Here is a 55433-nt window from a genome sequence, read left to right as displayed (position 1 = left end):
CAGGCCCTGGGCCTTCATGTCCTCGGTGTACGAGGTGAGTTGCAGCGCCTGGGAGACCTTGGGCTTGGCGACGAAGGTGCCCTTGCCCTGGATCCGCTCCAGACGCCCCTCGACCACCAGCTCCTGGAGCGCCTGGCGCACGGTGGTGCGCGAGGTGTCGAACTCGGCGGCCAGGGTGCGCTCCGGGGGGACCGGGGTGCCGGGTGGCAGGGTCTCGGTCATCTCCAGCAAGTGGCGCTTGAGGCGGTAGTACTTCGGGACACGTGCCGTACGCGTCCCAGCGGAGCCGTTGCCGTCGCTCTCGGCCGTGGTGATGGCCGCCGTTGCCGCCGTTGCCCCCTCGGTCTCCATCGCGCGCCCTTCCGACTCCTGGTCCACTGCCGTCACCGGCGTCTGCCGCCGTCACCGGTCTCCTGAAGAATCCAGCGCCTCACATCGTGGCACGGTCCTGGCTCCGGGCGTCCGCTCGGTCCGGATGTCGGGAAGTGTCGGTCCGGTAACGGAGCCGCCGGTGACTCTTATACACCCTTGACACCCCAAAAGGTCTAGGCCAAGCTGCGGGCACTGGTCTGGACCATTAAACCCCTCATCCGGCCTTCTGAGGAGAGTGCTGTGAAGCGTGGGCTCATAGCGGCGACGGGTGTCGCGGCAATGCTGGTATCCGTCGCGGCCTGTGGGTCCGACGGCGATGACAACAAGGCCGGAGCGGATGGTTTCAAGGGCGAGACGCTGACCGTCTGGGCGATGGACGGCTCCGCGCCCGACGGCTGGACGAAGGATGTCAAGGCCGCCTTCGAGAAGAAGACGGGCGCCAAGCTGAAGCTGGAGATCCAGCAGTGGAACGGCATTCAGCAGAAGGTGACCACCGCGCTCTCGGAATCCGATCCGCCGGATGTGCTGGAGATCGGCAACACCCAGACACCGTCGTACGCGCAGACCGGCGGACTGGCCGAACTGGATGACCTGAAGAAGTCGATCGGCGCCGACTGGTCGGAGGCGATCAACAAGTCGGCGGTCTACGACGGCAAGCAGTACGCGGCGCCGTGGTACGCGGCCAACCGGGTCGTCCTCTACAACAAGAAGATATGGGCCGAGGCCGGGATCAAGGACACCCCCAAGACCCGTACCGAGTTCTTCAAGGACCTCGACACCATCGAGACGAAGACGGACGCCGAGCCGCTCTATCTCCCGGGTCAGAACTGGTACTTCTTCGACGGGCTGACCATCGGCACCGGCGCCGACCTCGTCAAGAAGGACGGCGACAAGTGGGTCTCCAACCTCGCCGACCCCAAGGTCGCCAAGGCCATGGACATCTACAAGCAGTACCAGTCCTTCAGCAAGGCGCCCAAGGACAAGGACGAGGCCACCCCGCAGCAGGGCGAGGTCTTCGCCAAGGGCAAGACCGGCGCGTTCATCGGCATGGGCTGGGAAGCCGGTATCGCGATCAAGGCCAACCCGAAGATCGAGAAGGACATCGGCTACTTCACCATTCCGGGTGAGACCGCCGGCAAGCCGGAGGGCGTCTTCCTCGGCGGCTCCAACCTCGCGGTCGCCGCGGGCAGCGAAAAGCAGGAGCTGGCCAAGGAGTTCCTGAAGATCGCGCTCAATGACACCTACGAGGGACAGCTCGCCAAGGAAGGCGGTGTCATCCCCAACAAGGAGTCGCTCCAGACGCAGCTCAAGGGCAACCCCGCCGGGCTGGCGGCCGCACCGGCCGCCGCGACCGGCGGCACCACCCCGCTGATCCCCGAATGGGCCCCGGTGGAGAACGCCCCGAACCCGGTCAAGACCTATATGACCGCGGTGCTCACCGGTAAGTCACCCGCCGAGGCGGCCAAGTCGGTCGAGGATGAGCTGAACAAGCGCCTCAGCCAGGAGCGTTGAGCCGAATGTCCGTAGCGACCGAACGCCAGGACCCCGGCCCGGCGGCGGCCGGGGTCCGCCGGAGCGGGGAGCCGCCGGGCCCCCGCCGCCCGGCCCCGGGCACCCCCGGGCGCGGACGGCTGACCGGCGCCGCCCCGTACCTCCTGCTGCTGCCCGCACTGGCGGCGACCGCCCTGCTGCTGGGCTGGCCGCTGGTCAAGGACGGCCTGCTGTCGTTCCAGAACCTCAATATGCGGCAGCTGATCCAGCACCTCACCGAGTGGAACGGCGTCGACAACTACCGCGAGACGCTGACCAGCGAGGACTTCTGGCGGGTCACCCTCCGGTCGGTGATCTTCACCGCGGTCAACGTCGTGCTGATCATGCTGCTCGGCACCCTGGTCGGACTGCTGCTGGCCCGCCTCGGCAGCAAGATGCGGCTGCTGCTCTCGGTCGGTCTGGTGCTCGCCTGGGCCATGCCGCCCATCGCCGGCACCACCGTCTTCCAGTGGCTCTTCGCCGCCCGCTTCGGGGTGGTCAACTGGGTCCTGGACGCGCTCGGCTGGCACTCCATGGCGCACTACAACTGGACCGGCAGCCAGTTCTCCACCTTCTTCATCATCACCGTGCTGATCGTCTGGCAGTCGATCCCCTTCGTGGCGATCAACCTCTACGCCGCGACCACCACCATCCCCGGCGAGCTCTACGAGGCGGCCGCGCTCGACGGCGCCGGCACCTGGAAGAGCTTCACCTCGGTGACGTTCCCCTTCCTCAAGCCGTTTCTGCTGGCCACGACGTTCCTCGAAGTCATCTGGGTCTTCAAGGCGTTCACCCAGGTCTTCGCGATCAACGAGGGCGGCCCGGACCGGCTCACCGAAACCCTCCCCGTCTACGCCTTCATCGAGGGCGTCGGCAACCAGCACTACGGCATGGGCGCCGCGATCTCGGTGCTGACCATCGTGGTCCTGCTGGCGCTGACCTCCTACTACCTCCGGACCGTGCTCAGGCAAGAGGAGGACGAGCTGTGAAGCGCTCGCCGCTCGCCCGGCTGTGGCCCAACGCGACCGCCGTCGTGCTCTTCATCGGCTTCGCGTTCCCCGTCTACTGGATGTTCACCACGGCGCTCAAGCCGACCTCGGACATCATTTCCGAGGACCCGGTGTGGTTCCCGACCGGAGCCACCCTCGAGCATTTCCAGAAGGCCGTGAACGCCGACCACTTCTGGACGCTGGTGGGCAACTCGCTCACCGTGACCCTCTCGGCGGTCGCGCTCTCGCTGGTGATCGCGCTGCTCGCCTCGTTCTCCCTGGCCCGGATGCGCTTCAAGGGGCGCCGCGGCTTCCTGGTGACCTTCATGATCGCGCAGATGGCGCCCTGGGAAGTCCTGGTCATCGCCATCTACATGCTCGTCCGCGACGGCGACATGCTGAACAGCCTGCTTCCGCTGACCCTGTTCTACATGGTCATGGTGCTGCCCTTCACGATCCTCACGCTCCGCGCCTACGTCGCCGCGATCCCCAAGGAGCTGGAGGAGTCGGCGATGGTCGACGGCTGCACCCGTCCGCAGGCGTTCGTCCGGGTGATCTTTCCGCTGCTGGCGCCCGGCCTGATGGCCACCTCGCTCTTCGGCTTCATCACGGCCTGGAACGAATTCCCGCTCGTCCTCATCCTGAACAAGGACCCGGGAGCCCAGACGCTTCCGCTGTGGCTGTCCAGCTTCCAGACCGCCTTCGGCGACGACTGGGGTGCCACCATGGCGGCGGCCTCACTGTTCGCCATCCCGATCCTGGCTCTGTTCCTGTTTCTGCAACGCAAGGCGGTCGGTGGGCTCACTTCCGGCGCTGTGAAGGGATGATCCCGGTTTATGACGACCCTCGCGCATGACTCCGCCACCCTCACCCGCGACGCTCTCACCGTTCTGCAGCCCGGCTTCACCGGCACCACCGCCCCCGACTGGCTGCTGCGGCGGCTCGGCGAGGGGCTCGCCTCCGTCGGCCTGTTCGGCCGGAACATCGCCTCGCCCGAGCAGCTCGCCGCCCTCACCGCCCAGCTGCGCGCCGAGCGCGACGACGTCCTGGTGGCCATCGACGAGGAGGGCGGCGACGTCACCCGGCTCGAGGTGCGCGCCGGCTCCTCCTTCCCCGGCAACCTGGCGCTCGGCGCCGTCGACGACCCGGAGCTGACCCGCGCCGTCGCCCGCGAGCTGGGCCGCCGCCTCGCGGAGTGCGGCGTCAACCTCAACTGGGCGCCCTCCGCCGACGTCAACTCCAACCCCGACAACCCGGTCATCGGCGTGCGCTCCTTCGGCGCCGAGCCCGGGCTCGTCGCCCGGCACACCGCCGCCTACATCGAGGGCCTCCAGAGCGCCGGGGTCGCCGCCTGCACCAAGCACTTCCCCGGCCACGGCGACACCGCCACCGACTCCCACCACGCCCTGCCGCGCATCGACGCCGGACTCGACACCCTGACCGCCCGCGAACTGGTGCCCTTCCGCGCCGCCGTCACCGCCGGGACCAAGGCCGTGATGAGCGCGCACATCCTGCTGCCCGTGCTCGACCCCGACCTGCCCGCCACCCTCAGCCCCGCCGCGCTGCACGGCCTGCTGCGCCGGCCGGTGGCCGACGGCGGCCTCGGCTTCGACGGACTGATCGTCACCGACGGCATGGAGATGCGGGCCATCGCCGACGCGTACGGCATCGAGCACGGCAGCGTCATGGCGATCGCCGCGGGCGCCGACGCGATCTGCGTGGGCGGCGGACTGGCCGACGAGGACACCGTGCTGCGGCTGCGCGACGCGCTGGTCACGGCCGTCATCGAGGGACGGCTGGCGGAGGAACGGCTGGCCGAGGCGGCCGCGCGGGTGCGCGCCCTGGGGGAGTGGACGCGGCACTCCGCCGGACCTCGCGCGGCGCACGGCATCGAGCCCGCCTCGGGGGTGGGGCTCGCCGCCGCGCGCCGGGCGCTCAGAGTCACCCCGGCCGGGATGTCGTACGAGCCGGTGACCGGGCCCGCCTACGTCGCCGCCTTCACCCCGGTCGCCAACATCGCCGTCGGCGAGGAGACCCCCTGGGGCGTCGGCGCCGAACTGACCCGGCTGCGCCCCGGCACCCAGGCCGCCACCTACGGACGGCAGGACGCCGAGGCCCAGGGCGTCCCCGCGCTGATCGAAAATATGCTCGACACCGCGGCGGACCGTAGGATCGTCGCTGTGGTCCGCGATGTCCACCGGCACCCCTGGATGGCCGACGCGCTGGACGCCCTGCTCGCCGCCCGGCCGGAGACGGTCGTCGTCGAGATGGGAGTGCCTCAGGCGCCGCCCGCCGGAGCGCTGCACATCGCGACCCACGGCGCCGCCCGGGTGTGTGGACGGGCGGCGGCCGAGGTGATCGTCGGCATCGGCGCCGGTGACCACCCCGGGGACTGATCCCCAGCCCCCCGAGCACAGCCGGCACAGAGCCACCTGGAGGCACCCAGCATGTCCGCCACGACGACGGCCCAGCGCAGCGACCAGCCGGGCCGGATCATGTCCGGCGAGATGGCCGAGCAGCCCGCCGTGCTGCGCCGCATCCTCGACCAGGGCGCCCCGCGGATCCGCGAGGTCGCGGAGCGGATCGCCGCCCGCAACCCGCGCTTCGTCCTCCTCACCGCCCGGGGCACCTCGGACAACGCGGCGCTGTACGCCAAGTACCTGCTCGAGGTGCTGCTCGGCAAGCCGTGCGGTCTGACCTCCATGTCCACCACCACCGCCTACGGTGCCCAGCCGGACCTCACCGATGTGCTGGTGATCACCGTCAGCCAGTCCGGCGGCTCCCCTGACCTGGTCGCCTCCACCGAGGCCGCCCGCGCGGCCGGTGCGATCACCCTCGCGGTGACCAACAACGCCGACTCGCCGCTCGCGGCCGTCTCCGAATTCCACATCGACGTCCTGGCCGGGCCGGAGAAGGCGCTGCCCGCGACCAAGACCTACACCGCCGAACTCCTCGCCCTCTACCTCTTCGTGGAGGGGCTGCGCGGCGGCGACGGCGCGGCCGCCAAGGCGCTGCCCGACCTCGCCCAGCAGATCCTCGACCGCCAGGACGAGGTCCGGCAGCTCGCGGCGCGCTACCGCTTCGCCGAGCGGATGGTCCTCACCTCCCGGGGCTACGGCTATCCGACCGCCAAGGAAGCCGCCCTGAAGCTGATGGAGACCAGCTACATCCCGGCGCTCTCCTACTCCGGCGCCGATCTGCTGCACGGTCCGCTCGCCATGGTCGACAACATCTCGCCGGTGATCGCGATCGTCACCGAGGGCAAGGGCGGCCAGGCGCTGCAGCCGGTCCTGGAGCGGCTGCGCGGCCGGGGCGCCGACCTCGTCGTCATCGGCAGCGCGTCGGAGGTGGAGCGGGCCTCGGCCGGGTTCGCCCTGCCGACGGACGGGGTCGCCGAGGAGCTCCAGCCGATCCTGGAGATCCTCCCGCTGCAGATGCTGGCGTACGAGGTGACGATCGCGCGCGGCCAGGACCCGGACGCGCCCAGGGCGCTGGCGAAGGTGACGGAGACCCGCTGACGGCGTACAGCCGGGGGTACGAAAACGGCTCCCGCGGCCTTCGATGAGGCGCGGGAGCCCGAGTACGACGGGTGGGACACCCGCGGGCCGCGGCGCCAGGGCGGGACCCTCAACCCACCCGGCACCGCAGCCCGGAGTTGCATCGGCCGAGCGGCCGACCTGAGGACCCCGGGCGGTCAGGGCAGAGCGCTCCGGGCCCCTCGATCCGCCCTCCTGTGCGGGGAGAGCGGAAGATCGCAGTGCTCGATATTCTGGACTAGACCACTGCTGTCTGTCCATGCTTATGCGCGAATAGGCTAATCCACCGGTGAGGGTAGGCTCGCAATGTGCCCTCCATGAACGACCTCGTCCGCCAGCACACCGCACTCGACGACTCCGACCTCGAGTGGCTCCATCTGCTGGTCTCGGAGTGGCAGCTGCTCTCCGACCTCTCGTTCGCCGATCTCGTGCTGTGGGTCCCCACCAGCGACGGCACCCGGTATGTCTCGGTGGCCCAGATGCGGCCGAACACCGGGCCCACCTCCTACCAGGACGACATGGTCGGCCATCTCGTTCCCCGAGGCCGCCGTCCCATGCTCGACGCCGCCCTCGACGAGGGCCGGATCGTCCGGGAGGGCGACCCCGAGTGGCGCGAGGAGGTGCCGGTCCGGGTGGAGTCCATCCCGGTCCGGCGGGAGAGCCGGGTCCTCGGGGTGATCGCGCGGAACACCAATCTGCTGACCGTACGGACCCCCAGCCGGCTGGAGCTCACCTATCTCCAGAGCGCGTCCGACCTCGCCCAGATGATCGCCGCCGGATCGTTTCCGTTCCCCCATCAGCAGATCGACATGGACGCGTCACCGCGCGCGGGCGACGGGCTGATCCGGCTCGACGCGGACGGGGTGGTCCAGTACGCGAGCCCCAACGCGCTTTCCGCCTACCACCGCCTGGGGCTCGCCGCCGATCTCGTCGGCCACCATCTGGGCAAGACCACCGCCGAACTCGCCCCGGTGCGCGGCCCGGTGGACGAGGCGCTGGTCAAGCTGGCCAGCGGCTGGGCGCCCCGGGAGTTCGAGGTCGAGGGCGGCGACGGGGTCATCCAGCTGCGGGCCATTCCGCTCAAGCCCAAGGGGCTGCACATCGGCTCGCTCGTGCTGCTGAGGGACGTCACCGAACTGCGCCGCCGCGAGCGCGAGTTGATCACCAAGGACGCCACCATCCGGGAGATCCACCACCGGGTGAAGAACAACCTCCAGACGGTGGCCGCCCTGTTGCGGCTGCAGGCCCGCCGGATGGATTCGGCGCAGGGGCGGGAGGCGCTCAACGAGGCGGTGCGCAGGGTCGGCTCGATCGCGATCGTCCATGAGACCCTCTCCCAGAACCTCGACGAGCGGGTCGAGTTCGACGATATAGCCGATCGGGTGCTGGCCATGGTGGCCGAGATATCACCCGGAAAGGTGACCGGCCGCCGCACCGGGCGCTTCGGCATCCTCGAGGCCGAGGTCGCCACCCCGCTGTCCATGGTCCTGACCGAGGTGCTGCAGAACGCGCTGGAGCACGGCTTCGGACCGGGGGAGCAGGGCACGGTCGAGGTCTCGGCGGTGCGCGGTGGCGGCGGTGAGGAGAGCCGGCTGGTGGTGACCGTCCAGGACGACGGGCGCGGGCTGCCCGAGGGGTTCGACCCCCAGCGGGCCGGAAACCTGGGCCTGCAGATCGTCCGCACCCTGGTGGAGGGGGAGCTGGGCGGGACGTTCGACATGGTGCCCGCCCCGGAGCGGGGCACCCGTGTGGTGCTGGACTTCCCGGTGCGTGCCGAGAAGCACTGAGCGTCGTGTCGGGAGCAGCACTGAGACGCTGACCACATCCGGGCAACTCCCGGTACGTCATAGCCCCGTACTCCGGAAAGCACTGAGCCCCGGACCCATCTGGTCCGGGGCTCAAAGCTCAAATTGCTGTGCGCATCGGGGGTACTACGCGCTGCGGCTCGGGGGCCACGGGGTGCGGGCTTCAGGCGCTGGCGTTGCGTGCCCGGTTGCGAGCGGCACGGCGCTTCATGGCGCGGCGCTCGTCCTCGCTCATGCCACCCCAGACGCCGGAGTCCTGGCCGGACTCAAGCGCCCACTGCAGGCACTGCTCCATGACGGGGCAGCGGCGGCAGACGGCCTTGGCTTCCTCGATCTGCAGCAGCGCAGGACCGGTGTTGCCGATGGGGAAGAACAGCTCGGGGTCTTCCTCGCGGCAAACGGCGTTGTGACGCCAGTCCATGGCTGCTCCATCTCCTCGTATTGCGGGCTCGTTGCTTGTGAATGTGAACGCTTTCACGAATCCCCCCGCAAGGGTAGGGACGCCGACCAGTTGGGGCTGGTGCAGTCCCGTGGAATGAGGTGGGGGTTCGGGCTCTCAAGGGGGCCTTCTGGAGGCCGTCCCGATCGCCAAGAAGAGACTCGCAAACCTCGGCGGCGGATACAACCCCTTCCGGAAAGTTTTTTTTGATTCCTTGGTGTCGACTCGGTCACAGCCGTACTTCCGGTGGGTGGAGGCCAGCCTAAACGTTCGAGTGGAAGGACTTTTTGCGGTCTCACTCACACAATCACACGCAGTGCACGGCGTACGCCTGTGAACGTCACGCTCGTACGCAGTCCCAGATGGTCACCGTCCATCTGGAACGGCAGTGGCGCCTGGGATTGCAAGGTGAAGTCCTCCACGTCGTGGAGCCCCACCACATGCTTGCCGCGAGGGCCGCGCTCGGGCGTCGACATCAGCAGCTGGGTCGCGTAGCGGGTCACCGCCGACGTCGACAGCTTGGTGAGTCCCAGCACGTCGAGGGCGGTGTCGAAGGACGCCTGGGGGGACGCGTAGACCGGGCGGTTGCCCAGAAACGTCCACGGGGAGGTGTTGCAGACTATCGACAGCGCCAGCCCCTCGATCGGGTCCTGGCCCGGCCGCCGAATGGTGATGGTGCCCTGCCGCCGATGTGGCTCCCCGATGAACTGCCGCACCATTTGCCGTATATAGAGCGCGTGGGTGGACCGCTTGCCGCGCTCGCGCTGCTGCTCGACCCGGCCGATGACGCTCGCGTCGAAGCCGAGCCCGGCGCAGAAGGTGAACCAGCGGGCCGGGACCGACTCGTCCGGAGTGCCGGGGGTGCCGGCCGCGAGTCCGAGGCCCACGGTGCGCTCGGTGCCGTCCCGCAGCGCGTCCAGCAGGGCGCCGGTCGCCTCGACGGCGTCATTGGGCAGCCCGAGCGCCCGGGCGAAGACATTGGTGGAGCCGCCCGGGACGACCGCGAGCCGGGGCAGTTCGCGCGGGGCGGGGCCGTGGTGGAGCAGTCCGTTGACGACTTCGTTGACGGTGCCGTCGCCGCCGAGGGCCACGACCAGTTCATGCGTGCCGCCGTCGACCGCCCGCCGGGCCAGATCGCGCGCATGGCCCCGGTACTCGGTGGTCACCACGTCCAGCTTCAGATCGCTGGCGAGCGCGTGGAACAGAACATCCCGAGTGCGGGCACTGGTGGTGGTTGCTGCCGGGTTGACCACAAGAAGCGCGCGCATGCGCGCCAGCCTACCTATCCGAGACGACCGGCCCGAGGGGGGTAGGGTCCGGGCGGCCCGGGGGCGGCTAGGCTGCTGGCGTGAGCAGTAAGAAGTCCGCTACCGCGAAGAAGGCGCAGAGGGCCACGGCGCGGAAGGCGACCGAGCGGAAGGCCGCGGCGCAGCGGGCCACGGCCCGGCCGGACGCCGGGGCCGCCAAGGCGACCGGCGCGGCTGACGCCGACGCCGCGCCCACCGGGCCCCGCCCCACCCGGCTGACCGTCGCCGCGGTGCTGGCCGCCGCGGAGGGCGTGGTGCTGCTGGGCTTCGGCGTCTACGTACTGATCATGGGGCTGACCGGAGACCCGGAGAGCCCCCAGCAGGCGGAGATGCTCGGGGTCACCGTGGTCGCGCTGGCCCTGCTGCCGCTGCTGGCGGCCCGCGGGCTGTGGCTGCGGCGCCGCTGGAGCCGCGGCCCCGCGATGATCACCCAGTTGATGGCGCTGCCGGTGGCCTGGACGCTGGTGCAGAACGGCGGCGGGCTGATCGCCGCCGGGGTGGTCACCGCCATCGCGGCCCTGGCCGTCATGGCGCTGCTGATCAACCCGACGGCGACCGAGGCCCTCGGCATCGGCCCCCGCGACGCATAGCCGGTCACCGCATTGCTGGTCACCGCATAGCCGGACACGGCCGACAGGAGAGTCCGACGGCCGGTGCCCGGGGAGCCCCGGGCACCGTGGGCCGGATGCGCTCGCTACTCCTCGACCAGCAGCTTGTCGCGCAACTGCGCGAGTGTGCGGGCCAGCAGCCGGGAGACATGCATCTGGGAGATGCCGACCTCCTGCGCGATCTGCGACTGCGTCATATTGCCGAAGAAGCGCAGCAGCAGGATCTTCTTCTCGCGCGGCGGCAGATCCTCCAGCAGCGGTTTGAGCGACTCGCGGTACTCGACGCCTTCCAGCGCCTCGTCCTCCGCGCCGAGGGTGTCGGCGACCGCCGGGGACTCGTCGTCCGTGTCCGGTACGTCAAGCGACAGGGTGCTGTAGGCATTGGCGGACTCCAGCCCCTCCAGCACCTCCTCCTCGGAGATGGACAGATGCTGGGCCAGCTCATGGACGGTCGGAGCGCGGCCATGGCGCTGGGAGAGCTCCGCGGTGGCCGTGGTCAGCGACAGCCGCAGCTCCTGCAGCCGGCGCGGCACCCGCACCGCCCAGCCCTTGTCGCGGAAATGGCGCTTGATCTCGCCGACGACCGTGGGTGTCGCATAGGTCGAGAACTCCACCCCGCGGTCCGGGTCGAACCGGTCCACGGATTTGATGAGCCCGATGGTGGCGACCTGGGTGAGGTCGTCCAACGGCTCACCGCGGTTGCGGAAGCGCCGGGCCAGGTGCTCCACCAACGGCAGGTGCATACGCACCAGGTTGTTGCGCAGCTCGGCCCGCTCGGTGGAGCCTTCCGGCAGCCCGCGCAGCTCGAGGAACATCGCCCGCGCGCCGCTCCGGTCATGTGGATCGTGCTGCTGATGCACCTGCTCGTGCTGATCCATGTGGTCCGCCCGCTCTGGTCGGTCTCCTGCCGCCTCCGAGTCCGCGGGATGCGGCCGGGCCGGCGGGTGCGGGATGGCCGGGGTACCCACTCCCCGCGATGATGCAGTGCTCACGGAGCCCCCTTTTTCCGTCACGGCTGTCCGGGGCCGGCGCCGCGCTCCTTGTACAGGCTGATGCTGACCGTTCGGTCCTCGGCCACGGTCGAGTCCACCTTGCCCGCCAGTGCGGAGAGCACCGTCCAGGCGAAGGTGTCGCGCTCGGGGGCGCGGCCGTCAGTGGTGGGAGCCGAGACGGTGACCTGCAGTGCGTCGTCGATCAAGCGGAAGACGCAGCTCAGCACACTGCCGGACACGGCTTGCTGCAGCAGGATCGCGCATGCCTCGTCCACGGCGATACGCAGATCCTCGATTTCGTCGAGGGTGAAGTCCAAGCGGGCTGCGAGGCCGGCGGTCGCCGTACGCAGCACCGACAGATAGGCACCCGCAGCGGGCAGCCGGACTTCCACGAAGTCCTGGGTCCCGGGCTCGCCTGCGATCTGGGACACCCTCACCTCCAAGGTGACACAAGCTGATTGAGCTGAGCTGATTGGAGCGTCGGCCCCGAACCCTTATGGTGGAGGGTGGACGGACCGGCGCTGTATGTACTTTGGCTGCGACGCTATCGCGATCTGCGGTTCGGTGTCGCCCGGACGAAGCACGGCCCCCATCACGGGTGAACCCCGGCCCACAGAGCCGCGATATCACTCATAGTAAGCACATGAGTACGCAGCGTGGCTAGAGGGTTTGCGGTCTCAATTCGAAAGAGATGTCGCCTCACTCAGGGAATCGCTGGTCACGGCGGTGCCCACGGCCTGAGCGGCCAGCCCTCGCAGCGGCTCTCCCGAGAGCCTGCGCACCGTCCATTCGTCCATCGGCTCCGCGCCGAGCGCGGTGTAGAAGCCGATCGCGGGCTCGTTCCAGTCGAGCACCGACCATTCGAAACGGGCATAGCCCCGCTCCACGCAGATCCGCGCCAGCTCGGCGAGCAGCGCCTTGCCGTGGCCGCCGCCGCGGGCGCGCGGGGTGACGTACAGGTCCTCCAGATACACGCCATGGGTGCCTGTCCAGGTGGAGAAGTTACGGAACCACAGGGCGAACCCCACCGGCCCGCCGGGCTCTCCGGCGCCGCCGGCCTCCTCGGCGATCAGCGCGAACACCGCGGGATGCGCCCCGAAGAGCGCATCGCGCAGCTGCTCCTCGGTGGCCTTCGCCTCCTGCGGAGCCCGCTCGTAGTCCGCCAGCTCGCGGATCATCGCATGGATCGCCGGAACGTCGGACGGCTTCGCTGATCGGATCATGTGTGAAGGCTAACGGCCCGGGCCGACAAACGCGGAGGTCGATCTCCCACAATGCGCGGAAAACGCCAAGACCAGGGGGGCCGCGGAGCCGGACCTACACGATGAGCTGATCCACATAGCACCAGCGCCACTCCTCGCCCTCCTCGAAGCTGCGCATCACCGGGTGGCCGGTCTCCTCGAAGTGCCGGGTGGCGTGCTGGTACGGCGAGGAGTCGCAGCAGCCCACGTGGCCGCACACCAGACACTTCCGCAGCTGGACGGGGTGGCTGCCGACCGCCAGGCATTCGGGGCAGGTGTCGGACCGCGGCTCCGGCTCGGGGCGCGGTAGTGCGGGAACATGCAGGCACTCGCTCATGATTGCCAGACTAAAGCGCCGCGTGGGCGGATCACATGGATGACCGTCGGCACGACCGGCGGGGACGGGTCGGTCGATGGACGTATTGCCGTTGTTGATGCTGGTCGCGGGCAGCGCGGTGGTCGCCGGAGCGGCCCGCAGGACCCCGGTGCCCGCGCCGCTGTTGCTGGTCGTGGTCGGGCTCATCGGCTCGTACGTCCCGGGGGTGCCCGATTACACCCTGGACCCGCATATCGTGCTGCCCCTGGTGCTGCCGCCGCTGCTGCACAGCGCCGCGCTGGACAGTTCGTATCTGGATCTGCGCGCCAATCTGCGGCCGATCGCGCTGCTCTCGGTCGGGTATGTGCTCTTCGCCACGGTCGCGGTCGGCGTGGTCGCCCATCTGCTGATCCCGGGGCTGCCGCTGGCCGCCGCGCTGGTGCTGGGCGCGGTGGTCGCGCCGCCGGACGCCGTGGCCGCCACGGCCATCGCCCGCCGGATCGGGCTGCCCTCCCGGCTCACCACGCTTCTGCAGGGCGAGTCGCTGTTCAATGACGCGACCGCGATCACCGCCTACCGGGTGGCGCTGGCCGCGGCGGTGGGGGAGGGCGTCAGCTGGGCCGAGGGCGTGCGGGAGTTCGCCTTCGCGGCCGTGGGCGGCGTCGTGGTCGGTCTGATCCTGATGGTGCCGCTGCACTGGCTGCGCATCCGGCTGCGGGATCCGCTGCTGCAGAACACGCTCTCGCTGCTCATCCCCTTCGTCGCCTATGCCACCGCCGAGCAGTTCGAGGCGTCGGGTGTGCTGGCCGTCGTGGTGGTCGGGCTCTACCTCGGACACCACTCCTGGCAGGTCGACTTCGCGACCCGGCTCCAGGAGGCCGCGGTCTGGCGCATGATCGACTTCGTGCTGGAGTCGGCGGTGTTCGCGCTGATCGGGCTGCAACTGCGCCTCGTGGTGGGTGGTCTGGGGGAGTACAGCGCGGGCGAGGCCGCCTGGTACGCGGCCCTCGTCTTCCTGGCCGTGGTGGCCGCCCGCTACGTCTGGGTCTTCCCCTCGACGTTCGTGCCGCGCATGCTCTTCCCCGGGATCCGCGAGCGCGAGCCCGGCACCAACTGGACCGCGCCGGTCGTCATCGGCTGGGCCGGGATGCGCGGGGTGGTCTCGCTGGCCATCGCCTTCTCGATCCCGCAGACCATTCACGGCGGGGAGCCCTTCCCGGCCCGCAATCTGATCCTCTTCCTGACCTTCACGACCGTCATCGGCACCCTGGTCGTCCATGGACTCACCCTGCCGTCCCTGATCCGGCTGCTCGGGCTGCCGGGCCGCGATCCACGGGCCGAGACGCTCGCCGAGGCGCAGGCGCAGAACCAGGCGTCGCTGGCGGCCGAGAGCCGTCTGGGGGAGCTGCTCGACGATGAGCGCAACGCTCTGCCGCCGCCGCTCGCCGACCGGCTGCGCACGGTGCTGGAACAGCGCCGCAACGCCGTATGGGAGCGGCTCGGGGCGGTCAACGAGGTGACCGGCGAATCGGCGGACGACACCTATCGAAGGCTGTCCAGGGAGATGATCGAGGCCGAGCGGAAGGTGTTCGTGGACCTGCGGGACGCCCGGCGGATCGACGAGGAGATGCTGCGGTCGCTGCTGCGGCGGCTGGACCTGGAGGAGGCGGCGCTCTACCGGGAGGGGGCCGCGGAGGAGGGGGCCTGAGGCCCGTCCGCGGCCGCCGCTGTACCCGGACCCGGGCCCGGACTCGTACCTGTACCCGGACTCGGCGCCACGGGGCGTCCGGCGGATTGTGGCGCCCGCGGCGGGCTGCTCCCCTCTCGCCCCTTCTCACAACTGGGGCTCCACCCCAGACCCCGCTCCTCGAACGCCGGAGGGGCTGGAAGGCGGGGCTTCGCCGCAGACCCCGCCACCAGGGGCGAAGCCCCTGGTGGCGGGGAGGGGAAAGAGCCACCGGACACCCCTTAGGCGAGCGTCCTACTTGAGCCGCTCGTGGATCCGGTCGCGCATCGCGGCCATGGTGAAGCCGCGCGGATCCACCTTGCCCGGCTGCCATTCGAGGTGGCCGATCACCGAGCGCTCGGTCCAGCCGTGCTGGCGGCACACGGCCGCCGCGGCCCGCGCGATCGCGTCGAGCTGGGCCTCGGGCCACGGGTCCTCGCCGTCGCCCAGGTTCTCGCATTCGAAGCCGTAGAAGGCGCGGTTGCCGTCGGTGTTCGCCTCGTTGTCGGGCGGCAGGGCCTTCTCGGCGATCACCGCCCGCAGGACGTCGTCGTCGCCAAGACCGGCGTGGTTGGCGCGGCCGTAGCCGACCAGATGGACCCCGCCGTCCTTGGCGATCACACCGTGGCACAGCGGGCCGGGCAGCCCCTCGAAGCCGTCCCGGCAGATCTCCACCGTCTGCTCGGTGCCGGAGGTGACGGTGTGGTGGATCATCACCCCGTGCACCGGGCCCCACGGGCCCTTGTGGTTTCTGTTGTGGTCCCGCCAGTCGCCGACCTGCGTCACCCGCACGCCCTCGTTCGTCAGCGCCGCCAGGAAGTCCCCCGCGGACATGGGTGAGGCCATGACCGCCTCCGTTCCGGTCGTACGGCGGGCCCCGGTCGCGGCCCGCCTCGTTCACCCGGTTGCTTACCCATCGCACGCACATAAACACATGGGGTGATGAGTGGTGGGGGGCGCGTTATCGTGCGAGCCGATCCATCCGTTCCACATCGCACCGGGAGACGCACCGCACCATGGACTACCAGGCAGTGCTGGACGAGGTCGCGGCCCTTGTGAAACCGCAGATCGGCCGGGGCCGGGTGGCGCAGTACATCCCGGCGCTGGCCTCGGTGGACGCGGACCGCTTCGGGATCGCCCTCGCCGACGTCGACGGCCATGTCACCGGGGTCGGCGACTGGGAGCGGCCCTTCTCGGTGCAGTCCATCTCCAAGGCGTTCAGCCTCGCGCTCGTCCTCGCCGACGACGGCGAGAAGCTGTGGCGGCGGGTCGGCCGGGAGCCCTCGGGCAACCCCTTCAACTCCCTGGTGCAGCTGGAGTACGAGAACGGCATCCCGCGCAATCCGTTCATCAACGCCGGGGCGCTCGTGGTCACCGACCGGCTGCACACCCTCACCGGCGACGCCAGCACCACCATGCTGGATTTCCTGCGCGCCGAGAGCGGCAATCCGGACCTCGCCTTCGACCAGGAGGTCGCCGCCTCCGAGTCCGCCCATGGCGACCGTAATGCCGCCCTCGCCCACTTCATGGCGAGCTACGGCAACCTCGACAACCCCGTGCCGACCGTCCTGGAGCACTACTTCTGGCAGTGCTCGATCGAGATGAGCTGCCGCGACCTGGCCCTGGCCGGTGGTTTCCTGGCCCGCCACGGGCTGCGCGCGGACGGCTCCCGGCTGCTGTCGCAGAGCGAGGCGAAGCGGGTCAACGCGGTCATGCTCACCTGCGGTGCGTACGACGCGGCGGGCGACTTCGCCTACCGCGTCGGGCTGCCCGGCAAGAGCGGCGTCGGCGGCGGCATCGTCGCGGTGGTCCCCGGCCGCTGCACGCTGTGCGTCTGGAGCCCTGGCCTGGACGCCCGCGGCAACTCGGTGGCCGGAATGGCGGCCCTGGACCACTTCACCACGCTGACCGGCTGGTCCGTCTTCTAGCGCCCGGCCGCCCGCGCCCCGGGGCCCGGCTGGTGCATGGGAGCCCGGAGGGGCGCACGGGATTGCGGCGGGCGCGGCGGCGGAGGTGGCGTCCGGCCTGGTGTGGCGGGAGCATGGAGAGTACTGGTGGTGAGCAGGAGGTGTACCGCCATGCAGCATGAGATGCGCGCCGAATACGAGGAGGGCAGCTCCGGTCGGGTCGCGGGCGCGCCCGTCAAGATCTGGCACATGGTCCGCGGCAGCGGAACGACCGCGATGTGCGGGCGGGACCTGGACCCGGACGCCGAGACCCAGGCCGCCGATCTGTGGGCCACGGGTGACTCGGGGCCCTTCTGTCATTCGTGCGGTGCGATGTATCTGCGCGAGGTCCCTTGAGCGAGCACCGGGAGCGTGAAGACCGGGAGCGTGAAGACCGGGAGTGCGAGTACCGGGAGGGCGAGTACCGCGAGCGAAGGGCGCTGATCGGCCGCGGCGCCGCGGTGTGGACCCGTACGGCCGGCACCGGGCCGCAGCGGGTGCTCCCTGACGGCTGCACGGATCTGATCTGGACCGAGGCGGGACCCGGCGGCGAGCTGCTGGTCGCCGGGCCGGACACGCGCGCCCGTCTCGCCCCCGGCCCGCCCGGCACCCGCGCCGTGGGACTGCGTTTCGCCCCGGGTCAGGGCCCCGCCGTGCTCGGCGTGCCGGCGCATGAACTCCGCGATCAGCTCGTGCCGTTGGCCGCGCTCTGGCCGGGTGCGGAGGTCCGGCGGCTGGCCGAGCGGATCGCCGACGCCGAGCGGACGGCCGAAGCTGAGCGGACGGCCGAAGCTGAGCGGACGGCCGAAGCTGAGCGGACAGCCGCGCGGCAGGCGGCTCAGGGCCGCCTGCTGGAGGACGCCGCGGTGGGCCGCCTGCGGACGGCGGAACCGCCCGATCCGGTGCTCGCCGCGATCGTGGCCGGAGTCTCGCGCGGGACGGGCGTGGCGGGGGTCGCCGCCGCCGTGGGACTGGGGGAGCGGCAACTGCACCGCCGCTCCCTCGCCGCGTTCGGCTACGGCGCCAAGACGCTGGGCCGGGTGCTGCGGCTGAACCGGGCCCTGGACCTGGCGCGCACCGGCGTCCCCTTCGCGGAGGTCGCGGTCACGGCGGGCTACGCCGACCAGGCACATCTCGCCCGCGAGGTCAGGACCCTGACCGGGGTCCCGCTGGGCCGTCTGCTCCAGGGGTCAGGAGGGTAGCGGGGCGAAGAGGTCCAGGCTGTTGCCGTCGGGGTCGAGGACCGTCGCGTAGCGCTGGCCCCACGGCGCGTCCCACGGCTCCTTCTTGCCGCGTACGCCCGCCCCCACGAGGTCCTGGTAGGTCTTGTCCACATCGGCCGGGCTGTCGCAGGCGAAGGCCAGCGCCACCTGGTGGGAACCGCTCGGCGGCGTCCACTCCGGGTCGAAGGAGCGCACCGTCTCGACGGTGTCCCACATCAGCCGCGCCCCGCCGGGCAGGGCGGCCTCGGCGTGCGGCTGGGCGTCGGCCTCGGCGGGGATGTCGAGGCCGAGGCGGCGGTAGAAGGCGAGGGAGGTGGCCAGGTCGGCGACGACCAGGCCGATGGCGTCGAATCGTGCTGTCATACGGGCAGCGTAGGCAGCGGGCCGACGGCCGGTCTTGAACGAATCGGACGTCCTGGTGGAAGCGGCCAGGGCGCCGTCAGGGGCAGCGGATGACCTGGCCGGCGTAAGAGAGATTGCCGCCGAAGCCGAAGAGCAGCACCGGGGCGCCGGAGGCCACCTCCCCGCGCTCGACCAGCTTGGAGAGGGCGAGCGGAATGCTGGCCGCCGAGGTGTTGCCGGACTCCACCACATCGCGGGCGATCACCGCGTTGACCGCGCCCAGCTTCTGGGCGACCGGCTCGATGATCCGCAGATTGGCCTGGTGCAGCACGACCCCGGCCAGCTCCTCCGGAGAGGTCCCGGCCCGTTCGCACACCTCCCGCGCGATCGGCGGCAGATGAGTGGTGGCCCAGCGGTAGACGGTCTGGCCCTCCTGCGCGAAGCGGGGCGGTGTGCCCTCGATACGGACCGCGCCGCCCATCTCCGGGACCGAGCCCCACACCACCGGGCCGACGGCCGGCCGCTCGGCGGCCACCACCACGGCCGCGCCCGCGCCGTCGCCGGTCAGGACGCAGGTGGAGCGGTCGGTCCAGTCGGTGGCCGCGCTGAACTTGTCCGCGCCGATCACCAGGGCCGCGGTGGCCGCCCCGGCCCGGATGGTGTGGTCCGCGGTGGCGAGGGCGTGGGTGAAACCGGCGCACACCACGTTGAGGTCCATGGTGGCGGGGCGGGCGAGCCCCAGCCGGGCGGCGACCCGGGCCGCCATGTTGGGGCTGCGGTCGATCGCCGTGCAGGTGGCGACGAGCACGAGATCGATGTCGGAGGAGGCCAGCCCGCTGTGGGCCAGCGCCTTGGCGGCGGCCGCCGCGGCCATCTCGTCGACCGTTTCGTCGGGGCGGGCGAGATGCCGGGTGCGGATGCCGACCCGGCTGCGGATCCACTCGTCGCTGGTGTCGACCATGGCCGCGAGGGCGTCGTTGCCGAGCACCTTCGCGGGCTGGTAGTGGCCGAGGGCCAGTACGTGTGAGCCGGTCATCGGTCATCCCCTTCGCGCCAGTGCCGACGTATCCGCGCCGTTTGCGGAGATCTCGACGCACAGTCTGCGGTGTGTCCAGTCTTGAGCGGAGCAGACGTGCCGTGCGCTCGGCCTACTCACCAATCTTGGGCGCCAAGATCTGGAGTTTTCGACCTTTCCCCGACGGGGGTCGATGGGCGGTGGCGGAAGGGGATGACCTGACCGCGGCTCAGGAGAGCCGGCCGTCGTAGTCCGGGAGCTTGAAGGACTTCTCGGCGTGGCCGCCGCTGATGTCGGTGGGGCTGTTGCCGATGTCGGCGATGATCGTGTAGCCGTTCTTCTCGATCTCCGCCCGCTTGGCGCTCTTGTAGTCGGCCACGTTCTGGAAGAGGTCCGGCAGGTGGCGGACGTACAGACCGGCGACCGGGTAGCCGACCTTCGCCAGGTTGTACTCGGTCGGCAGGGAGATGATGCCGGGCCGCGCGGTGACGAAGAAGATGGCCACGCCGCGGTCGTGCGCGTACTGCGAGAGCTTCAGGACCGGCTCGACGGGGGGCTGGGGGAAGGTGAAGCCGAAGTCCGTCTCCAGCGAGGTGTTGTCGATGTCCAGGACGATGGCCTGCTTCTCGCCCGAGGGGTTGGCGGTGCGCTCCTCGACGTAGGGGCGGGCCTGCTCGTCGATGATGGCGCGAACATCGCGCTGCCAGGTCTCGTAGTCGACGTCCTCGGCGGCGGTGGCGCTCGACGGCGTCGCCGTGGCCGCCGTGGTGGCGGTGGTGCCGGGCGTGGCGGCGGTCGCCGTGGTGGCCGTTCCGCCGACGCCGAGGGCGAGGGCGACGACCACCGTCGTCATGCCGAGCCGCCGTGATCGCATGCGTCCTGCTGTCATCGGTCACATCCTTCGCTTCGAGGCGATTGCCGGATGGCATGCTCACGGCTCCCGGTGGACTTGAGAAGACCTCTGCTTTACCGGTGAGTAACAGTTCGCGCCCGAGGGGCCTGATGGGGCCAACGACACGTGCCGCGCCGTTCGTTGACTGGTCAGCCGGTAGATGGGTATGTCATCTACTGAAGGGCCGGCCTGGACCCCGGCGATGACCGGCGTGGCCGCGGGCTCCGGTGTCGCGCGCCTCCACCAGGTCAAGGAGGCTTGCATGTTCGATGATCGGCCCGCCTTCGGCGTCCGAGTCCATGCGCTCGGCGGTGTCACCGTCGCCGAGATCGCGGGCGAGTTGGACATCTTCGCCGCGGGGCGGATCGTGGCTCGGCTCGATTCCCTCATTCAGGCACGGTGTCCGGATCTGGTCCTGGACCTACGACCGGTCACCTTCCTGGACTGTGCCGGATTGTCGTTACTGTGCCGATTGCGCAATCGCGTGCTGGAGCGGGACGGGCGGCTGCGGCTCGTCATCGACGAACCGCGGTTTGTGCGGCTGCTGCGCATGGTCCGGCTGGACGACGCGTTCGAGGTACTGGAGGATCTGACTCCGGCGATCGTGGGGGTGGCGGGTCCGGTGGCCGGAGGGGGTGGTGATGCCTTCGCTTAGGTCGCATCTGACCAAGCGTCAATAGTAAGAACCGAAATTCACTCGAACGAGCGGTATTCACCGGCGGAATGCTGCGTCCCTACCTCTGTAACCGGCGGTCACCCCTTTACGCTCGCGAGACGTCGCCCAAGGACCCGGCGGATTCACACCCGATGCCCGACCCTGCCCGCTTCCGGGACCCTGGCGAAGGTGAGAGGGGGCAGTGTGCCGTTCCGAGGGGATATCGCGATGACGCAGCAAGGCGCTCCCCGTGATGCGCCGGTGCCGCTGGAGCGCGGTGCCCAGAACGCCGCGCAGGGGTCCGCGAGCGGAGATCCGGCCGCGTGGGCGTCCTCCGGCCGGGATTCGGCCACACGGGGGCCCTCGGGCGGGGATTCTGCCGCTCAGGGTGATCCGGTCGCTCAGGGCGATGCGGCCGCTCAGCGTGATCCGGTCGCTTGGGGGGATCCCGTTGCTCAGGACGGCGCCGCCGCCGACGTCACCGCTCCTCGTGCCCGTACGCACCGGGTGGGCGGGTACACCGTCGTGGAGCTCCACGGTGAGATCGACATCGCCGGCGTGGGAAGTGTCGGACCGGCGCTGGACGCGGCCACGGCCGGGGACAAGCCCGCGGTGATCGTGGACTTACGTACGGCCGCCTTCTTCGACTGCTCGGGCCTGGGCCTGCTGTGCCGGGCCCATCGGCGTGTAGTGGAGCGGGCCGGGCGGATGCGGCTGGTCTGCGACAACGCCTTGATCCTCCGCACCCTGCGGGCGGGGCGGATGCTGGATGTGCTCCGCCCGGTCGCCACGCTGGACGAGGCGCTGCGCGCGGAGGAGTAGGGCACCCCGCAAGGCCGGGATGCGGCCGGGCTCAGGTCCGGCGGTCCTGGGGAGGCGTGACCCCCTGGCCCCGGGACTGCCGACGGCGGCCCCCGGCGCGATGGCGCGGCCGCCCGCCGGCCGGGGAATCGTCGTGGCTCTCGGCGGACATGCGGTTGCCGTTCTGGACATTGGTCCGGTGGATCAGCAGCGCGCCCACCCCGATCAGCGCGAGGATGACGACCACGGTGATCAGGGTCTCCATGGTGCTCACTCCCTGGGGCCGGGCCCCAGCTGGAGGGAATCCGGCCGGTTTGTGCGAAATGCTCCTGGTGTCTATACGGTACCTCCGGCCGGAGGCGGCGTCGCTTCCCGTGTGCTTCCCGTGCGCCAGGGCCCGGCGCACGCGGTGGGATAACCCGTCTACGCCGACCGCCCGCACACGCTGACGGCGGCCCCCGCACACGCCGACCGCCCGCACCCGGCGTCGGGAACCGGGTGCGGGCAGTCAGGCCCTGATCCAGGGGATCAGTGGCTTGGCGGTTTCAACGGGCTCAGTGGGTCTTGGCCAGCTGCTTCTCGAGCTTGGCCAGGCCATTGGCCCAGAGCTGGTTCACGCGGCTGATCTCGGCCTGGTCGGGCTGCGAGTTGGTGCAGGACGGGCCGGGGCCGCCACCGGACATCAGCTCGCTGCACGGACCCTCGTAGTGGTCCGGCAGACCCAGCACGTGGCCGGTCTCGTGGGCGGTGACCCGGGTCGAGTCGTACTCCTCGTTCTGGGCGTAGTCCAGGAAGACATAGCCGCTGCCGTGGCCGTCGGTGCTCGCGTACGAGCCACGGGGGTCGTTGCCCTCGCGGTAGGTGAAGTCCGCGTTGCTGCCCGCCTGCAGCTTCACGTTGCTCACCGAGGAGTTCCAGATCTGGGCGGAGCGGGAGATCTGCGACTGGAAGGTCGGGGCCTGGCTCGCGTCGTAGGTGACGGTGACGGCCGCCGCCGCGCTGGGCGCCTTGGCCCGCTTTTCCAGCGCCGACTTCATGACGGCCTTGATGAAGGCGTCGGTGTCGGCGCGCTCCTCGCCGCTCGCCGTGTAGCCGGCGGCCGCGGCGCTGCGCTGGGTCGTGGAGTGGTCGGGCGTGGCCGCGGACGCGGGCACGGCGGACAGGGCGGCCGCCAGGCCGAGGCCGAGGGTCGCGGACAGCGCGAGCTTGGGGAGAGACATGTGGGGGGCTCCTCATCGTCCTCGGGCCCCGGTCGCCGTGTGGGGTGGCGGCCGGGGCCGTGGGATGAACTCTTGGCTGACGCCGAGTCTTGAGGAGATCGAGCCGTACGCGGAGATATCAACTGGTGATAGTACGAGAGCATATCCCTCGCCGGGCTCTCAAGCCCTTTGCGGCGATGGCGGTTTGACGTCCCGTTGACCGGTGGTTGACCACCTATTGATCGATTCCGGTATGGGTTGGAGTGGTTTCAGAGTCTGGTGTGACCGACAAGGGCGCAGATATGCTCCCGCCGTGGAGCTCGAGGTGAGGCACCTCCGTGCACTGTGCGCCATCGCCGACACCGGCAGCCTACGGAAGGCGGCGCGCCAACTGGGCATGACCCAGCCATCCTTGACGACCCAGCTCCGGCGCATCGAGAACACCATCGGCGGCCGGCTGTTCTCGCGGGAGGTCACCGGCAGTCGGCCGACCCCGCTGGGGCGGTCCGTGCTGTGCCGCGCCCGGCCGATCGTGGCCGAGATGAACGCTCTGGTCAGCGAGGTCCGGCAGGAGGCGGGACAGACCGCCGACGCCCGGTTGCGCATCGGCAGCACCGGCAGCCGGGCCGTGGTGGGCTGGCTGCGCAGGCTCCGCGACCGCTATCCCGACGCGGACACCACCATCCACATCGACGTCTCCGCCAACGCGCTGCTGCAGATGGTCGCCGCCAACCAACTCGACGTCGCCTTCGTGCACGAGGTCGAGGGCGCGCCGCTGCGGGTGCCCGAGGGCGTGGAGCGCCGGGTGCTCGTGGAGCGGGAGCCGCAGTTCGTGGCGCTGGCCGAAACCCATCCGGCCGCCGCGCGGCCCGCGGTGCGGCTCGCCGACCTCGCCGCCGACCAGTGGATGGTCGACCCCAGCGTGGACGGCGAGGGGCCCGGGCTGCGCCGGGTCCTGGCCGCCGCGGGGCTCAACCCGAGGGTGGTGTACGGGGACTATCTGACCGCCGCCGACCTGGTCGCCTCGGGCGAGGTGGTCACCCCCTGTCAGCCCACCGCGCGGTCCCGCCAGGGCGTGGCCGTCCGTCCGCTGCAGGGGGATCCGCTGACGGTCCGGCTGTTCCTGGCCTCACGGGCGGTCCCGGCGGCCCGCCCCGGGGCCCCCGGACCCGACCCGGACACGGCGCTCCCGGCCGACACCGAGGCCACCGGACCCGACGACCCGGACACCGCGCCCGGCGCCGCGCTCGACGTCGACGCCCTCTTCGGCGACCTGGCGGACGCGTACTTCGAGATCGCCTGGGCCAGCTCCGCGTACCGCCAGTGGCTGGTCCGCAACGAGAGCCCGCTGCTGCGCTCCCATGAGCCCCGGGCCCGCGACGCGATCGACATCCTCGGGCTCGCCGGGCCCGCCGAGGTCTCGTAGCACCTCTCCGGAGGGGCGGGCGGAGGCGAGCGATGAGTTTCGCTCCGCCGGGCGGTCCAAGCACACGGGACCGCACCGGACCGCAGGCCACCCGAGGAGCGAGCAGATGATCACGGAGCACGATCCGCAGACCGCGCTGGACACCCGCTTCAGCGGCCCGGACGCCACCGCCGCCGGCTGGCCGGAGGGGCGTGAGGGGCTGGCGGCGGCGGAGCTGTACTGGCTGTCCACCGTCCGCCGGGACGGCCGCCCCCACGTCACCCCGCTCATCGCCGTCTGGCTCGACGGCGCGCTCTGCTTCTGCACCGGCCCCGAGGAACAGAAGGCCCGGAACCTCGCGCACAATCCGCGCTGTGTCCTCACCACGGGTGCGGGCGTGCTGCACGAGGGGCTGGACCTGGTGGTCGAGGGCGAGGCCGAGCCGGTGCGGGACGACGCCACGCTCCAGCGGATCGCCGCGGCGTACGTGGCGAAGTACGGTGAGGAGTGGACCTTCCAGGTGCGCGACGGCGCCTTCCACCACGACGGCCGTACGGCCCTGGTGTTCCGGGTCGCCCCGGCCACGGCGTTCGGCTTCCGCAAGGGCGCGTACGGCCAGACGCGCTGGCGCTTCTGACGCGGGACGGCCCGGCACCGCCGCAGATCGTCCCGCGCCGCCCCCGGCCGCTCAGTCCAGGCCCGGCAGCCCGGTGGGCAGCCCGACCGGAAGGGTCTGCTCCGACCAGATCGTCTTGCCCTCGGTGGTCTGCCGGCTCCCCCAGCGCTGGCTGAGCCGCGCGACCAGCAGCAGCCCGCGGCCGCCCTCGTCGAAGGTGCGGGCGCGGCGCATATGCGGGGCGGTGCTGGAGGAGTCGGTGACCTCGCAGATCAGCGAGTGGTCATGGATCAGCCGCAGCCGGATGGGCGGGACGGCGTGCCGGATGGCGTTGGTGACCAGTTCGCTGACGACCAGCTCGGTGGTGAAGACGGCCTCGTCGAGCCCCCATTCGGTCAGCCGCTCCGTCACGTTCCGGCGGGACCGGGCCACCCACGCCGGGTCGGCCGGCACGTCCCAGGTGGCCACGTGCGCCTGGCCCAGGGACCGGGTGCGGGCGAGCAGCAGCGCGACGTCGTCGAGCGCGCCCCCGTCGGGGAGGAGCGTGCGCAGAACGGCGTCGCAGGTGTCGTCCAGGGACCCGCTGGGGTGGGCCAGCGCACTGGTCAGCAGCAGCCGGCCCTCGTCGATATCGCGGTTCCATACGGCCATCAGTCCGTTGGTGTAGAGGGCGAGCACGGCGTTCTCGGGCAGCTCGGTCTCCATCGACTCGAAGGGCAGCCCGCCGACCCCCAGCGGCGGTCCGGCCGGTACCGGGAGGAACTCCACGGTGCCGTCGGGCCTGGCCAGCGCCGGGGGCGGGTGCCCGGCCGCGGCCAGTGAGCAGCGGTGCGAGACGGGGTCGTAGACCGCGTACAGACAGGTGGCCCCCACATCCCCGGTGGCCTCCTCGGCCCCGGTCTCCGCGGCCAGATGGATCACCAGGTCGTCCAGGTGGGTGAGCAGCTCGTCCGGCGGCAGATCGACGTCGGCGAGGGTTCGGACCGCCGTCCGCAGGCGGCCCATGGTGGCCGACGCCTGGATGCCGTGGCCGACCACATCGCCCACGACCAGCGCGACCCGCGCCCCGGAGAGCGGGATGACGTCGAACCAGTCCCCGCCCGCTCCCGCGTACGGGCCCGCGGGCAGGTAGCGGGAGGCGACCTCGACGGCCGGCGGCTGGGGCAGGGTCCGCGGCAGCAGGCTGCGCTGCAGGGCCAGGGCGGTGTCGCGTTCCCGGGTGAAGCGGCGGGCGTTGTCCACGCAGACGGCGGCCCGGGTGGTGACCTCCTCGGCCAGCACCACATCGTCCTGGGTGAAGGGCTCGGGGGTGTGGTGGCGGACGAACACGGCCACCCCGAGCGTCGTCCCCCGCGCCCGGATCGGCACCGCCATGATCGAGTGGATGCCGAACCGCCGGATGGAACGGGCGCGGGCGGGCTTCAGCGCACCCCACTTGGCGATCACGGGGTCGGTGGTCGCGTAGATGAGGGGCCGCTCCACCACCAGGCATTCCGCCATCGGAGAGACCTGCGGATAGGTGTCCACCTTCCCCACCGGCACCACGGACTCGGGGCAGCCCTCGTAGACGGACTGCAGGGCGGCGCGCCGCAGCACGACCGGGCCGGTGAGCGGCCCGGACGGCAGCTCCTCGTCCTGGGCCAGCCGGTCCAGCAGGTCGATGCTGGCGTAGTCGGCCAGCCGCGGCACGCAGACGTCGGCCAGCTCCTGCGCGGTGTGGTCGATGTCGAGGGTGCTGCCGATCCGTTCACTGGCCGCGCTCAGCAACAGCAGCCGCTGGCGGGCCAGATACTGCTCGGTGATGTCATGCGCCGCCATGCAGACCGCGTACACCTGGCCGTCCTTCGCCTTCAGCGGGGCGAACGCGGCCGACCAGGCGTGCTCCTTGGACTCGCCGCCGGTGCGCAGGCAGGTCTCCACCTCGCGTGGCTCGCCGGTGGTCAGCACATGGTGCATGACCGCTTCGAGCTGCTCGCTCTGGAGCTTGCCCCCGATCTCCGACAGCCGCAGATCGCGGATCTCCGCTTCGGGGAGGCCGACGACGCGGGCCATCTCGGCGTTCACCTTGCGCAACCGCAGATCGGCGTCGTAGATCGCCATCGGGCAGGGCGACTGCGCGTAGGCCCAGAGCATCAGCGCGTCGTTCCAGGACTCGGGGGGCAGCTCCGCCCGGGGGGCCGCGGCCACCAGCAGCCAGTCGCCGTCCGGCCCTCTGCGGTGTGCCAGCAGCCGCACCGGCATCTCGTGGCCGTCCTGGTGGCGTAGCGCCACCGTCCCGTGCCACCGGGTGAGCCGGTTGCGGGCGCGGCGGGCCCCGGCGTCCGCCGCGCGGGCCGGATCGGCCAGCAGCTCGGCGGCGGGCCGCCCCACGACCCGCGGGGGCGGATATCCGAGCAGCCGACGGGCACCGTCGTTCCAGCTGGTCAGCGTCCCGTCATCGGTGACGGTGGCCCTCGCCGTATCCGTTTCGTCCAAGCCGCCCCACTCCCGCGCGGAGCCGCTGTCGTGGCGCATCATGGTCGCCCATCCCTCCGGGGGCGGCACCGGGTCCGTCCACCAGGGTCCTCTTCCAGACTCGTCCACTCCGGTCCGGGCATCAACCACAGCCGGACGGGAGCGGACGCCGCCTCAGGGTCGGGCGGGTCAGGCGGGTCAGGCGGCCGCGGGCCGCAGATTCCGCCCGGCCCATTCGGCGAAGCCGGTGAGCGGGAGGCCGAGTGCGCGCGCGAACTCGGGTCGGGCGGGCTGGCCGGCCTCGTTCAGCCACACGTGCCCGACGCCCCACTCCGGCATCCCGGCGGCGAGCGCCTCGTCGGCCGTCATCGACGGGGCGGTCACCTCGGTGCCCGCGACGTCGGAGAGGACCTCGGCGACCCGGGTCATCGTCATGCACTCGCCCGCCAGTTCCAGCTCGACCTCATGGAACCGCTCCGGGTCGGCGAAGGCCGCGGCGGCCGCCGTGCCGATGTCGGCGACGGCGATGAGGGCGAGCTCGGTGCCGGGCGCGAGGACGGTGGCCAGGCCGCCCTCGGGGCCGTTCGGGAGCAGGGACAGGAAGTTCTCCATGAAGAAGGCGGGCTTGAGGAGCGTCCAGTGGCGGAAGCCCGCCTCGCGGACCCGGTCCTGGAGGCCGGTCTTGGTCGCGTAGTAGTGCTCCATCGCCGCCCAGCGGCCCTCCGCCCAGCCGGGCGCGGTGTGGTGCTGCCCGGCCCCCGAGACGGAGGTGTGCACGAACTGCGCCACCCCCGCGTCCCGCGCGCCGTCGATCAGGTTGCGTCCCTGGACCCACTCGGAGTCGCCCTGGAGGTCGTTCAGATCCGGCATCTGGATCGAGAAGACGGCGCGCGCCCCCTCGGCGGCCCGCCGCACCGAGTCGAGGTCGAGCAGGTCGCCGGTGACCAGCTCGGCGCCGAGCGCCGCCACGGCCTTGGCCCGCTCGGTGGCCGGGTCGCGGACCAGGGCCCGTACGGGGACGCCCGCCGCGAGCAGGGCGCGGGCGGTGGCGCCGCCCTGCTGTCCGGTGGCGCCGGTGACCAGAACGGGGGCGGACGGGGCGGACGTCGGGGAGTTCTTGGGCATGCTGCTGCTCCTCGGGCATGGGGTATTGAATCGACTTATCGACTGTGCAGACATTAAACGGCGGGCCCCGCCATTTATCTCTCGGTACGATACGGAGGGCCCCGCCACTTAGCAACCCGGAGGTGACGCCATGCCCGCCCAGCGTGCGGACGCCCGGCGCAACTACGAGCGCATCCTCGCCGTGGCCGAGGAAGAGGTCGCCGCCCACGGCGCCGACGCCTCCCTGGAACAGATCGCCCGCACCGCCGGGGTCGGCTCGGCCACCGTGCGCCGCCACTTCCCCACCCGGAGCGCCCTCCTGGAGGCCGTCTTCCGCGAGCGGATCGAGGTCCTGGCCGCCCGCGCCCGGGAGCTCGCGAAGGAAGAGGACGTACGGGCGGCGCTGCTGGAGTGGCTGGGCGCGCTCACCGTCTACTCCGCCTCGGTGCAGGGTCTGGCCACCGCACTGCTGCGGAACGGGGAGCTCGATCCGGAGCATGCGAACCCCTGCGTGAACACGCTCGCCGACGCGGGTGAGCCGCTGCTGCGGCGAGCCGAGCGGTCCGGCGTGATGGCGCCCGGGACGACCGCGGTCGATCTGGTCACGCTGATCGCCGGGATCGCGCTGGCCACCCAGCATCACCCGGACCCCGCCGCCGAGGCGGACCGGCTGCTGGGCCTGGCCGTGGCGGGGATCAGCCCGCGCGGGTGAGCGGGCGGGGGTCGGTCAACCTCCGCGCCCGTCAGGGACGTTCCCCAAAACGAAGACCGCACCCGGGCCACTCGGGGCGGCTCGGGTGCGGTCCGGCAATGCAAGGGAAGAGCGGTCAGCCCTTCTTGGTCTCCCAGAAGATCTTGTCGATCTGGGCGATGTAGTCCAGGGCCTTCTGACCCGTGGCCGGGTCGGTCGAGCCCTTGGCCGCGCTCAGGGCCTTGAGGGTGTCGTTGACCAGCTGGTGCAGCTCCGGGTACTTCTCGAAGTGCGGGGGCTTGAAGTAGTCGCTCCACAGCACCGAGACGTGGTGCTTGGCAAGCTCCGCGCGCTCCTCCTTGATGACGGTGGCGCGGGCACGGAAGTGCGGGTCCTCGTTGGCCTGGTACTTCTCCTGGACGGCCTTGACGGACTCGGCCTCGATGCGGGCCTGGGCCGGGTCGTACACACCGCAGGGCAGGTCGCAGTGCGCGCTGACCTGAACCTTCGGGGCGAACAGGCGGGAGAGCATAGAGCTGTCCTTCCATTCGTGATCGTCTTCTCAGGTGCGAGATTACTCCGTGGGGGAAGCCTTTTCTCGGGTGCCCCGGGGGGCTTAGGTCAAAAGTCCGGTGTCAGGCTGGGATGCCTGGGATCGTGATGGTGCGGGGTTGAGAACCGGAGGTGCCGTGATGCGGGAGCAGCTGGGCGATCGCGGGCAGGAGCCCGACCGCGACCAGCGCGGACTGCTGCGGATCGGGCTCGCGGAGGTGTACAACCCGTCGATGCAGCCGACGCTGTACCCCGGCGACCAGTTGGTGGTCCGCTACGGGGCGCCCGTGCGGCCGGGGGACGTGGTGGTGGTGCGCCATCCGTTCCGGCAGGACCTGCTGATCGTCAAGCGCGCGGTGGAGCGGCGCGAGGGCGGCTGGTGGGTCAAGGGCGACAACCCGTACGTGGAGAACGACAGCCGGGAGTTCGGTGTCGTGCCGGACGAGCTGGTGGTGGCCCGGGCATGGATGCGGCTGCGGCCGCGGCCGGGTGCCGGGCGCGGCGGTCAGCGGTCCATGGCCGGGCTGGTCTCCTGGGCGGTGTCCGCCGTACGGCCGGTGGGCTCGCGGTCCTGGCGCCGGCTGCGCTCGGCACCGGCCGACCGCTCGGCGTCCAGGCGTTTGCGCGCGCGGTAGGCGGCCACGTTGGCGCGGGTCGCGCAGCGGTCGGAGCAGTAGCGCCGGGATCGATTGGTCGAGGTGTCGAGATAGGCGTTGCGGCAGGGTGACGCCTCGCAGATGCCCAGCCGGTCGGCGCCCAGTTCGGTGAGGTGGAAGGCCAGCCCCATCGAGGCGGTCGCGGCGTATCCGGAGCCCGCGTTGGCGGCGTAGTCCGCGATATGCATATGCCACTTGGGGCGTCCGTCGTCGTCACGGGTCTCATGGCCGGAGATCTGCGGGCTCACCGGGAACTCGATGAGCAGCGCGTTCAGCAGGTCCACCGCCAGCACCTCGTCGCCGCCCGCCGCCGCCTCGAAGACGGCACGCAGCCGGGCCCTGACCGACCTCAGCCGGGTGACATCGGCGTCCGTCGCCCGCCGGGCCGCCTGCCGACTCTCCCCGAAGAGCGCCCGCACGGCCTCCACCGAGGTCAGGGTGTCGGTGCCGCGGCTTGGCTCCTCGCTGTTGACCAGGCGCACGGCGAGATCCGAGTAATAAGCCAGTTCCACTTGTGGTCCTTACGACGGGGCATCTAGAGTCGGGTAAGAGGCGTTCTGCCTACGAGGGTATTACGGGGCGGCTGCGCCGGAGATGACGACGCATGGCTTGGAGGGGCTCGATGACGGACACCGTCGCCGTGGCGGACTGGCAGGCGTGGCAGCGGAGCTGGGACCGGCAGCAGGAGTGGTACCTCCCCGATCGTGAGGAACGGTTCCGGGTGATGCTCGACGCGGTCGAGGCCGTCGTCGGCCCGGAGCCGAGGATTCTCGACCTCGCGTGCGGCACGGGCAGTATCTCGGACCGGGCGCTGCGCCGGTTCCCGGGCGCCACCAGCACCGGCGTGGACCTCGACCCCGCGCTGCTGACGATCGCCCGCGGCCACTTCGCGGCCGAGCCGCGCGCCGGGTTCGTGACCGCCGATCTGCGCGACCCCGGGTGGACCGGGCGGCTGCCGCACCGTACATACGACGCCGTCCTGACCGCCACGGCGCTCCACTGGCTGCGCTCGGACGAGCTGCGGGTGCTGTACGGGCAGATCGCGGGCGTCGTGCGGGAGGGCGGGGTGTTCCTCAACGCGGACCACATGCCCGATCCGGCCACGCCCCGGCTCAACGCCGCCGACCACGCGTTCCGGAAGGAGCGGCAGGCCCGGGCCCAGGCCGAGGGCGCCCAGGACTGGGCGGAGTGGTGGCAGGCGGCCGCACGGGACGAGGTGCTGGCCGGACCGGTGGCCGAGCGGTTCACGATCTTCGGTAATCCGGCCAACGGCGACCACGCGGACGGGGAGACACAGCCCGTGGCCTGGCATGCCGAGGCGCTGCGCGAGGGGGGCTTCGGGGAGGCGCGGGCCGTATGGTGCTCGCCCTCGGACGCGATGGTGCTCGGGCTGAAGTGACCGCCTGACCGGCGGGCGGGCGGCGCGAGGGCGGTACGAGCAGGTGCCCGTACCGCCCTCACGGCCGTGACAGCGCCTACAGCACCTTGGAGAGGAACGACTTCGTCCGCTCGTGCCGGGGATTGGTCAGCACCTCCCGGGGGTGCCCGGACTCCACCACCACGCCGTCGTCCATGAAGACGACCGAGTCCCCGACCTCGCGGGCGAAGCCCATCTCATGCGTGACGACGATCATCGTCATGCCGTCCTCCGCGAGTCCTCGCATCACATCGAGCACATCGCCGACCAGCTCCGGGTCGAGCGCCGAGGTGGGCTCGTCGAAGAGCATCAGCTTCGGCTCCATCGCCAGCGCCCGCGCGATCGCGACGCGCTGCTGCTGGCCGCCGGAGAGCTGGGAGGGGTAGTTGGCCGCCTTGTCGGCGAGGCCCACCCGGTCCAGCAGCTTCAGCGCGCGCTCCCGCGCGACCGCCTTGGTCTCGCGCTTGACCTGGACCGGCGCCTCGATCACGTTCTCCAGCGCGGTCATGTGCGGGAAGAGGTTGAAGCGCTGGAAGACCATGCCGATGTCGCGCCGCTTCTCGGCGACCTCACGGTCCTTGAGCTCGTAGAGCTTGTCGCCCTTCTGGCGATAGCCGACCAGGTCGCCGTCGACGTACAGCCGCCCGGAGTTGATCTTCTCCAGGTGGTTGATGCAGCGCAGGAAGGTGGACTTGCCGGAGCCGGACGGGCCGATCAGGCAGAACACCTCGCGCGGCGCGACTTCGAGGTCGATGCCCTTGAGGACCTGCACCGGGCCGAAGGACTTGTGGACGCCTTCGGCCTTCACCATGGCGGTCATGCGCCGACACCTCCGGAGCGGTTGCTGAAGGAGAGCAGATTGGCCCGGACCCGCTGCAACGGGGTGGCCGGCAGGCTGCGGCTCGAGCCGCGTGCGTAGTACCGCTCCAGGTAGTACTGGCCCACGCTCAGGACGGAGGTGAGGATCAGGTACCAGGCGGCCGCCAGGAAGAGCATCTCCGCCGTGGCGCCGGAGTTCTGGCCGACCTCGGAGGTGGCCTGCAGCAGATCCCAGTACTGCACCGCGATCACCAGCGAGGTGGTCTTGAGCATGTTGATGAACTCATTGCCGGTCGGCGGCACGATCACCCGCATCGCCTGCGGCAGCACCACCCGGCGCAGCGTCTTGGCGTGGCTCATGCCGAGCGCCTGGGCGGCCTCGGACTGCCCCTCGTCGACCGACTGGAGGCCCGCCCGGCAGATCTCGGCCATGTACGCGGCCTCATTCAGGCCCAGGCCCAGCAGGGCGGCCAGGAACGGGGTCATGAAGTCCGACCACTCGTCCTTGTAGATCGGCATGATGTTGATGTAGTCGAACACCAGGCCGAGGTTGAACCAGACCAGCAGCTGCACATAGACCGGGGTGCCGCGGAAGAACCAGATGTAGCCCCAGGCGATGGAGGCGGTCACCGGGTTCTTCGACAGCCGCATCACGGCGAGGATGATGCCGAGGACCACGCCGAGCACCATCGAGAGGATGGTGATCCAGACGGTGTTGCGGACGCCCCTGAGGACCTCGCCGTCGAAGAAGTAGTCCGGGATGGCGCCCCAGTTCACATCGCCGCGGGCGAAGGCGGAGATGAGCAGGAAGAGCACGGCGATGGTGATGACCGCGGAGACCCAGCGGCCGTAGTGCCGCACCGGGATGGCCTTGATGTTCTCCGGCGCCGCCGACGGCGGGGCGTCGGCCGGATCCGCCTTTTCGATCTTCTGTGTCACGGATGGTGCCTTTCAGCGCGAGCGGGGACGGGGGAGGGCCGGATCACTTGCCGCCGTTGATGATGGCCTTGGTGACCGCGCCTTCCTTGACGCCCCACTTCGCGATGATCTTGTCGTATTCGCCGTTTGCGATGATCAGGGCGAGGGCCTGCTTGATGGCGTCGCGCAGCTGGGTGTTCTTCTTGGCGATGGCGATGCCGTACGGGGCCGCCTCCACCTGCTCGCCGACCAGCTCGAAGTCCTTGCCGCCGCCGGAGGTCTTCACGGCGTACGCGGCGACCGGGAAGTCGCTGGAGCCGGCGACGGCGCCGCCGCCGCGCAGCCGGGTCTGGGCCTCGGTGTCATTGCCGAACGCCTCGACCGAGATCTTGCCCTTGCCGTTCTTCTGGCAGGTCTTCGACTGGGACTTGGCCAGGTCGTGGGAGACGGTGCCGCGCTGCACGACGATCTTCTTGCCGCACAGGTCGTCCCACGTCTTGATCCCCGTGTTGGCGCCCTTCTTGGTGTAGATGGAGACACCCGCGGTGAAGTAGTCGACGAAGTCGACGCCCTCGCCCGCCTTCTTGCCGGTGTCCGGGTCGACACCCTCCTGGCGGCCCTTGTTGTCGGTCATGGCCGACATGGCGATGTCGTAACGCTTGGAGCGCAGGCCCGAGAGCAGGGTGTCGAAGGTGCCGTTGTTGAACTCGAACTTCACCCCGAGCTGCTTGCCGAGGGCGTCGGCGATGTCCGGGTCGATGCCCATGACCTCGCCGTTCTTCTTGAACTCGACCGGCGGGTAGTTGATGTCCGAGCCGACCTTGATCACCTTGGCGCTCTGGATCTCCTTGGGGAGCTGGTTGAAGAGCGGGGCCGCGTTGGTGTTCGACCCACCGGTGGCCTTGTCGGTCTGGTCGCCGCAGCCCGTCAGCAGCAAGGCGCCTGCCACCGCTATCGCGCCGACGGAGGCCATCCGGGACTTCAGGGTGGCCCCACGGGGCGTGAAGCTGGCGGTCATGCTGGTTCCTCCGGCAGGGTGAGGGGGCGAGATCTCGGGAACACGTTTGTGGGTGTCGCGATCTCGTGTGATTGGGGCATCTTGTCATCGGACGGGCCCGTGCGGGCCGCTGGCCATGTCAAAATCGGATAACGGGCGATCCCCGTGGTGCACAACCGGACAGCGGTACCGGCCGGACAGCGGCAGTCGGAGACGCGGGGCGGGCTCATGATCACGCGGAGAACAGCGCGTGACGGAGGCATGGACTTTCCCTGGAGATTCGCCCGCCTTCGGTCGTCATGCCTGGTTTTCCGGCGTCATCGCACCAGAACCCGCTCGTCGCCCGACGCGCGCTTCAGGTAGAACAGACGGCACCCCTCACCCGGGGCTCAGGGCGTGTGTGCGACGCGCCCGGCGTTCGTACCCAGACCCATGCGGTGGTCATCCGCTGAATGGGACGACGCGGTGCCCGCCCGCTCCGAACCTGGGGCGGATACCCTCGACAGAAAAACGACAAAGGGGTCAAACAGTGGCAGCGGAGATGGTCAATCCTCGCAGCGACAGCACAAGCGGCAGTGGCGAAGGAGCCGAAGGCGTGACCGGCGGAGAGCCCTTCGATCCGGCTTTCGCCCTGCACCGCGGCGGCAAGATGGCCGTCCAGGCGACCGTGCCCGTGCGCGACCGGGACGACCTGTCCCTCGCGTACACACCGGGCGTGGCCAAGGTCTGCAGCGCCATCGCCGAGCAGCCCGAGCTCGTCCACGACTACACCTGGAAGTCCCAGGTCGTCGCCGTGGTGACGGACGGCAGCGCGGTGCTGGGGCTCGGTGACATCGGCCCGGAGGCGTCCCTCCCGGTCATGGAGGGCAAGGCGATCCTCTTCAAGCAGTTCGGCGGGGTGGACGCGGTGCCGATCGCGCTCGACTGCCGGGACGTGGACGAGATCGTGGAGACCGTCGCCCGGCTCGCGCCCTCGTTCGGTGGCGTCAATCTGGAGGACATCTCCGCGCCCCGCTGCTTCGAGATCGAGCGCAAGCTCCAGGAGCGGGTCGACATCCCGATCTTCCATGACGACCAGCACGGCACGGCGGTGGTCACCCTCGCCGCGCTGCGCAACGCCGCCAGGCTGACGGACCGCGCGCTGGGCCAGCTGCGCGCCGTCATCTCCGGGGCGGGCGCCGCCGGTGTGGCCATCGCCCGGATCCTCACCGAGGCGGGCATCGGCGATGTCGCCGTGTGCGACCGCAAGGGCGTCGTCTCCCAGGACCGCGAGGACCTCACCGACGTCAAGCGCGAGCTGGCCGGGTTCACCAACAAGGCCGGGCTCACCGGGTCCCTGGAGGCCGCGCTGGACGGCGCCGACGTCTTCATCGGCGTCAGCGGCGGCACGGTGCCGGAGGACGCCGTGGCGAAGATGGCGTCGGGCGCCTTCATCTTCGCGATGGCCAACCCCAACCCGGAGATCCACCCGGACGTCGCCCACCGGTACGCGGCCGTGGTCGCCACCGGGCGCAGCGACTTCCCGAACCAGATCAACAACGTCCTCGCCTTCCCCGGCATCTTCGCGGGCGCCCTCCAGGTCCGGGCCTCCCGGATCACCGAGGGCATGAAGCTCGCGGCCGCCGAGGCGCTGGCCGCGGTGGTGGCCGATGAGCTGAGCGCGGACAAGGTGATCCCCTCGCCGTTCGACGACCGGGTCGCCCCCGCCGTGACCGCGGCCGTCGCCGCGGCCGCCCGCGCGGAGGGCGTCGCCCGCCGCTGACGCCCGCCCGGGCCAGGTGCCATCACGGGCTGTGCCATCACGGGCTGTGCCATCACGGGCCGGGCCGCCCCTCATCCGGAGGGGCGGCCCGGCCCGTGGGCTTGTGCGCGGCGGGCGAGCGGGGTCACACCGTGGCGTGGTTCCGTGGGGTCGCCGTGCCGCCTAAGGTCGGGATCATGTTCGCTGCCTATGCCGCACGTATCGACCGTGACCAGCCGCTGAGCGGCCTCGAACTGGGGGAGCGCCCGGAGCCGCAGGCGCGGCCCGGCTGGACGACCGTGAACGTCAAGGCCGCCTCGCTCAACCACCACGACCTGTGGTCGCTGCGCGGTGTGGGCCTCGGCGAGGAGTCGCTTCCGATGATCCTCGGCTGCGACGCGGCCGGGATCGACGAGGACGGCAACGAGGTCGTCCTCCACTCCGTCATCGGCCAGAGCGGACACGGCGTCGGCCCGAAGGAGCCCCGCTCCATCCTCACCGAGCGCTACCAGGGCACCTTCGCCGAGAAGGTGACCGTCCCCAGCTGGAATCTGCTGCCCAAGCCCAAGGAGCTCTCCTTCGAGGAGGCCGCCTGCCTGCCCACGGCCTGGCTGACCGCGTACCGCATGCTGTTCACCAACGCGGGGGTGCGCCCCGGCGACAGCGTCCTGGTCCAGGGCGCCGGTGGCGGTGTGGCCACCGCCGCGATCGTGCTGGGCGCGGCCGGCGGGCTGCGGATGCTGGCCACCAGCCGTGACGAGGCCAAGCGGGCCCGCGCCGTCGAGCTGGGCGCCGAGAGCGCGTACGAACCGGGGGAGCGGCTGCCGCGCCGGGTGGACGCCGTGATCGAGACGGTGGGCGCCGCGACCTGGTCGCATTCGGTGAAGTCCCTCAAGCCCGGCGGCACCCTGGTGATTTCCGGCGCCACCAGCGGCCCCAACCCGAAGGCCACCGAGCTCAACCGGATCTTCTTCCTGGAGCTGAAGGTCGTCGGCTCCACGATGGGCGGGAAGGACGAGCTGGAGGACCTGCTGAGCTTCTGCGCCGCCCGCGGTGTACGACCGGTGATCGACTCGGTGCTGCCGCTGGACCGGGCCCGTGAGGGGTTCGAGAAGATGGCGGGCGGCGATCTCTTCGGCAAGGTCGTATTGACGGTCTGAATACCGTGCCGCCCTCCACGGCCGCAATGGGGGCCGGGGATTCGGGGGGAATTCGAACAGGCCCCGGCGGATCCGGCCTACGCCGAGAGGGCGGCGAGCATATGCCGGAGGCTTTGGCGCGGAGTCCGCGCGATGATCTACCGGGCCTTGCGCTCCGGCGAATTCGCGGAATTCCGGGCTGAAGCCGCCGACGGCGGTACGAAGCTCCGCCGGAAGCGATAGGAGCGGGACGTGGCCCCCACCCGACCGGGGAAGTCGCGCACCCGGTCCCAGAGGGACGAGCCGCCGCCGCGCGGCCCATCGGCCGCCATGGCCGCCTCGTAGGTCTCCGCGCTGCTCCAGCGGGCGTAGTTGAGCACCCGGGCGCGGTCGGTGCTCAGATGGCGCTCGCCGTCGACGATCAGATGGAAGTCGGCGGAGATCAGGCCCGGGTCGGGCGCGGTCTCCAGGGCCTCGATGACCAGGTCGGTCCAGGACCGGCGGAGCTCGGGATCGGGGTCGTCGAAGTCGATCTCGACGACGACGATCAGCCCGGGGTCCGGCGTATCGCCCTGGGCCGCCGGTGCCTGGAAGCTGCGGTAGTGGCGGTACGAGGAGAGGCCGAGCCGTTTGACGTCCGGGACCGCGCTGTCGATCGCGTCGTTGCGCTCCTGGCGCTGGGTCCGGACGAAGGCGTGGTACGCGGCCTCACTGGCCCACTGGGAGTGGTGCATCAGCGTATCGCCGTCCGTACCGGCGTAGACGTTGTAGGAGAGCAGCTCGGACGCCGGCCAGGGGCGGCTGTCCCAGGTGGCGGCGATGGCGTCGACCGCGGCCCGCTGCCGATCCGGCGTGCCCACGCTCCAGGTGCTGAACAGCGCGGCGCCCACGGGCCGGGTGAGATCGGGCAGCGGGCCGGAGCTGGGCAGGGCGGACATGACGGTCTCCTCGCGGTCGGGAAGAGCTGAGCAGGAAAAGGGGATCGGGGCCGGAGGGGCGCCCCCCGTGGTGCGCCCCTCCGACCCCGATCCTGGAACTTCAACCGCGGTTGAGGTCAAGCGGTGAGACGGAAGCCGTCCTGGGTGAGACAGAAGCCGTCCTGAGTGAGACGGAAGCCGGTCCTATGCCTGGTCGCCTCGCAGCAGCGCGGTGATCCGCGCCGCGGTCGCCCCCAGGTGGTGGCGGGCGTCGGCCAGTTGGGCCTCCGTCACCCCGTGGTCGCGGGCCGCGTCGCGGATGTCGTCGCGGAGCCGGTCGAGCAGCCGCTCCAGGTCGCGGGCCGGGGCGCCCGAGGGGGTGAAGTCCTTGGCCCACTCGGGCTCCTGAACTCCGGCCGTACCGCTGTCGCCGTCCCCGCCGGTCGGCTTCTCCTCCTCGCCGCCGCCCTTCGGCTTGGTCATGTCCATTCGCTCGACCTTGGTTTCCGGCCCGGAGGTCTCGTCGTCCCAGCCCCAGTCCGAGCGGGAGGTGCCCTGCCAGGAGATCCGGCTCATCCCGCGCGACACCTCGGCCAGCCCCTCGCGCACCGCCTGCTGCCAGTCGCCCGCCCGGATGTGCTCCTGCGTCTGCTCCTGGACCCGCCGGGCGATCCGCTGGACCTCCTCGCGCGCGAAGTCCTGTGCGTCCTTGGCCTGCTTACGGGCGCGCTGGGCGTCCTGCCGGGCCCGCCGGCTCTCCTCCTTCGCCCGGCGCGCCTGTTCCTTCCACTCCTCCTTCGCGCGCCGCATGTCCTCCTTGGCCTGCCGCCAGGTCTCCTTGTCGCCCCACGGCCCCTCCCACGGGCCGTGCTTGTCCTGGCTGCCGCCGGTGCCGCCCGAGGCGCGGGCCTGCTGGGCCGCCTCTCGCATCTCCCGCCGCAGATCGCTCGCGGAGCCGCGGACGTCCTCCCGGATCTCGGCGGCGAGTTCGGCGACCGACTCGCGGATCTCCAGCTCCAGATCGGCCAGCTCACCGCTGCGGTCGGCCAGTTCGGCGCGTCCGGCGTCGGTGATGGAGTAGACCTTGCGGCCGCCCTCGGTGGTGTGGGTCACCAGGCCCTCGGCCTCCAGCTTGGCCAGCCGCGGATAGACGGTGCCGGCCGAGGGCGCGTACAGCCCCTGGAACCGCTCCTCCAGCAGACGGATGACCTCATAGCCGTGGCGCGGCGCCTCGTCGAGCAGCTTGAGCAGATACAGGCGCAGTCGGCCGTGAGCGAATACGGGGGGCATCAGAGGACCTTTCCCTGGGTGCCGTCGGTGGTGTCCGTGTCGTCCTCGGACGGCGGACGGCGCAGCAGCGCGATGGCGCCCGAGACGGTGGTGGCCTTGAGGCTGCCTTTGCCCGCCCCGAGCCGCCCGGTGATCCGTTTGGCCCCCCACTGGCCGCTGACCCGCAGATCGTCGAAGCCGTTGGAGACCGAGCCGGTGGCCGTGTTGGCCTCGATCTCGGCGTCGGCGGGGTGCGGCAGCCGGATGGCGATCTCCCCGGAGACGGTGGTGAGGTTGATGTCGGAGCACTTCGGGGCGGGGGCGAGATCGAGCACCATATCGCCACTGACCGATTCGGCCCGTACCGAGGGCCCGGAGCCCTCGATGACGGTGAGGTCGCCGGAGACGGAGTGGAACCGCAGATCGCCGGTGACGGCCTGCGCCTCGACCCGGCCGGAGACGGTCTCGGCCCGCACCGGCCCGGTCAGCCCGAGCAGGGTGAAGTCGCCGGTGACACCGCGCAGTTCGGCGCGTCCGGCCAGCGCGGAGACCACGGCGGAGCCCCCGATCACGCCGACCGTGGCCCTGGTGCCGACGGGCACGGTGAGGGTGACATGGGCGGTGCGGTTCCACTGCCCGAGCCACTTGCGGAAGCCCTTCCAGGGGAGGTCGTCATAGCCCACGCTCAGGGTGCCGTCGACATGGCTGACCTTCAGCGCCGGGCCGTCGATCTCCGAGACCTCGAGGCGGGCGGGACCATGGCCGGTGCCGACCACATTGACCGTGCCGCCCGCGATGCGGACGTCGAGGGTCGACACCGGGTCGTCGAAGGTGAGCTTCTGTGGCGCGGTGATCGACCACTGTGATCCGGCTGACATCCCTGGCCTCCCCTGACTGGACGTGCGACGCGTCACGACGACGCAACATATCGCGTCTCTACTGAACACGATATATCGCGGTCCTGCGGAGTCAAGCCCGGGTCGGCCCCGCCCGGGAGGGTGGTGCTCGGCTGTCGCCCGCCCCGGCGGCGGGCGCCTCCGGTACGCCCGCGCATCTGCGCACAATCGCGCGAGCCGATGACAGATGCATGGTGCAGCCATCGTTCTCGGTGGACCGGATCACCCTTCTTCGAGAAAATCCTCCTCCCCGGGAATTCCTCGCTAGAGTCTCGCTAGAGCGCCGGTAGAGCGTCATGGAGACAAATGTTCGGGACTGTTACCTTCGTGGCCTCAGAATCGGAAAGGAAGAGGGCCGTGGGGGGAATGACGTCACAACCCTTGAATACCTCGGCACCAGAGGAAGGCCCGGAGCCGTTCTCGGTTGCCCAGCTGCTGTTGCGGGCGGCGCGCGACCACGCCCATTCGGGGGTGCGCTATCTGGTCGGGCCCACGGCGAGCGAATCCGTACGGCAGCCCTACCCGGAACTTCTGGAATCGGCGCTCGACCTCCTCTCCGCACTCCGGGGCCGGGGATTGCGGCCGCGGGACACGGTGGCTCTGCTGCTGGACCGCCAGCCGGAATTCCTGACCGTCCTCTGGGCCTGCCTGCTGGGCGGGTTCGTGCCCTGCCCGATGGTGCCCATCTCCGGTGACCCGGCCCGCTGGTCGGCCCAACTCGCCCATGTCAACGGTCTGTTGGGCGGTCCCCTGCTGGTGACCACCGAGGCGATGCGCGCCGAGCTGCCGGAGGTGCCCGGACTCGCGGTGGCCGTGGTGGAGGAGCTGCGGGACGAGGCCGCGGACCCCTCCGACACCGAGCGCGGGCAGCCGCCCGCCGTGCACTCCGCGGCCCCGGAGGATCTCGCCCTGCTGGTGCTGACCTCCGGCTCCACCGGGAATTCCAAGGCAGTCACGCTCACCCATGGAAATATCCTGGCGTCGATGGCCGGAAAGGCGGGGAAACAACATCTCACTGCCGCAGACACCACCTTCAACTGGATTTCCTACGATCATGTGGCCGCGCTCTTGGAAGCGCATATGCTGCCGCTGTACGTGGGCGCCGAGCAATTGCACGCGGAAGCCGCGGTCATTCTCGAGGAGCCGCTGCGGTTCCTCCGGATCATCTCTCGCCACAAGGTCACGATGACCTTTACGCCGAACTTCCTCCTCGGCCCGCTCAATTCCTCCGTCCATGAGATAGCGGAGGAGATATCGGCGGGCGGTGAAGGGCTCGATCTCAGCGCGCTGCGCCATATCGTCAGCGGCGGTGAGGCGAATGTCGTCGCGACCGGTGAGGCATTTCTCGCCCATTACGCTCCGTACGGACTGCGGGAGGGAGCCCTCTGGCCCGCCTTCGGCATGACTGAGACCTGCGCCGGATCGATCTACAACCGCGCGTTCCCGGTCACCGACGTGGGCCAGGAGTTCGCCAACCTCGGCACCCCCGTCGAGGGGCTGCGGATCCGGGTCGCCGACGACGACCACCGGGCGCTGCCCGCGGGCGAGATCGGCGAGCTGCAGCTCAGCGGGCCGATGATCACCACCGGCTACTACCACGACGAGGCGGCCACCGAGGCGGCCTTCACCCCCGACGGCTGGTTCCGCAGCGGCGATCTGGGCCGGATCGACGAGGGCCGGCTGACCCTCGTCGGACGCAACAAGGACAGCGTCATCGTCAATGGCGTCAACTACTTCAGCCATGAGATAGAGGCCGCCCTGGAGCAGCTCGACGACGTGGCCAGCGGCTTTGTGGCGGCGTTCCCGACCCGCCGCCCCGGCAGCGACACCGAGCAGCTGGTCATCGCCGTCAGCCCCGAACCGGCGGACGACGACGAGGCCGGGCTGCACCGCATGATCACCGCGGTGCGCTCCACCGTCGTGATGCACTGGGGCTTCCGGCCCTACCTCATCCTGCCGCTGCCCAAGGACGCCTTCCCCAAGACCAGCCTCGGCAAGACGCTGCGCCGGCGGATGCGCCAGCGTCTGGAGTCCGGCGGATTCGACGACGTCATCGAGCGGGTCGCGGAGCTGACCACCCGCCGGCTCGGCGGCCACACCCCGCCGGAGGGCGAGACCGAGCGGATCCTCGCCGAGATCTACGCCGAGATGTTCGACACCGCCCCGGAGCGCATCAGCGCCACCGCCGGCTTCTTCGACCTGGGCGGCACCTCGCTGGACATCCTGCGACTGCGGCGCCAGGTCCACCGGCGCCTGGGCGTCGCGGACCTGCCGGTCATCACGGTGCTCACGGCGCCCTCGGTACGGCAGCTCGCGGCCCGGCTCGGCGACGGCGGCGCGCCCGAAGCCGCCGTGTACGACCCGGTCGTACCGCTGCAGACCGGCGGCGAGAAGACCCCGCTGTTCTGTGTCCACCCCGGCGTCGGCGAGGTGCTGGTCTTCGTCAACCTCGCCAAGTACTTCGTCGGCGACCGGCCGTTCTACGCGCTGCGCGCCCGTGGCTTCAACGCGCACGAGAAGCCCTTCACCAGCTTCGCGGAGATGGTGGAGTGCTATGTGGAGGCCATCCGCGCCCGCCAGCCGCACGGCCCCTACGCGGTCGCCGGCTACTCCTACGGCGGCGCCGTGGCCTTCGAGATCGCCAAGGCGCTCGAGGCCCAGGGCGAGCGGGTCGACTTCGTCGGCAGTTTCAACCTTCCGCCGCACATCAAGTACCGCATGGAGGAGCTCGACTTCGTCGAGACCGCGACCAACCTCGCCTTCTTCCTCGACCTGATCAACAAGAAGCAGTCGCTCGACCTCCCCGCCGAGCTGCGCCCCCTGCCCCGCGAGGAGCAGCTCGCTCATCTGCTGCGGATCGCCCCGCGCGGCCGGCTGGACGAACTCGACCTGGACCTCGACACGTTCACCGCCTGGGCGGAGCTGGCCCACGGCCTCACCACCCTGGGCCGCGACTACCACCCCAGCGGCACCACCCGGTCCATGACGGTCTTCTACGCGATCCCGTTGCGCGGCACCAAGGAGGACTGGCTGGAGAAAGAGCTGCGCCGGTGGGACGAGCACACCACGGAGCCGAACCGGTATCTGGACGTACCCGGTGAGCACTACACACTGATGGGCCCGCGGCATGTCGCGGCCTTCCAGGCGGTTCTGCGCAGGGAACTCGACCGTGCGCTGGGCGACGCCGACCGGGCCCGGACCGCGGGCCAGGCATAGCCCCGAGCGGGCCGGGCAGCGGCCCGAGCGGGCCAGGCACAAGGAGAAGAGCAGGGTGGAAGGCAAGAAGATCCTGGTCACCGGGGGCACCGGACAGGTCGCCCGGCCGGTGGCCGAGGCACTGGCCGAGCGCAATGAGGTGTGGTGTCTGGGCCGGTTCGGCACCCCCGGTGTCGAGAAGGAGCTGAACGACCAGGGGATCACCACGTTCCACTGGGACATGAACGACCTGGGCGCGGCCGCGTACGAGGGGCTGCCGGACGACTTCACCCATGTCTTCCACTCGGCCGTGCGCCGCGGTGAGGACGGCGACGTCAACGCGGCCATCGAGGTCAACTCGGTGGCCACCGGACGGCTGATGAGCCACTGCCGGCGGGCGGAGGCGTTCCTCTTCGTCTCCACCGGAGCGCTCTACAAGCGGCAGACCCTCGACCACGCGTACACGGAGGACGACCCCGTCGACGGGGTGGCCGACTGGCTGCCCGCCTACCCGGTGGGCAAGATCGCCGCCGAGGGCGCGGCACGGGCGTTCGCCCAGGTGCTGAACCTGCCGACGACCATCGCCCGGCTCAACATCGCCTACGGCCCCGGCGGCTACGGCGGAGTGCCGATGCTCTACTTCAAGCGGATGCTCGCGGGCGAGCCGATACCGGTGCCCATGGAGGGCCAGAACTGGTGCTCGCTCCTCCACACCGACGATCTCGTCGCCCACGTCCCCCATCTGTGGAAGGCCGCCTCGGCCCCGGCCACGCTGGTCAACTGGGGCGGGGACGAGGCGGTCGGGATGACCGACTGCGTGCGCCATCTGGAGGAGCTCACGGGGGTGCGGGCCCGGCTCGTGCCCAGCGAGGTCACCCGTGAGACCTATCAATTCGACCCCACCCGGCGGCGGGAGATCACCGGACCCTGCCGGGTGCCGTGGCGCGAGGGCGTGCGGCGTACGCTCCAGGCGCTCCACCCCGAGCACCTTCCGACCGAGCCCCGGCACACCGCCGTCTGAGGAGTGGCGACCACCATGGCATCAGCGAACATCGAGGCCATCCGCGCCTCCTACGCGGGTTTCCGCGACCGCGACATCGAGGGGATCCTGTCGGGCATGCACCCCGATGTGGAGTGGGTCCATCCGGAGGGGATGGCCGCGTACGGGCTCGGCGGCACCAAGCTGGGCCATGCGGGGATCAAGGAATTCCTCGCCCATGTGCCGACGGTGCTGGGCGGGATGAAGCTCGAGCCGAAGGAGTTCATCGAACAGGGCGACCGGGTCGTGGTGTTCGGCACCCGTGAGGTGACCTCGCGCCGCGGTACGACCGTGACGTTGGACTTCGTCCACTCGTGGACGATGCGGGACGGCAAGGCGGCGAGGATGGAGGACATCTTCGACACCGTGGCGTTCCATGAACTGATCGAGAGCTGAGCCGAGACCGGTCACCGCTCATGGGGGTCCCCTGGCCCCCACCGGTCCGCCCGCTCCCGCGCCCCTCGGCGCGGTGAAGCGGGCGGCCGACTCTCCCGGCGGAGGTCTCAGACGGTGCGCACGACCTCCTCGTACTCCAGCCGCGGCAGCCGGCCCATCCAGGCGTCCGGACCCGGCTTGCCGATGTTGACCACGCAGACCGCCGCGTGCCGCCCGTCCTCGAAGAACTCCTTGGAGACGGCCGCGTGGTCGAAGCCGATCATGGGCCCGGCGGCGAGCCCCGCCGCGCGCACGCCCAGGATGAAGTAGCCCACCTGCAGCGCGGTGTTGAAGTGTGCCGACGCCTCCCGCATGCCGGGGTCGGCGAAGATCTGCTGCGGGTTCTCCATGAACGGCACCAGCCGCGGCAGCTCCTCATGGAAGTCCAGGTCCGCGGCGAGCACCGCGACCAGCGGCGCCTTGGCCGTCTTCTCCTGGTTACGCCCCGTCATATGCGCCACCAGCCGGGCGCGGGCCTCCTCCGAGCGCACCAGGACCACCCGGAGCGGCTGCTGGTTCATCGAGGTGGGCGCGTACTTGACCAGCTCGTGGATGGCGCGGACCTGCTCGTCCGTCACCGGCTCGTCGGTGAACGTGTTGGCCGTCCGGGCCTCCAGGAACAGCTGCCGCTGCGCCTCCGGCGCCAGGGTGAGAGGGCTCAGGGGCCCGCTGCTCTCCGGTGCGCTCATGGGGGCTCTCCTTGTGTAGCGGTGAGGAAACGACATGATCTGCCGATGAATTAATTGGACTGGACGGGCTAGTCCATTGCAGTAAACGAAGGCTAGACTCACACGTCCATCGAGGGCAAGACCGGCTCGGAGCGAGGAGGTTGGGCCGTTGCGGACGGACAGCGGTCCCCGGCGCAGCGCCGCGGGGCGGCCCGCGGGCCCCCAGCCCGCCAAGCGGCAGGCGATATTGGAGGCGGCCGTGGCCGTCTTTCTGCGCGAGGGATACGACCGGGCGAGCGTGGACGTCATCGCGGACGAGGCCCGTGTGTCCAAGCAGACCGTCTACAACCACTTCGGCGACAAGGAACGGCTGTTCATCGCCGCCGTCGAGGAGGAACGGGAGCGGGTGGCGACCGGATTCGCCGCCGGTTCCCCGTGCGCCCTCGGACCGGACGGCACCGAGCCCCCCGAGGCGTACGACGGCGGCGACTCCCGCACCGCGCTGGTCCACTTCGGCCACCGGGTGCTCGCCGTACTGCTCGACGAACGTGCCTCCGCACTGCGCCGCCTGGTCATCGCCGAGGTGGCCCGCCACCCCTCGCTGCGCCCCGCATGCGCCGAGGGAGAGCCCCAGCAGCTGGTGACCTACCTCGCCGAGATGCTCGACCGGCGCACCGGCCGCGGCGAGCTGAACGTGCCGGAACCGGCCACCGCCGCCCGCCAGTTCGTGGCCCTGATCGTCCAGCAGGGGCTCTACCAGTCGATGTACGGCACCTGCCCGCTCGCCGACGCGGCGGCCGCGGCCGTCTGCGAAAGCGCCGCCGACCTGCTCGTCCGTGCCTACCGCCCATGAAGCCCGAAGAGAGGTGCCACCCATGCGGGTGAGCGTGCTCGGACCGCTGACAGTCGGCCTCGGCGCCCGGTCCGGGGTGCCCAGCGCGATGAAGCCGCGCAAGGTCCTGTCCCTGCTGCTGCTCCACGCCGGCCGGATGGTGCCGGTGCAGTCGCTGATGGCCGAGCTGTGGGGCGATCATCCGCCGCGTACCGGGCTGACCACGCTGCAGACGTACATCCTGCATCTGCGCAAGCTGCTCGCCGAGGTGCTGGGGATGCCGTCGGCCGCCGTCACCCGGGATGTGCTGCAGACCCGGCCCGGGGGCTACGCCATGGTGGTGGGGCCGGGCCAGCTCGACGTCCATGAGTACCGCGCCCTCGTCGCCGAGGGCGAAGGCGCGCTGGAGGCCGGTGACGAGCGGACGGCGGACATCTCCTTCCGGCGGGCGCTGGCCCTCTGGCAGGGCCCGGCCCTGGTCGACGTCACCCCGCACGGCCGCCCGCTGCAGGCGGAGGTCGCCCGGCTGGAGCAGTCCCGGCTCACGGTCACCGAGCGCGGTATCGAGACCCGGCTGCGGCTCGGCGGCCATCTGGAGGTGCTGAGCGACCTCGCCTCACTGGTCGTGGAGCACCGATTCCACGAGGGCATGCACGGGCAGTACATGCTCGCCCTCCACCGCTCCGGCCAGCGCACCCGCGCCCTGACGGTCTATCAGCGGCTGCGGATGGCGATGACGGAGGAACTGGGGCTGGAACCCTCGGCGAAGCTGCAGCGGCTGCAGCAGGCGGTGCTGGTGTCCGACCCCCGGCTGGACCACGAGGCGGGGGCGCCGGGGCGCGGTCCGGTGGTGGCGTGACGCGTGGCCGGTAGGGCCGCGTAGTGCTCAGGCGGCGTCGCCCTCAGGCGGCGTCGCGCTCAGGTGTGGTCGCGCTGAGACGCCGTTCGCCCTCAGCCGCCGTTCGCCCTCAGACGTCGTCGTCTTCCTCGTCGAGCCGGGCCAGCCAGGTCGCCAGCCGCTCCACCGGAACCTCGAAGTCCGGGTTCAGGTCGACGAACGTCCGAAGCTGCTCGGCGAGCCACTCAAAGGTGACCTCCTCGGTGCCGCGTCGCTGCTCCAGCTCCTCGATACCGCGATCGGTGAAGTACAAGGGTCGCTCCGGAAGGGATGGTGCGGATCTACTCGCCCAGGATATGCGGCGCCGCGGCCCGGTGAGCGACCCGAGGGCCGCCGGAGTTGACCTTGACGCGGACGTCAATGTTTACGGTGCGTTGGCATGACAGACATGACAGCCGCACACTTCGACGGCACAGCGGTGATCGTCACCGGTGGGGGCACGGGGATCGGGCGGGCCGCCGCGCGGACCTTCGCCGAGCAGGGCGCCCAGGTCCTGGTGGTCGGCCGGACGGCGGCCCGGCTCGCCGAGACGGCCGCCGACGCGCCGGGCATCCGTCCCCTGGTGGCCGACGTCGCGGCGCCCGGCACCGCCGAACTGATCATGAACACCGCACTGGAGGCGTTCGGCCGGATCGACGTGCTGGTCAACAACGCCGCCGTGGTCCGGCAGGCGCCGCTCGGGGACATCCGGCGGGAAGCCGTGGAGGAGATGCTCGCCGTCAACCTGCTCGCGCCGGTGTACCTCACCGAGGCCGCCGTTCCGCATCTGAGTGAGAGCGCCGGTGTCGTGATCAACGTCAGCACGGCGATCGGCCAGCGCGGCTGGCCGATGCCCGGCACGGAGCTGTACGCCGCGCTGAAGGCCGCCCTGGACACCCTGACACGGAGCTGGGCGGTGCAACTCGCGCCGCGTGGGGTGCGTGTGGCCGGTGTGGCCCCCGGCCCCATCGCCACCTCGATCGGGCGGCACCAGGGGCTCGGCACCGAGCAGATCGACGCCCTGCGGACGACCCTGATCGAACATGTGCCGCTCCGGCGGCTCGGCCAGGTGGACGAGGTCGCCTTCTGGATCACCCAGCTCGCCCGGCCCGAGGCGGGCTACACCACCGGCGTCGTCCTGCCCGTGGACGGCGGGGCGCTGGTGGGCTAGGGCCCTTCTGGCGGATCTCCACGGGGCCCGCGATGTCTGGCACGGCGCCCCAGCTACCGCTGGGAGGTGCCCCTGCACCAGACGCCGCGGGTCCCGCGGCGGCAGCCGCTGATGTCACGGGCGCGAAGATCCACCGGACCGGGCCCAGGCGCCGGCCGACTGGCCGCGGGTAGTGTCGCCGCATGCGGATAGGGGAGTTGGCGAAGGCCACCGGTGCCACCACCCGGGCCTTGCGCTTCTACGAGGAGCGAGGGCTGCTGAGCTCCACACGCGCGGTCAACGGCTACCGGATCTACGACGAGCAGGCGATCCAGCGGGTGGCCAACATCCGCTATCTGCTGGACGCCGGGCTCACGCTGGAGGACATCGAGCACTTCGGCGCCTGCCTGGACGGCGACCTGCCGAGCAGCCGCCCCTCCGAGGCCATGCTGAACGTCGGGCGCCGCCGCCTGAGCGTCCTGGACGACCGGATCGCCACCCTCGCGCGGGTGCGCGACGAACTCGCCGAGCGGCTGGCCATCGCCTCCGGCGACCGCGCCGCGGTCACTGCGTCGTCCGGCTGAGCAGCCAGGACACCAGCGCGCGGACGGCGCCGGAGAGCACGGCGGCGGTGAGGGTGAGAAGGGCGGGGCGGTGGCGGTTCGGCATCGTTGACCTGCTTTCGTGAAACCGGCCAAGGCGCCGGGGGTACGTTTCACGATGTGCGGGCTCTGGGGCGTTGCGGCAGTCCGCACGCGTTGCAGAGCGGCCGCAACGGGGGAGGGGCGACCCATGGAGGACGGACCCGTCGGTGGGGAGCTGGTGCCGGAGTCGGGGGCGGAGCGGCGGATCGGCGATCTGAAGCCGATCCCCGAGCAGGTGAGACCGGAGTGCCGGGCGCTGGCCGAGAGCCTGCGGGAGCTGTTCGGCGCGGTGGGGGTGTCGCTGCGGGTCTTCGCCGTACGGCTGCACTACGACGCCGGGACCGTCTCGCGCTATCTGAACGGCACCGTGGTGCCGCCCGCCGAATTCGTGGACCAGCTCCTCACCCATGCCGCCAAGGCCACCGGACGGCCCTCCTCGACCGAGGTGATGGCCCATGTGCACACCCTGCAACGCCGTGCGTTGCAGGCCACCAACAAGGTCGGCTGGGAGCTTCAGCGGCTGCGCGACCAGCTCGCCGACGCCGACCGGCAGCGCCAGCAGGCCGAGGTGCGGGCGGAGGCGCTCTCGGAGGCGTTGCTGGTGCGGAAACAGCGCATCGCCGAGATGGAGGTCGAGCAGCGCCGGATCGCGGTCGCGGCGGCGGACCGCGAGGCCCGGAGCGCGGAGCTGGACCGCCTGCGGCAGGAGCGCGAGGACCTGACGGCCGAACGGGACCGGCTGCGGGAAGAAGTCGCCCGCCTGCGGGACGCGTTGACCCAGGCCCGGCGGCAGGCGCTGGACGCCGAGCGGCGGTGCGAGGCGCTGGAACACCAGCTGCAGACGGAGGAGGAGGCGGCCGGGGCGAAGACCGCGGCCGAGGACCCGGTCTCGCACCGGCTGTGGCTCGCGGAGGAACAGGCGATCGCCGCGGAGGAGCGGGCCCGGCGGCTCGAAGGGGAGCTGGCGGCGTTACGGGGCGGCGAAGCGGACCCCGGCGGCCGCACACCGGTGGACTCCGGACAGGTCCCCGACGTCTGGGGTGGTGTGCCGCGCCGCAATCCGCGGTTCACCGGGCGGGACGCGCTGCTCACCGAGGTGTACGACCGGCTGGACGCCGCCCCCGCCGACACCGCCGTGGTCGCCCTCGTCGGGCCGCCGGGCATCGGCAAGTCCCAGCTCGCCGCCGAGTACGCCCACCGCTTCGCCGCCCGGTACGACGTCGTCTGGTGGAGCACCGTGGACGGGCGGCCCGCGCTGGAGGCGCGGCTCGCCGCGCTGGCCCCCGTGCTGGTGAGGGTGCTCGGGGACGTCGGCGTCCGTCAGGACGCGAAGGACGCGGACCTGGCCCGCGCCGCGCTGGAGGCGCTGCGCCGGGGCGATCCGTACCGGCGCTGGCTGATCGTCCTGGACGACGCCGACGACCCGGAGGCCATCGCCGGCCTGCTGCCCGCCGGGGGCGGCCATGTGCTGATCACCTCGCGGAACCGGGCCTGGGCCGACCACTACGCCGGGCTGCTGGAGGTCCCGCCGCTGAACCGGACGGAGAGCGTCGCCCTCGTGCGCCGCCGGGCGCCGCGCATCGGCTCTGAGGACGCGGACCGGCTGGCGGCGGCCGTCGAGGACCTGCCGCTGGCGCTGGACCAGACGGCGGGCTGGCTGGACGGCGCGTTCACGCCCGTCGCCGAGTACGTGCGCATGGTGAGCGACGGCGAGCCCAACCCCGTACGGCCCGCCGCCGATTACCCGATGCCGTACCACGCCGCCTTCAAGGACCTGATCACCCGGCTGCGCGAGACCACGAAGGCGGCGGCGGAACTGCTGCGCGTGTGCGCCCTGTTCGGCCCCGGCCCGGTGCCGCTCGCCCTGCTGCGGGCCATCCCGGCGGGTCAGGTCTCCCCGGCGGTGGCGGCGCTCCTGGAGAACCCCAGCCAACTGGAGCTGGCCATCGGCAAGCTGGCCCAGTGGTCCGTGATGCGGTGGTCGACGCTGGAGGACGAGGCGGTCTGGATGAGCCGCTTCGTACGGGACGCGGTGCGGCGGCGGACCCCGGAGGACAAGCGGGAGAAGGACGCCCGGGTCGTCCGCGGCGCCCTCGTCGCGGCCGATCCGCGGCGCCCGGACGATCCGGCGGCGTGGCCGCGCTACGCCCGGCTCGTGCCGTACCTGGAGCAGTCGGGCGCGCTGGAGTCACCGGACGCCGCCTCGCGTCGGCTGGTCGTCGGGTTCCTCACCTACCTGACCCTGAGCGGCGACCACGAGACGGGCACGCATCTCGCCGAACGCGCGGCGGGCGACTATCCGGAACTGGCCGCCCGCCGGGCCGCGCTGCTGCGCGAGACCGGGGACTACGCCGCCGCCGAGGCGCTGGACCGGGCGGTGCTGAAGAGCCTGGGCGGGCCCGACGCGCCGGGCACACTCGTCGCGATGGCCCGGCTCGGCACGGATCTGCGGGGCCTGGCCCGCTATGACGAGGCGTACGAACTCGCCCGCCGGCAGCGCGACCTGTGCGCCGTCAAGTGTCCGATGGACGGTGCGGAGGCGCGGAACGCCCAGCGCAGCGAGTCCCACTCGCTGCGGATGCTCGGCTCCTACGCCGAGGCCGCGGAGCTGTCCGGGCGGACGCTGGACAGCGCGCGTGCGGAGTTGGGCCCGGCGGCGCTGGTGACGCTGGCCTGCGAGACGGAGCACGCGTACGACCTGCGGCTGTCCGGCCGCCACGAGGAGGCTCTGGCGCTGCAGGCGCCCAGCGCCGAGCGGCATCGCGCCATCCTGGGCGCCGGGCATCCGTCGACCATGGCCGCCCAGTACCACCTGTGGCTGTGCGATCAGGGCCGCGACACCGACATCCATGCCCTGTCGCATCGGGCGACGCGCCTGCTGGGCGAGGACGCCCCGCTGACGCTGATGATCGGGACGGGAGTCCCCCGCGTCCTGCGGCGCGAGGGCGACCTGGAGCGGGCCGGGAGCGTCGCCGAGGAGACCGTGACTCGTTACCGGGCCGCTCTGGGCGATCGGCACCCGTACACCATCGGCGCCCGCGCGAACCACGCGCTCACTCTGCCCACGGGGTTCGCGGTGAGGGCTCTGGACGCCTCGCTCACGGACATGTCGGCTGCCGTCGGCGAGCGCCACCCCTGGACGCTGGGGATCGCGCTCAACACCGCCGCCAGGTACCACGCGATGGGGCAGCCGGAGGACGCCTGCGCCATGAGCCGGGAGACCGCGCGGCGCGCCGCCGAGGCGCTCGGCGAACGGCATCCGCTCACCTTGCTGGCCCAGATCGGGCTGGCGGCGGATCTGCGGGTGATCCGTGGCGGACGCGACGAGGCGGACGTGATCGAGGAGGTGGCCCTGGATGGCCTGGAGGCCGTCCTGGGGCCGGATCACCCGGAGACCATGGCGGCCCGCGATTGGACCCGCTCCGTCTGGGACTTCGAGCCGCTGCCCGTCTGACCGTAAGGGCACCCCGAACGGCCGGAAGGCCCGGCCCCGCGCAGCGCGGGACCGGGCCTTCCGGGCCGAACGGGGTGGGTCAGATCTCGAAGACCTCGTTCACCAGCGCCTGCTGCTCCGACTGGTGCCGCTTGTTCGACCCCACCGCGGGCGAGGACGAGTGCGGACGGGAGACCCGGACCAGGCGCTCGGCGCCGGGGACGTCCGCGCCGACCGACAGCTCCAGGTGGTCGATCAGGTTCAGGGCGATGAACGGCCAGGCACCCTGGTTGGCCGGCTCCTCCTGCGCCCACACGAACTTCTCGACACCCGAGTACTTGGCGATCTCGGCCTGCAGCTCCGTACCCGGCAGCGGGTACAGCCGCTCCAGGCGGATGATCGCCGTGTCGTTCGCACCGCGCTTGTCCCGCTCCGCGGCCAGGTCGTAGTAGACCTTGCCGGAGCAGAAGACCACCTTGCGCACCGCGGCCGGGTCGGCCGTCTCGTCACCGATCACCGGGCGGAAGGAGCCGTTGAGGAACTCCTCGGTCTTCGACGCCGCGGCCTTCAGACGCAGCATCGACTTCGGGGTGAAGACGACCAGCGGCTTGTGGTGCGGGTTGTGGACCTGCCAGCGCAGCAGGTGGAAGTAGTTCGACGGCAGCGTCGGCGCGGCGACCGTCATGTTGTTCTGCGCGCACAGCTGGAGGAAGCGCTCGATACGGGCCGACGAGTGGTCCGGCCCCTGGCCCTCGTAACCGTGCGGCAGCAGCAGCGTGACACCAGAGGTCTGGCCCCACTTCTGCTCGGCCGAGGAGATGAACTCGTCCACGATGGTCTGCGCGCCGTTGACGAAGTCACCGAACTGCGCTTCCCACATGACCAGCGCGTCCGGCCGGGCCAGCGAGTAGCCGTACTCGAAGCCCATCGCCGCGTATTCGCTGAGCAGCGAGTCGTAGATGTTGTACCGCGCCTGGTCCTCGGTGAGGTACAGCAGCGGGGTGTAGTCATCGCCGGTCTCACGGTCCACCAGCACCGCGTGGCGCTGGCCGAAGGTGCCGCGGCGGGAGTCCTGGCCGGCGAGCCGGACCGGGGTGCCCTCCATGAGCAGCGAGCCGATGGCGAGAGTCTCGCCCATGCCCCAGTCGATCGAGTCGTCCTCGATCATCGCCGCGCGCCGCTGGAGCTGCGGGAACAGCCGCGGGTGGACGGTGATCCGGTCGGGGGTGTTGACCTGGGACTCGGCGATCCGCTTGACGACCTCCTGGGAGACGGCCGTCTGGACCGAGACCGGGAACTCCGCCTGCGGCTCGGGGACCTCGGCCGGGGCCGGGGCCGAGACCGCGTCGCGGACCTCGGTGAAGACCTTCTCCAGCTGGCCCTGGAAGTCCTGCAGCGCCTGCTCGGCCTCTTCCAGGGTGATGTCGCCGCGCCCGATCAGCGACTCGGTGTAGAGCTTGCGCACCGAGCGCTTCTTGTCGATCAGGTCGTACATCAGCGGCTGGGTGAAACCGGGGTTGTCGGTCTCGTTGTGGCCGCGGCGGCGGTAGCAGATCAGGTCGATGACCACGTCCTTGTTGAACGCCTGGCGGAACTCGAAGGCGAGCCGCGCGACGCGCACGACGGCCTCCGGGTCATCGCCGTTCACATGGAAGATCGGCGCCTCGATCATGCGCGCGACATCCGTGGCGTACATCGAGGAGCGGGACGCGGCCGGGGCGGCGGTGAAGCCGACCTGGTTGTTGATCACGATGTGCACGGTGCCGCCGGTGCGGTAGCCGCGCAGCTGCGACATGTTCAGCGTCTCGGCGACCACACCCTGGCCCGCGAAGGCCGCGTCGCCGTGGAGGGCGACGGGCAGCACCGTGAAGTCGGTGCCGGCCTTGCCGATGATGTCCTGCTTGGCGCGGACGACGCCCTCCAGGACCGGGTCCACGGCCTCCAGGTGGGAGGGGTTCGCGGCGAGCGAGACCTTGATCTGCTCGCCGTCCAGGCCGGTGAAGGTGCCCTCGGCGCCCAGGTGGTACTTGACGTCGCCGGAGCCGTGCATGGACTTCGGGTCGAGGTTGCCCTCGAACTCGCGGAAGATCTGCGCGTACGACTTGCCGACGATGTTGGCGAGGACGTTCAGCCGGCCGCGGTGGGCCATGCCCACGACGACCTCGTCCAGGCGCGACTCGGCGGCCGCGTCCAGCACCGCGTCCAGCAGCGGGATGACGGACTCGCCGCCCTCCAGGGAGAACCGCTTCTGGCCGACGTACTTGGTCTGCAGGAAGGTTTCGAACGCCTCGGCCGCGTTGAGCCGCCGCAGGATGCGCAGCTGCTCCTCGCGCTCCGGCTTGTCGTGGTTGCGCTCGACGCGGTCCTGGATCCACTTGCGCTGCTTGGGGTCCTGGATGTGCATGAACTCGATGCCGGTGGTGCGGCAGTACGAGTCGCGCAGCACGCCCAGGATGTCGCGCAGCTTCATCATGGTCTTGCCCGCGAAGCCGCCGACCGCGAACTCGCGCTCCAGGTCCCACAGGGTGAGCCCGTGCTCGATGATGTCCAGGTCGGGGTGCTTGCGCTGGCGGTACTCCAGCGGGTCGGTGTCGGCCATGACATGGCCCCGGACCCGGTAGGAGTGGATCAGGTC

At 71.0% G+C, this 55433-nt stretch carries 53 protein-coding genes and 1 pseudogene (2 of these 54 running past the window's edge); 28 read left to right on the top strand and 26 right to left on the bottom strand.

Annotated features, from left to right (window positions below; translation table 11 throughout):
* Positions 1–351, bottom strand: the start of a protein-coding gene (locus ACFYOY_RS02370; RefSeq protein ID WP_351880980.1) for a GntR family transcriptional regulator. The gene continues 444 nt to the left of window position 1, outside the view; the window shows 351 of its 795 coding nt (coding positions 1–351); it begins with the start codon at positions 349–351; its stop codon lies beyond the left edge, outside the window.
* A 261-nt stretch (positions 352–612) separates the two neighbouring features.
* Here ACFYOY_RS02370 and ACFYOY_RS02365 point away from each other — a divergent pair, with 261 nt between their 5' ends.
* The 6 genes from ACFYOY_RS02365 (at position 613) to ACFYOY_RS02340 (ending at position 8214) form a co-directional block, all read left to right on the top strand.
* Positions 613–1884 carry an extracellular solute-binding protein gene (locus tag ACFYOY_RS02365; protein ID WP_388584285.1) on the top strand — a complete coding sequence of 424 codons (1272 nt, stop codon included), beginning with the start codon at positions 613–615 and terminating at the stop codon, positions 1882–1884.
* A gap of 5 nt (positions 1885–1889) precedes the next feature.
* Entirely contained in the window at positions 1890–2891 is a 1002-nt protein-coding gene (locus ACFYOY_RS02360) for a sugar ABC transporter permease (protein ID WP_351879957.1), read from the top strand.
* A complete protein-coding gene (locus tag ACFYOY_RS02355) occupies positions 2888–3718 on the top strand; it encodes a carbohydrate ABC transporter permease (protein WP_351879960.1) in 831 nt (276 codons plus the stop codon). The genes ACFYOY_RS02360 and ACFYOY_RS02355 overlap by 4 nt, the downstream gene beginning before the upstream one ends.
* Before the next feature lie 9 nt (positions 3719–3727).
* On the top strand, positions 3728–5287 hold the full coding sequence (locus ACFYOY_RS02350; protein ID WP_351879963.1) for a glycoside hydrolase family 3 N-terminal domain-containing protein: 1560 nt from the start codon (positions 3728–3730) through the stop codon (positions 5285–5287).
* Between the two features lie 51 nt (positions 5288–5338).
* The gene (locus ACFYOY_RS02345; protein ID WP_078643519.1) at positions 5339–6409 is read left to right on the top strand and encodes an SIS domain-containing protein; all 1071 of its coding nucleotides are present in this window, start codon (positions 5339–5341) and stop codon (positions 6407–6409) included.
* 335 nt (positions 6410–6744) lie between these two features.
* The gene (locus tag ACFYOY_RS02340; RefSeq protein WP_351879966.1) at positions 6745–8214 is read left to right on the top strand and encodes a PAS domain-containing sensor histidine kinase; all 1470 of its coding nucleotides are present in this window, start codon (positions 6745–6747) and stop codon (positions 8212–8214) included.
* A gap of 181 nt (positions 8215–8395) precedes the next feature.
* Here ACFYOY_RS02340 and ACFYOY_RS02335 read toward each other — a convergent pair whose 3' ends face one another.
* A complete protein-coding gene (locus ACFYOY_RS02335; RefSeq protein WP_014054815.1) occupies positions 8396–8653 on the bottom strand; it encodes a WhiB family transcriptional regulator in 258 nt (85 codons plus the stop codon).
* Between the two features lie 317 nt (positions 8654–8970).
* Positions 8971–9939: a diacylglycerol kinase family protein gene (locus ACFYOY_RS02330; protein WP_351879969.1), complete on the bottom strand. Its 969-nt coding sequence runs from the start codon at positions 9937–9939 to the stop codon at positions 8971–8973.
* Positions 9940–10019: 80 nt separating this feature from the next.
* On the opposite strand from ACFYOY_RS02330, the gene ACFYOY_RS02325 reads away from it, so the two are divergent.
* Entirely contained in the window at positions 10020–10568 is a 549-nt protein-coding gene (locus ACFYOY_RS02325) for a hypothetical protein (protein ID WP_351879972.1), read from the top strand.
* A gap of 104 nt (positions 10569–10672) precedes the next feature.
* On the opposite strand, the gene ACFYOY_RS02320 is transcribed toward ACFYOY_RS02325, so the two are convergent.
* From ACFYOY_RS02320 to ACFYOY_RS02305, 4 genes are all read right to left on the bottom strand, one after another.
* The gene (locus ACFYOY_RS02320) at positions 10673–11578 is read right to left on the bottom strand and encodes an RNA polymerase sigma factor SigF (protein ID WP_372458320.1); all 906 of its coding nucleotides are present in this window, start codon (positions 11576–11578) and stop codon (positions 10673–10675) included.
* 17 nt (positions 11579–11595) lie between these two features.
* Positions 11596–12009, bottom strand: a complete 414-nt coding sequence (locus ACFYOY_RS02315; RefSeq protein WP_014054819.1) for an anti-sigma regulatory factor — start codon at positions 12007–12009, stop codon at positions 11596–11598.
* A gap of 246 nt (positions 12010–12255) precedes the next feature.
* Positions 12256–12801: a GNAT family N-acetyltransferase gene (locus ACFYOY_RS02310; RefSeq protein ID WP_351879975.1), complete on the bottom strand. Its 546-nt coding sequence runs from the start codon at positions 12799–12801 to the stop codon at positions 12256–12258.
* Between the two features lie 94 nt (positions 12802–12895).
* On the bottom strand, positions 12896–13156 hold the full coding sequence (locus tag ACFYOY_RS02305; protein ID WP_351879978.1) for a UBP-type zinc finger domain-containing protein: 261 nt from the start codon (positions 13154–13156) through the stop codon (positions 12896–12898).
* Positions 13157–13232: 76 nt separating this feature from the next.
* Between ACFYOY_RS02305 and ACFYOY_RS02300 the strand changes: the two genes are divergently transcribed.
* Positions 13233–14843, top strand: coding sequence for a Na+/H+ antiporter (locus tag ACFYOY_RS02300; RefSeq protein ID WP_351879981.1), 1611 nt, complete (start codon positions 13233–13235; stop codon positions 14841–14843).
* Between the two features lie 273 nt (positions 14844–15116).
* On the opposite strand, the gene ACFYOY_RS02295 is transcribed toward ACFYOY_RS02300, so the two are convergent.
* Positions 15117–15707, bottom strand: a complete 591-nt coding sequence (locus ACFYOY_RS02295; RefSeq protein ID WP_351879984.1) for an N-acetylmuramoyl-L-alanine amidase — start codon at positions 15705–15707, stop codon at positions 15117–15119.
* Between the two features lie 170 nt (positions 15708–15877).
* Between ACFYOY_RS02295 and ACFYOY_RS02290 the strand changes: the two genes are divergently transcribed.
* From ACFYOY_RS02290 to ACFYOY_RS02280, 3 genes are all read left to right on the top strand, one after another.
* The gene (locus ACFYOY_RS02290) at positions 15878–16789 is read left to right on the top strand and encodes a glutaminase (RefSeq protein ID WP_351879986.1); all 912 of its coding nucleotides are present in this window, start codon (positions 15878–15880) and stop codon (positions 16787–16789) included.
* Between the two features lie 150 nt (positions 16790–16939).
* Positions 16940–17164 carry a hypothetical protein gene (locus ACFYOY_RS02285; RefSeq protein ID WP_351879989.1) on the top strand — a complete coding sequence of 75 codons (225 nt, stop codon included), beginning with the start codon at positions 16940–16942 and terminating at the stop codon, positions 17162–17164.
* Positions 17165–17247: 83 nt separating this feature from the next.
* Entirely contained in the window at positions 17248–18009 is a 762-nt protein-coding gene (locus ACFYOY_RS02280; protein WP_388584581.1) for a helix-turn-helix domain-containing protein, read from the top strand.
* Here the strand turns inward: ACFYOY_RS02280 and ACFYOY_RS02275 are convergent.
* The 3 genes from ACFYOY_RS02275 to ACFYOY_RS02265 all read right to left on the bottom strand — a co-directional run bounded on the left by ACFYOY_RS02275 (position 17998) and on the right by ACFYOY_RS02265 (position 20276).
* The gene (locus ACFYOY_RS02275; protein WP_351879991.1) at positions 17998–18393 is read right to left on the bottom strand and encodes a VOC family protein; all 396 of its coding nucleotides are present in this window, start codon (positions 18391–18393) and stop codon (positions 17998–18000) included. The two genes, ACFYOY_RS02280 and ACFYOY_RS02275, sit on opposite strands and share 12 nt — an antisense overlap.
* A 76-nt stretch (positions 18394–18469) precedes the next feature.
* Positions 18470–19408, bottom strand: a complete 939-nt coding sequence (locus ACFYOY_RS02270) for a beta-ketoacyl-ACP synthase III (protein ID WP_351879994.1) — start codon at positions 19406–19408, stop codon at positions 18470–18472.
* A 208-nt stretch (positions 19409–19616) separates the two neighbouring features.
* A complete protein-coding gene (locus tag ACFYOY_RS02265; RefSeq protein ID WP_351879997.1) occupies positions 19617–20276 on the bottom strand; it encodes an HAD family acid phosphatase in 660 nt (219 codons plus the stop codon).
* A 265-nt stretch (positions 20277–20541) separates the two neighbouring features.
* On the opposite strand from ACFYOY_RS02265, the gene ACFYOY_RS02260 reads away from it, so the two are divergent.
* Positions 20542–20934 (top strand): STAS domain-containing protein, encoded by a 393-nt coding sequence (locus ACFYOY_RS02260; RefSeq protein ID WP_351880000.1) that lies wholly within the window; start codon positions 20542–20544, stop codon positions 20932–20934.
* A 228-nt stretch (positions 20935–21162) separates the two neighbouring features.
* A complete protein-coding gene (locus tag ACFYOY_RS02255) occupies positions 21163–21756 on the top strand; it encodes an anti-sigma factor antagonist (protein ID WP_351880003.1) in 594 nt (197 codons plus the stop codon).
* Positions 21757–21787: 31 nt separating this feature from the next.
* On the opposite strand, the gene ACFYOY_RS02250 is transcribed toward ACFYOY_RS02255, so the two are convergent.
* Both ACFYOY_RS02250 and snpA read right to left on the bottom strand, forming a co-directional pair.
* Positions 21788–22000 (bottom strand): hypothetical protein, encoded by a 213-nt coding sequence (locus tag ACFYOY_RS02250; RefSeq protein WP_351880006.1) that lies wholly within the window; start codon positions 21998–22000, stop codon positions 21788–21790.
* A gap of 289 nt (positions 22001–22289) precedes the next feature.
* Positions 22290–22955: a snapalysin gene (snpA, locus tag ACFYOY_RS02245; RefSeq protein WP_351880009.1), complete on the bottom strand. Its 666-nt coding sequence runs from the start codon at positions 22953–22955 to the stop codon at positions 22290–22292.
* Between the two features lie 304 nt (positions 22956–23259).
* Between snpA and ACFYOY_RS02240 the strand changes: the two genes are divergently transcribed.
* Together ACFYOY_RS02240 and ACFYOY_RS02235 are read left to right on the top strand one after the other, a co-directional pair.
* Complete coding sequence (locus ACFYOY_RS02240; RefSeq protein ID WP_351880986.1) at positions 23260–24360, top strand: LysR family transcriptional regulator; 1101 nt, start codon at positions 23260–23262, stop codon at positions 24358–24360.
* A 106-nt stretch (positions 24361–24466) separates the two neighbouring features.
* Positions 24467–24976, top strand: coding sequence for a pyridoxamine 5'-phosphate oxidase family protein (locus tag ACFYOY_RS02235; protein ID WP_351880012.1), 510 nt, complete (start codon positions 24467–24469; stop codon positions 24974–24976).
* A 51-nt stretch (positions 24977–25027) separates the two neighbouring features.
* Here ACFYOY_RS02235 and ACFYOY_RS02230 read toward each other — a convergent pair whose 3' ends face one another.
* Entirely contained in the window at positions 25028–27472 is a 2445-nt protein-coding gene (locus ACFYOY_RS02230) for a SpoIIE family protein phosphatase (RefSeq protein ID WP_388584270.1), read from the bottom strand.
* Positions 27473–27607: 135 nt separating this feature from the next.
* Positions 27608–28534, bottom strand: a complete 927-nt coding sequence (locus tag ACFYOY_RS02225; RefSeq protein WP_388584267.1) for an NmrA family NAD(P)-binding protein — start codon at positions 28532–28534, stop codon at positions 27608–27610.
* 130 nt (positions 28535–28664) lie between these two features.
* Here ACFYOY_RS02225 and ACFYOY_RS02220 point away from each other — a divergent pair, with 130 nt between their 5' ends.
* Complete coding sequence (locus ACFYOY_RS02220) at positions 28665–29225, top strand: TetR/AcrR family transcriptional regulator (RefSeq protein WP_351880021.1); 561 nt, start codon at positions 28665–28667, stop codon at positions 29223–29225.
* A gap of 115 nt (positions 29226–29340) precedes the next feature.
* Here ACFYOY_RS02220 and sodN read toward each other — a convergent pair whose 3' ends face one another.
* Positions 29341–29736 carry a superoxide dismutase, Ni gene (gene sodN, locus ACFYOY_RS02215; RefSeq protein ID WP_027747995.1) on the bottom strand — a complete coding sequence of 132 codons (396 nt, stop codon included), beginning with the start codon at positions 29734–29736 and terminating at the stop codon, positions 29341–29343.
* Between the two features lie 160 nt (positions 29737–29896).
* On the opposite strand from sodN, the pseudogene ACFYOY_RS02210 reads away from it, so the two are divergent.
* Positions 29897–30157 (top strand): annotated as a pseudogene (locus ACFYOY_RS02210) (S24 family peptidase); the annotation flags it as partial.
* Between the two features lie 104 nt (positions 30158–30261).
* Here ACFYOY_RS02210 and ACFYOY_RS02205 read toward each other — a convergent pair.
* Complete coding sequence (locus ACFYOY_RS02205; protein ID WP_351880025.1) at positions 30262–30924, bottom strand: CGNR zinc finger domain-containing protein; 663 nt, start codon at positions 30922–30924, stop codon at positions 30262–30264.
* 110 nt (positions 30925–31034) lie between these two features.
* Here ACFYOY_RS02205 and ACFYOY_RS02200 point away from each other — a divergent pair, with 110 nt between their 5' ends.
* Positions 31035–31811, top strand: coding sequence for a class I SAM-dependent methyltransferase (locus ACFYOY_RS02200; RefSeq protein ID WP_351880028.1), 777 nt, complete (start codon positions 31035–31037; stop codon positions 31809–31811).
* Positions 31812–31887: 76 nt separating this feature from the next.
* On the opposite strand, the gene ACFYOY_RS02195 is transcribed toward ACFYOY_RS02200, so the two are convergent.
* The 3 genes from ACFYOY_RS02195 to ACFYOY_RS02185 are packed head-to-tail and all read right to left on the bottom strand — an operon-like array spanning position 31888 to position 34584.
* Positions 31888–32640 carry an amino acid ABC transporter ATP-binding protein gene (locus tag ACFYOY_RS02195; protein ID WP_059147812.1) on the bottom strand — a complete coding sequence of 251 codons (753 nt, stop codon included), beginning with the start codon at positions 32638–32640 and terminating at the stop codon, positions 31888–31890.
* Between the two features lie 5 nt (positions 32641–32645).
* The gene (locus ACFYOY_RS02190) at positions 32646–33587 is read right to left on the bottom strand and encodes an amino acid ABC transporter permease (protein WP_351880030.1); all 942 of its coding nucleotides are present in this window, start codon (positions 33585–33587) and stop codon (positions 32646–32648) included.
* A gap of 43 nt (positions 33588–33630) precedes the next feature.
* Positions 33631–34584 (bottom strand): ABC transporter substrate-binding protein, encoded by a 954-nt coding sequence (locus tag ACFYOY_RS02185; protein ID WP_351880033.1) that lies wholly within the window; start codon positions 34582–34584, stop codon positions 33631–33633.
* Between the two features lie 508 nt (positions 34585–35092).
* On the opposite strand from ACFYOY_RS02185, the gene ACFYOY_RS02180 reads away from it, so the two are divergent.
* The gene (locus ACFYOY_RS02180; RefSeq protein ID WP_351880036.1) at positions 35093–36325 is read left to right on the top strand and encodes an NADP-dependent malic enzyme; all 1233 of its coding nucleotides are present in this window, start codon (positions 35093–35095) and stop codon (positions 36323–36325) included.
* Between the two features lie 176 nt (positions 36326–36501).
* A complete protein-coding gene (locus ACFYOY_RS02175; RefSeq protein ID WP_351880039.1) occupies positions 36502–37464 on the top strand; it encodes a zinc-binding dehydrogenase in 963 nt (320 codons plus the stop codon).
* Positions 37465–37601: 137 nt separating this feature from the next.
* Here the strand turns inward: ACFYOY_RS02175 and ACFYOY_RS02170 are convergent, their stop codons facing one another.
* From ACFYOY_RS02170 to ACFYOY_RS02160, 3 genes are all read right to left on the bottom strand, one after another.
* Positions 37602–38381 (bottom strand): antibiotic biosynthesis monooxygenase, encoded by a 780-nt coding sequence (locus ACFYOY_RS02170; RefSeq protein WP_351880042.1) that lies wholly within the window; start codon positions 38379–38381, stop codon positions 37602–37604.
* A gap of 183 nt (positions 38382–38564) precedes the next feature.
* Positions 38565–39650, bottom strand: a complete 1086-nt coding sequence (locus tag ACFYOY_RS02165) for a helix-turn-helix transcriptional regulator (protein ID WP_351880045.1) — start codon at positions 39648–39650, stop codon at positions 38565–38567.
* Positions 39650–40507 carry a DUF4097 family beta strand repeat-containing protein gene (locus tag ACFYOY_RS02160; RefSeq protein WP_351880048.1) on the bottom strand — a complete coding sequence of 286 codons (858 nt, stop codon included), beginning with the start codon at positions 40505–40507 and terminating at the stop codon, positions 39650–39652. Before ACFYOY_RS02160 ends, ACFYOY_RS02165 begins: the two co-directional genes overlap by 1 nt.
* Before the next feature lie 384 nt (positions 40508–40891).
* On the opposite strand from ACFYOY_RS02160, the gene ACFYOY_RS02155 reads away from it, so the two are divergent.
* The 3 genes from ACFYOY_RS02155 to ACFYOY_RS02145 are packed head-to-tail and all read left to right on the top strand — an operon-like array spanning position 40892 to position 45155.
* Positions 40892–43741: a non-ribosomal peptide synthetase gene (locus ACFYOY_RS02155; protein WP_351880051.1), complete on the top strand. Its 2850-nt coding sequence runs from the start codon at positions 40892–40894 to the stop codon at positions 43739–43741.
* 55 nt (positions 43742–43796) lie between these two features.
* Positions 43797–44741 carry an NAD(P)-dependent oxidoreductase gene (locus ACFYOY_RS02150; protein ID WP_351880054.1) on the top strand — a complete coding sequence of 315 codons (945 nt, stop codon included), beginning with the start codon at positions 43797–43799 and terminating at the stop codon, positions 44739–44741.
* Positions 44742–44756: 15 nt separating this feature from the next.
* On the top strand, positions 44757–45155 hold the full coding sequence (locus ACFYOY_RS02145; protein ID WP_351880057.1) for a nuclear transport factor 2 family protein: 399 nt from the start codon (positions 44757–44759) through the stop codon (positions 45153–45155).
* 107 nt (positions 45156–45262) lie between these two features.
* Here the strand turns inward: ACFYOY_RS02145 and ACFYOY_RS02140 are convergent, their stop codons facing one another.
* Entirely contained in the window at positions 45263–45883 is a 621-nt protein-coding gene (locus tag ACFYOY_RS02140; protein WP_351880060.1) for a malonic semialdehyde reductase, read from the bottom strand.
* Positions 45884–46031: 148 nt separating this feature from the next.
* On the opposite strand from ACFYOY_RS02140, the gene ACFYOY_RS02135 reads away from it, so the two are divergent.
* Together ACFYOY_RS02135 and ACFYOY_RS02130 are read left to right on the top strand one after the other, a co-directional pair.
* A complete protein-coding gene (locus ACFYOY_RS02135) occupies positions 46032–46715 on the top strand; it encodes a TetR/AcrR family transcriptional regulator (protein ID WP_351880063.1) in 684 nt (227 codons plus the stop codon).
* A gap of 22 nt (positions 46716–46737) precedes the next feature.
* A complete protein-coding gene (locus ACFYOY_RS02130; RefSeq protein WP_351880066.1) occupies positions 46738–47553 on the top strand; it encodes an AfsR/SARP family transcriptional regulator in 816 nt (271 codons plus the stop codon).
* A gap of 109 nt (positions 47554–47662) precedes the next feature.
* Here the strand turns inward: ACFYOY_RS02130 and ACFYOY_RS02125 are convergent, their stop codons facing one another.
* Positions 47663–47845, bottom strand: coding sequence for a DUF6104 family protein (locus tag ACFYOY_RS02125; RefSeq protein WP_078643568.1), 183 nt, complete (start codon positions 47843–47845; stop codon positions 47663–47665).
* 126 nt (positions 47846–47971) lie between these two features.
* Between ACFYOY_RS02125 and ACFYOY_RS02120 the strand changes: the two genes are divergently transcribed.
* From ACFYOY_RS02120 to fxsT, 3 genes are all read left to right on the top strand, one after another.
* A complete protein-coding gene (locus ACFYOY_RS02120) occupies positions 47972–48742 on the top strand; it encodes an SDR family oxidoreductase (protein WP_351880070.1) in 771 nt (256 codons plus the stop codon).
* Between the two features lie 182 nt (positions 48743–48924).
* Positions 48925–49305, top strand: coding sequence for a MerR family transcriptional regulator (locus ACFYOY_RS02115; RefSeq protein ID WP_351880073.1), 381 nt, complete (start codon positions 48925–48927; stop codon positions 49303–49305).
* A gap of 208 nt (positions 49306–49513) precedes the next feature.
* A complete protein-coding gene (gene fxsT, locus ACFYOY_RS02110) occupies positions 49514–52819 on the top strand; it encodes an FxSxx-COOH system tetratricopeptide repeat protein (protein ID WP_351880076.1) in 3306 nt (1101 codons plus the stop codon).
* 79 nt (positions 52820–52898) lie between these two features.
* Here fxsT and ACFYOY_RS02105 read toward each other — a convergent pair whose 3' ends face one another.
* On the bottom strand, positions 52899–55433 hold the 3' portion of the coding sequence (locus tag ACFYOY_RS02105) for a multifunctional oxoglutarate decarboxylase/oxoglutarate dehydrogenase thiamine pyrophosphate-binding subunit/dihydrolipoyllysine-residue succinyltransferase subunit (protein WP_351880079.1). 1302 nt of this gene lie beyond the right edge of the window; the window shows 2535 of its 3837 coding nt (coding positions 1303–3837); its start codon lies beyond the right edge, outside the window; the stop codon is at positions 52899–52901.

Source organism: Streptomyces sp. NPDC007875 (assembly GCF_042868035.1).
Taxonomy (GTDB): domain Bacteria; phylum Actinomycetota; class Actinomycetes; order Streptomycetales; family Streptomycetaceae; genus Streptomyces; species Streptomyces antimycoticus.
The sequence above is the reverse complement of the archived record's forward strand: the minus strand, read 5'-3'. Positions and strand labels throughout refer to the sequence as shown.

Excerpts from the sequence above, each read along its gene's own strand:
- ACFYOY_RS02360 (WP_351879957.1), top strand. The coding sequence starts at position 1,890 with ATGTCCGTAGCGACCGAACGCCAGGACCCCGGCCCGGCGGCGGCCGGG.
- ACFYOY_RS02350 (WP_351879963.1), top strand. The coding sequence starts at position 3,728 with ATGACGACCCTCGCGCATGACTCCGCCACCCTCACCCGCGACGCTCTC.
- ACFYOY_RS02345 (WP_078643519.1), top strand. The coding sequence starts at position 5,339 with ATGTCCGCCACGACGACGGCCCAGCGCAGCGACCAGCCGGGCCGGATC.
- ACFYOY_RS02340 (WP_351879966.1), top strand. The coding sequence starts at position 6,745 with ATGAACGACCTCGTCCGCCAGCACACCGCACTCGACGACTCCGACCTC.
- ACFYOY_RS02335 (WP_014054815.1), bottom strand. The coding sequence starts at position 8,653 with ATGGACTGGCGTCACAACGCCGTTTGCCGCGAGGAAGACCCCGAGCTG.
- ACFYOY_RS02330 (WP_351879969.1), bottom strand. The coding sequence starts at position 9,939 with ATGCGCGCGCTTCTTGTGGTCAACCCGGCAGCAACCACCACCAGTGCC.
- ACFYOY_RS02310 (WP_351879975.1), bottom strand. The coding sequence starts at position 12,801 with ATGATCCGATCAGCGAAGCCGTCCGACGTTCCGGCGATCCATGCGATG.
- ACFYOY_RS02305 (WP_351879978.1), bottom strand. The coding sequence starts at position 13,156 with ATGAGCGAGTGCCTGCATGTTCCCGCACTACCGCGCCCCGAGCCGGAG.
- ACFYOY_RS02300 (WP_351879981.1), top strand. The coding sequence starts at position 13,233 with ATGGACGTATTGCCGTTGTTGATGCTGGTCGCGGGCAGCGCGGTGGTC.
- ACFYOY_RS02295 (WP_351879984.1), bottom strand. The coding sequence starts at position 15,707 with ATGGCCTCACCCATGTCCGCGGGGGACTTCCTGGCGGCGCTGACGAAC.
- ACFYOY_RS02290 (WP_351879986.1), top strand. The coding sequence starts at position 15,878 with ATGGACTACCAGGCAGTGCTGGACGAGGTCGCGGCCCTTGTGAAACCG.
- ACFYOY_RS02285 (WP_351879989.1), top strand. The coding sequence starts at position 16,940 with ATGCAGCATGAGATGCGCGCCGAATACGAGGAGGGCAGCTCCGGTCGG.
- ACFYOY_RS02275 (WP_351879991.1), bottom strand. The coding sequence starts at position 18,393 with ATGACAGCACGATTCGACGCCATCGGCCTGGTCGTCGCCGACCTGGCC.
- ACFYOY_RS02270 (WP_351879994.1), bottom strand. The coding sequence starts at position 19,408 with ATGACCGGCTCACACGTACTGGCCCTCGGCCACTACCAGCCCGCGAAG.
- ACFYOY_RS02265 (WP_351879997.1), bottom strand. The coding sequence starts at position 20,276 with ATGACAGCAGGACGCATGCGATCACGGCGGCTCGGCATGACGACGGTG.
- ACFYOY_RS02260 (WP_351880000.1), top strand. The coding sequence starts at position 20,542 with ATGTTCGATGATCGGCCCGCCTTCGGCGTCCGAGTCCATGCGCTCGGC.
- ACFYOY_RS02255 (WP_351880003.1), top strand. The coding sequence starts at position 21,163 with ATGACGCAGCAAGGCGCTCCCCGTGATGCGCCGGTGCCGCTGGAGCGC.
- ACFYOY_RS02250 (WP_351880006.1), bottom strand. The coding sequence starts at position 22,000 with ATGGAGACCCTGATCACCGTGGTCGTCATCCTCGCGCTGATCGGGGTG.
- snpA (WP_351880009.1), bottom strand. The coding sequence starts at position 22,955 with ATGTCTCTCCCCAAGCTCGCGCTGTCCGCGACCCTCGGCCTCGGCCTG.
- ACFYOY_RS02235 (WP_351880012.1), top strand. The coding sequence starts at position 24,467 with ATGATCACGGAGCACGATCCGCAGACCGCGCTGGACACCCGCTTCAGC.
- ACFYOY_RS02230 (WP_388584270.1), bottom strand. The coding sequence starts at position 27,472 with ATGATGCGCCACGACAGCGGCTCCGCGCGGGAGTGGGGCGGCTTGGAC.
- ACFYOY_RS02225 (WP_388584267.1), bottom strand. The coding sequence starts at position 28,534 with ATGCCCAAGAACTCCCCGACGTCCGCCCCGTCCGCCCCCGTTCTGGTC.
- ACFYOY_RS02220 (WP_351880021.1), top strand. The coding sequence starts at position 28,665 with ATGCCCGCCCAGCGTGCGGACGCCCGGCGCAACTACGAGCGCATCCTC.
- sodN (WP_027747995.1), bottom strand. The coding sequence starts at position 29,736 with ATGCTCTCCCGCCTGTTCGCCCCGAAGGTTCAGGTCAGCGCGCACTGC.
- ACFYOY_RS02200 (WP_351880028.1), top strand. The coding sequence starts at position 31,035 with ATGACGGACACCGTCGCCGTGGCGGACTGGCAGGCGTGGCAGCGGAGC.
- ACFYOY_RS02195 (WP_059147812.1), bottom strand. The coding sequence starts at position 32,640 with ATGGTGAAGGCCGAAGGCGTCCACAAGTCCTTCGGCCCGGTGCAGGTC.
- ACFYOY_RS02185 (WP_351880033.1), bottom strand. The coding sequence starts at position 34,584 with ATGACCGCCAGCTTCACGCCCCGTGGGGCCACCCTGAAGTCCCGGATG.
- ACFYOY_RS02175 (WP_351880039.1), top strand. The coding sequence starts at position 36,502 with ATGTTCGCTGCCTATGCCGCACGTATCGACCGTGACCAGCCGCTGAGC.
- ACFYOY_RS02170 (WP_351880042.1), bottom strand. The coding sequence starts at position 38,381 with ATGTCCGCCCTGCCCAGCTCCGGCCCGCTGCCCGATCTCACCCGGCCC.
- ACFYOY_RS02165 (WP_351880045.1), bottom strand. The coding sequence starts at position 39,650 with ATGCCCCCCGTATTCGCTCACGGCCGACTGCGCCTGTATCTGCTCAAG.
- ACFYOY_RS02160 (WP_351880048.1), bottom strand. The coding sequence starts at position 40,507 with ATGTCAGCCGGATCACAGTGGTCGATCACCGCGCCACAGAAGCTCACC.
- ACFYOY_RS02155 (WP_351880051.1), top strand. The coding sequence starts at position 40,892 with ATGACGTCACAACCCTTGAATACCTCGGCACCAGAGGAAGGCCCGGAG.
- ACFYOY_RS02145 (WP_351880057.1), top strand. The coding sequence starts at position 44,757 with ATGGCATCAGCGAACATCGAGGCCATCCGCGCCTCCTACGCGGGTTTC.
- ACFYOY_RS02140 (WP_351880060.1), bottom strand. The coding sequence starts at position 45,883 with ATGAGCGCACCGGAGAGCAGCGGGCCCCTGAGCCCTCTCACCCTGGCG.
- ACFYOY_RS02130 (WP_351880066.1), top strand. The coding sequence starts at position 46,738 with ATGCGGGTGAGCGTGCTCGGACCGCTGACAGTCGGCCTCGGCGCCCGG.
- ACFYOY_RS02120 (WP_351880070.1), top strand. The coding sequence starts at position 47,972 with ATGACAGACATGACAGCCGCACACTTCGACGGCACAGCGGTGATCGTC.
- ACFYOY_RS02115 (WP_351880073.1), top strand. The coding sequence starts at position 48,925 with ATGCGGATAGGGGAGTTGGCGAAGGCCACCGGTGCCACCACCCGGGCC.
- fxsT (WP_351880076.1), top strand. The coding sequence starts at position 49,514 with ATGGAGGACGGACCCGTCGGTGGGGAGCTGGTGCCGGAGTCGGGGGCG.